The following is a 56,460-nucleotide window of genomic DNA, read 5'->3' on the forward strand; positions in this document are numbered from 1 at the left end:
ATGGGCTCGCATGGCGCTGATTCTCCATTGGAAACCAGGCCAGTAGAATCCGAAACATCATCGAGAATGAGTCAGACCCAATATTGGACGCCGATAAGAGGTCAACATTCCGAGCCGATTGACACTAAAAACCGGCAGCAGGCCATTGCGCCAAACCTTTTGTATCGCTGGCGTAGGCTCCTGAGCGAGGGAGGTGCGGTGGCCGTCGATTCTTAGGAGCCAGTGATTGGCAATTCCGAGGTGAAGAAGCTGGAAGATCGAGTGCGCGAGCTTGAGCGCAACCGCCGCATGCGCGACGAGCTGCTCAACGAGAGCCTGTTCTTTGGGCTCGATCATGCCCGCAGTGCCATCGCGGAATGGGCTGACGACTACAACAATTTCCGGCCGCACTCATCGCTCGGATACCAGACCCCGGCCGACTATGCCGGGATCATCGCCGCAACCGGCTCCAACGCTACGCAATGTGTGAGCTTTGCTTCTACGCCGGTTGCTCCTATCGCGCCATATGGCTTATCAAAAAACGCTAAGGCTCTAATCGCAGCCGGATGAAACTTCAGTTGGCAGGTCACATTCACAAAAATGCCCGACTGACGCCTTTGCGTCGAGAAAAAATGGCTGCCGCTGTTCTTGGTGGCCGTTTGTCGAGAACGCAGGCCGCAAGCGTGTTGTGCTCGACTGGCGATCGCCTCACGCCGCGATCTGGCGCAGGCCTGTCACGACGCTTTCCCGCGACCCATCGCCTACATGCTCTGGCTATTCGCCGAGATCGCCATCATCGCCACCGACATTGCGGAGGTGATCGGCAGAGCCATTGGTCTCAACCTGATATTCGGAATTCTGCTGGAACACGGCGTAATAATTAGAGCGCTGGGTGTTTTCCTGATCCTCTATCTGCAAAAGCTCGGTTTCCGTTGGCTCGAGGCTTTTGTGATCGGCCTCTTGGGTGTCATCGCAGCATGCTTTGCGATCCAGATCGGCATAGCGGATCCGGATTGGGGTCAGGTAATCCGCGGCTTTGCGTCGATCATCGAAATCGTCACCAACCCTGAGACGCTCTACCTCGCTCTCGGTATTCTTGGTGCGACGGTTATGCCGCATAATCTCTATCTCCACTCGGGTATCGTGCAGACACGCGCCTATGGCGAGACCTTGCCGGAAAAGCAAGAGGCGCTGAAGTTCGCGACGATCGACTCTATTGTCGCTATGATGTTTGCGCTGCTGATCAACGCCTCGATTCTGATCCTTGCAGCCTCAGCCTTCTATGCAGGCGGTCGCACCGAGGCGGCAGAATTGGGCGAAGCGCACAGCCTGCTGTCTCCGCTGATCGGATTTGCCATCGCGCCGACCCTGTTCGGCATCGCGCTTCTCTGCTGCGGTATCAATTCGACAGTGACCGCAACGCTTGCCGGGCAGATCGTTATGGAGGGGTTCCTCGATGTCAAGCTCGCACCATGGGTGCGGCGCCTGATCACCCGTGGCACCGCAAAACTTCTGATCCTGACGCAGGGCGTGCTCAGCCTTCAGCTCTCGTCCGCTGTGTTCCCGATGGTGATGTTCCCGCCGACAGGCGCAAGATGGGCGAGATGGTGGCACCGCTGACTGAGTGGGCTCGCATGGTTCGTCGCGTCCGTGATCGCCTGGTTGAACGTCAAGCTGCTGGTGGATTTCATCGGCTAGGCGCATCCGCCCGGATCGTTGCCACGTTTTGTTCTCTCCCAATGTGTGGGTTGAGGGTTCAGATCCCTTCAAGACCGCAAAACAAGAACACTCTCCACATCTCTTCCGCAATAGATCAGCGTCTTCTGAGCTCTGTCATCAAATCGTCTTGTGGCATTCACGAAACTGTCTCCTGCAATTGCTAGATCGCCGTCATTGCAATTGTTTTTGCACAGGAGGTACGGATGTCACAGAAATTGCAGACTGCCATCGCGGCTAGCATGATTGCCCTGCTTGCCAGCATGGGCGTGGCCGAAGCGGCGACGACGGTAAAATTTTGGCACAGCTTCAACAAGTCCAACGGCGAAGCGCTCGACAAGGTTATCGCCGGTTTTGAGGCCGCCAATCCGGATATCGATATCGAAGCCGAATATGTCGGCAACTATAATGACATCATCGCCAAGCTGCAGGCCGCCATTCCGGCGCGTCGCGCTCCCGATGCGGTGATCCTCGAAGTCACCCGTTACGGCCTGTTTGCCAACAACAAGCTGCTCACCGATCTGACACCCTATTTCGATGCCGATCCGCTGAAGGACGATCTTTACGATTACGCGCGCGAAGTCGGCGTCATCGACGGCAAGAATTACGTCGTGCCGTTCAATTCCTCGACGCCGGTGCTGTATTTCAACAAGGATATCTTTGCGCGCGCCGGTCTTTCCGCCGACACCCCGCTGAAGACGTTCGAAGAGATCACCGCCGCCGCCAAGACGATCAGCGAAAAGCTCGGTTCGGAAGGCGTTTCCGGCATTGCTGCACCCGGCCAGTTCGCGCGTTGGGGCCTGGTTATGGCCAATGACAGCGAGATGGTGGACCCGAAGACTGGCGAAATCCTTCTCGACAAGCCCAATACGATCGAGGCCTATCAGTGGATGACGTCGCTTGTGAAGGATGACAAGGTTTCCTCGCCCGATGGCGTGACCGATGAGGATAATGGCCGTGATGCCTTCCTCGCCAAGAAGGTCGGCATCATGATGAACTCGACCGGCAACTATGTCGGCGCCAAGAAGGCGCTGGGCGACAATCTCGTCGTTCGCCCGATGCCCTGCAACAAGGCCTGTTCGGTTCCGATCGGCGGCGCCGGCATCGGCATCATGTCGACGTCGGAAAAGGACGTGCAGGACGCAGCCTACAAGTTCATCAGCTATGCCGCATCGCCTGAGGCCAATGCGACCTGGTTTGCCGGCACCGGTTACCTGCCGATCAACAAGAAAAGCGCGGCCTTGCCGGTCGCCAAGGAAGCGCTTGCCACCCAGCCCGGCATTGATGTGGCGATCGAATCCCTGCCGGTTGCCCATGGCCGCGCCCGCACCACCGTCGTCACCTGGATGCGCACCACCGAATACAAGATGTGGGAAGCCATGGCGCTCGGTCAGCGCAATGTCGAGGAAACCATGAAGGACTTTGCTGCGCAGACGCGCGCCGAAGAAAAACGCGTCAGCAACTGATCCTCTCTGTAGAAGGGCACCGGCGGACGCCTTTAGCGTCTGTCGGTGCAGTCGTTCCATGCTCCGCAAGCTTACGCCTTATCTGTTCGTGGCGCCGCTGATGATCTTCATCGCGCTGTTCACCTACATTCCCATTCTCGCAAGCCTCAATCTCAGCTTTCGCGAATGGAATTTCCTCTCCCCGGACATGCCGTTTGTCGGCTTTCGCAATTACGAGCAGCTACTCGCTTCCCGTGACCTCTGGAACTCGCTTTGGGTGACGACGCTGTTCGCCGTCCTGTCCGTGCCGCTTCGGCTTGGCCTTGCGCTGGTAATCGCGAACTATCTCGTGCGCGAAAGCATGCATGTGCGGCTGCTGCGCGGTGCGTTGTTTCTGCCCTCGGTCACGTCGACCGTGTCCATCGCGGTCGTGTTTTCTTGGGTCTTTTCGACCGACTACGGCATGGTCAACGCCATCCTTGGCACATTCGGTCTGGGCAAGGTTCAGTGGCTGCAAAATCCGCATCTGGCCCTCTGGGTGCTGATCTTCGTCAACACCTGGAAGCAGATCGGTTATGACATCGTCATCTATATCGCCGGCCTGCAGGCAATCCCGCGCGAACTTTATGACGCGGCAGCCGTCGATGGCGGCAAGCGCCTGCATATGTTTCGCCGCATCACCATGCCGCTGGTCATGCCGACCACCTATTTTCTGCTGATCATATCGGTCATCGAAGCCTTTCAGGTTTTCACCATCGTCAACGTCATGACGAAAGGTGGGCCGGCGGGTGCTACCGACATGCTCGTCAACCTTCTCTACGAGATCGGCTTCGTGCTGTTCGATATCGGCCGTGGATCGGCGCTGGCGGTGCTGCTGTTCATCCTGCTGGTCGGCCTCGCCATCCTGAAATCGCGCATCATCGGCCGGAAGGTGCATTATGAAGCCTGAAAACCCAATCCTTGCCGGGCTGGCGCTGGTCGCCGGCCTGCTGTTCCTGTCGCCGGTGCTCTATTCGATCTGGATGTCGTTCCAGACGGTGGACGCCTATTATGCCGGCCAACTCGGTTTCACCCTCGACAATTATGCGCGCGCAGTCGGGCAATACAATTTCGCGCGCTACCTGCTGAATAGCCTGATCGTCTCGGGACTGGTGACGCTTATCGGCATCACCTTTGCCACCATGGCAGCCTACGCTTTTGCCCGGTATTCATTCCGGGGCGGCAATTTCCTGTTCGCGGCCACCGTCGCGACCCTGATGATCCCGAGCCATATCAGCCTCATTCCGAACTATCTGACACTGGCGAAGGTCGGGCTGCTGGACAGTTATGCCGGCCTCATCCTGCCGGCGATTTCCAACGGTTTTGCCGCTTTCTTCCTGCGTCAGTATATTCGCGGCATTCCGAAGGCGCTGGATGAAGCGGCTTACATGGATGGCGCAACGTCGCTGCAGGTTCTCTGGCGCATCATCGTGCCTTTGTCGCGCCCGGCGATTGCCTCCATGGCGCTCTATATCTTCATCACGGAATGGAACAATTACATCTGGCCGCTGGTCGCTGTCGGCAAGCAGGACCTCTACACGCTGCAGATCGGCCTTGCCCGCCTTTACCGCATCAACCCCGGTGAAGGCCTGATCGACTGGCCGCTGGTCATGGCCGCGTCGACGATCACCATTCTTCCCGTTCTCCTCGGTTTCCTTCTGGTGGAGCGCCATCTCGTGCGCGGCATCACCATGGGCGCCGTCAAGTAATCCAGGATATTTTCACATGACACGCATTGCATCCCATCGCGGTGGTACGCTGGAATTCGGCGACAGCACGCCACACGGTTTTGCCGCCACCGCCGCCATGGCGCTCGAAGAAGTCGAGTTCGATCTTCACCCGACGGCCGATGGCGCCATCGTCGTCCATCATGACGCCACGCTCGATGCCACCACGGATATGACAGGCGCCATCGCAGACATGACGCTGGCCGAGGTCAAGGCGGCGACGATCCGTTACGGTGCCGGCAGCCACCCGATGACGCTTGGGGAATTGTGCGCGCTTTATGCAGGCAGCCACGTGAATTTCCGCTGCGAGATAAAGCCGGGCACGGACGGGCTTCCGTATAAAGGTTTCGTCGCCTCCGTCGTTGAGGAATTGAAGCGTCATTCCATGCTCGAGCGGACCACGTTTTCATCCTTCCTTGTCGCCTCCATGGACGAGATCGGAAAAGCGAGCGGCCGTCCCAGACTATGGCTCGTCAGTCCGCCGGTCCTGCGGCAACTTGGGCCGGACGCCGTGATCGAGACGGCAATTGCCCACGGCATTCCCGAGATCGGTGTCCATATCGATACCGCCGATGCGGAGCTGATGGCAAAGGTGCAGGCCGCCGGCCTCGATTTCGGCTGCTGGGCCGCCCACACCCGAGAGCAAATCATCAAGGCGCTCGATCTCGGCGTGAAGGTTTTTACCACGGACCGGCCGACGCTTGCGATTGCGGTCCGTGCCGAACATCGCGGGGAGGCGTCGGTATGAGCGGGATTTCTCTGCGCGACATTCGCAAGGCCTATGTCAACGGTCCCCAGGTTCTCCACGGCGTCTCACTCGATATCCAGCCGGGCGAATTCGTGGTGATCGTCGGCCCGTCCGGCTGCGGCAAGTCCACGCTTTTGCGCCTGATCGCCGGGCTTGATCGCTGCGAAGACGGCACGATCGAAATTGGCGGGCGCCGTGCCAATGATCTGGCACCGCAGGATCGCGACATCGCGATGATTTTTCAAAACTACGCGCTTTATCCGCATATGACCGTGCGCGAAAACATTGCCTTCGGTCTGGAACTGCGCGGCATGAAAAAGGCGGAGCGTAATGAGCGCGCTCAAAATGTCGCGAAAACACTGCAACTGGAGGCTTATCTCGATCGCAAGCCTGCAGCTTTGTCCGGTGGCCAGCGTCAGCGCGTTGCGATGGGGCGGGCGATGGCCCGCAATGCCTCGATCTTCCTGATGGATGAGCCGCTCTCCAATCTCGACAATGCTCTTCGCATCACCATGCGCACCGAGATAAAGGAACTTCACCGGCAGCTCGGCGCGACCATGGTTTATGTCACCCACGATCAGACGGAGGCGCTCTCTCTGGCGGATCGCATCGCGGTCATGAAGGATGGCCATCTCCTGCAGTTCGATCGCCCGGATGTGATCTATGACCGGCCCGCCAATCGTTTCGTGGCAAGTTTCCTCGGCAGCCCGCCGATGAATTTCGTCGCCGCCGACAGGTTGCCTGACTGGAACGGCCCCCGAGGACTGACGGCCGGACTGCGTCCTGAAATTCTTTCTGTCCATGCTGAGAAGCCGGCCCAGCCTGCGCTCGAGGCGCATCTGCTTCTGTCCGAAATGACCGGCGCCGACATGCTTCTTCATTGTGAAAGCCCGGCTGGACGTCTGACCGTGTCCGCGCCGCGACAGGACCTGCCGAAGAATAGCGAACAATTCTGGATTGCTTTCGATCTTGACCGCGCGCTGTTTTTCGATAGCCAGAATGGCGACCGTGTTGATCTTCCGGTTGCAAAGCAGCCGTAACCATAGCCAAGCCTTGAGACGCCGATGGACAAGCAGGATACACCGCTCGCACTGAGCGATCTCATCAGCCGCCATTCGACGCGGTTGACCGACGCCGATACGCGCCTGCTTGATGTGCTGATACAGGATCCGATCCGTGCGGCGATGGAAAACGGCAAGGATGTTTCTTCGCGGGCAGGGGTGCATCCCGCCTCGGCGGTCAGGCTCGCGCGTCGGCTCGGCTTCAAGGGCTATCCGGAGTTTCGTGGATTTCTGCAGTCCAGCCTGACCGAAGGCGGCGGCGATTTCGAAAACCCTGCCGCACGCATGGCCGCGCGCCTTGTGAAGGCCGAAAGCGATGGTTTGCTGGCATCGGTGCTGGACAGCGAGATCGCCGCACTGCAGCAGGCGCGCAACAGCGTCTCCGATGCGGATATTCGCGCATTCTCGACCAGTCTTCGCGACAGTCGCCGGATTTTTGTCTTCGGGCGGGGGCATTTTGCGGCCCTGTCGTCTCTGATCGCTCTTCGCCTGAACCGGTCCGGTTACGAAGCGGTCGATCTTGGCAGCCAGATGCACCAGCTGACTGAAATGCTGTCCACCTTGTCTGCGCAGGATGTCGTCTGGCTGCTCGCGTTCCGAAGAGCGCCGCCCCTTCTGCAGGAAGTGCGCGAGATTGCGGCACAACGGGGAGCGAAAACACTGGCGGTAACGGATGTAGGAGGCACGCGGATCGATCCGGCACCTCACCATCAAATCCTGGTCTCGCGAGGCGATCCGGGTGAATCGCAATCGCTCGTAGTGCCTATGACCATCGCAAATGCCGTTATTCTGGATCTCGCCTCCATAGATGATGGTCGCTCGATAAAATCACTTAGTGAGTTCAAAACGTTCAGGGCGACGTCAGGTCTGGCGACTGGCTAAAGGGACATATACTCCTGATCACCTGCGCCCATGATGGTTTCAGATTTCAGCAGTTGGGGGACCGTCGAACATAATGGCCGATGGTTCGATGCCCATCAAGGTGCTACAGCAAGAAGATTGTCCAAAGCCCCTGACGTCAATTTTCCTTTAAAAAATGACCATTTGACGGATTTATGCTCAAAGTCGTGCCTGTGCCAGCAGCTAGACACTCTTCGTTCATGGCACTCTGCGCTTCGACATTGAACATAATGCCGTTTGCCTGCATCACGTATCGCACAACATTACCGGCAGCCACCGTTTCGACAACAGTCGCCGCAACCTCGAATAGATTTGAACCTTCCGACGCCTTGCCGATTTTGAACACGTGAGGATGGATGATTGCCGTTTGATCGAAATCCCGGCCGATGAGGCGGCTGAATTCTGCTGCGGTCAGGATATTGGCATTGCCGATGAATTTGGCAACGAACAAATCGGCTGGGCGATAGAAAATTTCCGGCCCTGATGCCGTCTGGGTGATCCGGCCGTTGTTCATCACCGAAATCCGATCGCCGAGCGACAGTGCCTCGTCCTGATCGTGGGTGACGAGAATACTGGTCAGGCCCGTCCGGCGCTGGATGCGCTTCAACTCGTCCCGCAGGCGTTTACGGATCTGTGCGTCGAGCGCCGACAAGGGTTCGTCCAGCAAAAGCAGCGAGGGTTCGAGCACAAGCGCGCGGGCGAGCGCCACCCGCTGTTTCTGTCCGCCGGAAAGCTGGCGTGGACGGGCATCCGCCTTGTTCTGCAGCGAAACGATCTCCAGAACCGCATCGATCTTCTCGTCGATCACCTTGCGGACAAGACGGCGCTGTTCGAGCCCGAAGGCAAGGTTCTGGCGAACGGTCATATTCGGAAACAGCGCGTAATGTTGAAACACCATGCCGATGCCGCGATCTTTCGGATGCAGCATTTCGATGGCACGGCCAGCGAGATGGATCGCGCCTCTGTCCGGCTGAACCAGTCCGGCGATGGAGCGCAGAAGCGTGGTCTTGCCACAGCCGGAAGGGCCGAGCAGGACATGCATTTCGCCCTGCTCCACGGAAAGATCGATGCCATCGAGTATGACATTGTCGCCGTAGCGCAGGCCGATAGCGGAGAGGTCGAGATAGGTCATGATTTTGTCTCCGTTCGCCAGACGAGCCGGAACGCGGCGAAGGTGATGAGAAGCGTGATGAGGAAGTAGACGGTGACGATGACGCTCGACAGGCGGCCGCTGAGGTCGCGCTGCGCGAACATGTACATCTGCAGCGTTTCGAACTGGCCGCCGACCAGCATGCGGGCGTAGACGAATTCGCTCATCAGGCCTGCAAAATTGAGAACGATCGCAAGGGCAATGCCCGGAAAGATCGACGGCAGGATGACACGGCGCAAAAGTCTCGCATCGCTGATGCCGAGCAGACGGCCGGCTTCGAAAAGCTCTGTCGTATCGAGTGCCTGCAGGCTGTTCTTGACGTTGATATAAAACATCGGAAAACAGAGCGGCACATATGTCAGGACGAGGACGATCGGCTGTCCGCCGAGCTGCAGGGGCGGTGCGGAAAAGACGCGGAGATAACCGACCATGAGGATGATGGTGGGGACCGCGTAGGGCAGGATGACCAGCCGCGCCATCCAGGTGTCGAGTGTCGGCCAATAGAAGTGGGCGGCGATGACGGCGGGCACAATCAGCAAGCAGGCCAGAAACAGGGCCAGTCCGGCGACAATGGTGGAACGCAGCAAGGCTGACTGAAACCGAGCGTCCAAAAGAATGGTCTGATAGGCGTCGAGCGACAGGCCGCTCGGCAGAATTCCGCCGGTCCAACCGGTGGCGATCGAGTTGAGAAACGTGGCAAGGACCGGCAGCAGCAGGAGGATTGCTGCAAACCAGAGGGTTGTGGTCAGCGCCGGATGTCGGGTCGTTGTCATCGCTTGTCGCCTTTCAGAAGGAGTTGGCTGACGACGATGGGCACGAGCAGAACCAGAAACAGCGCGATGGCGATGGCGTTGGCGAGGTTCGGATCGGAAAATACGTCACCCGAAACGAGTTCGCTGATGCGGATGGTGATGACATTGACGCTGGTACCGGTGAGCGCCAGCGTCGTCGCATAGGTGCCCATGGCATTGGCGAACAGGAGCGTGGTGATGGCGACCATCTGTCGGCCAACCACCGGCAAACCGACACGCAACCAGAAGCGGGTGGTGCCGACCCCGATGAGGCTCGCGGCTTCCTCAAGCTCCGTCTCGATGCCGTCGAGAACAGGGATGATCAGCAGGACCGCAAGAGCGATCTGAAAATAGCAGTAGGCGATGATCAGACCCGTCAACGAATAGACGTTGAATGAGCCGATCAGCCCAGATGCTTTCAGCACGATTGTCAGTGTGCCGTTCAGGCCGAGAAGGAAGATCAGCGCCATGGCCAGCGGCACGCCAGCAAGATTGGCGCCGATATTGGCCAGCGCCATGGCGATGCGGCGCGTGCCGCCGCTGCGATAACGAAGGCTGACGGCGATCAGGAAACCGAACAGCACGCCGATCGCCGTCGTCACGGCAGAGATCAGCAGTGAATTGACAAAACTCTGGCCGTAATAGGCGCTGGTGAGGATTTCGGCGTAGTTTCCGAGTGACCAGACGCCGCCTTTGCTGAAGCTGTCGATCAGGACGGTTGCCAGCGGCCAGACGACCAGTGCCGCCAGCATGAGAAGAAAGGGCGCGGCCAGAAGCTTCATGGCCGGAGAGGCGTGGTGGCTCATGGGCGAGCCACATCCCGGTTCAGCAGGGCAGGGACGGAAAGGCCGTGATTTTCGATGCCGAGCAGTTCGCAGATCAGACCGGCAAGCTCGGTCTGTTTCGGTTGGGCGGCCGTATCGAGCGTAAAGATGTCGGCGCCGATCGTATACAGCGGAACGGTCGCTTCATCCTCGTGCGGACCACCGTGATTGCCGTCATCGCTCATGCCGTGATCGCTGGTGACGATGATGGTATAACCGGCGGCGCGCCATTGCGGCACATAACGGGCGAGAAGATCGGCGGCGTTGCGGGTGGTGTCGCGATACTGGCGGGAGGCGCCGCCATGCTTGTGGCCGATATCGTCGATGTTCATCGGATGCAGCAGCAGGAAATCGGGATCATGCCGGCGTATGAGATCGTCTGCATCGGCGAACAGGTGATCGTCCGGATAATGGTCCTGCCAGTAAAAGGCGCCATGTTGTATGCCGCCGTCGGAATTGCTGATGTGACGGAATTCCGGGCTGAATGGGGCCTGATTGTAGAGTTCGAAATACCAGTGATACGCGGCGGCGGCGGTCACGAGCCCGGCCTTGCGCGCCAGCGAAAAGACGTTGTCGAAATTCGAGCGGCGCACCACGCCATTGCTGGTCACGCCATGCACGACAGGCGGAAGGCCGGTCATCAGCGTTTCGTAAAGCGGGCGGGAAATAGACGGCAGCTCACTGTCTACACGATAGACCTGCGCTTCAGCGCCCGCGACCAGAGCTTCCATATAGCCGAGGCATTCGCGTGCGGTGGAATACCGGAGGCCATCGAGAATGATGAAGATCGTGCGCTTCGTCATGAAGCTGGTCCTTTTCGTTGAATTCAATGCAAGAATGTCTCGCGGATCGGTCCGCGAGACGGGATGTTTGACGAAAGATTGTGTCGCCGGAATTACATCTTCGGAGCGACGAGATCGCGCCACAGCTGCGAGATTTCCTTGGCGGCCTCCGAGGTCCACAGCGTCGGGTCGATCGGGCGGGCAGCCTTGTACTGGTCGGACGGCAGCAGCTTTTCCTTGGCGTCTGCCGGCAGCTCAATATGGTCGAAGCGGATCGGGCGGGCGTACCCGCGGGCAAGGTTGATCTGGCCGGCGTCGCTGAGGATATATTCGCGGGTCAACTTGGCGGCATTCGGGTTTTTCGAATGCTTGTTGATGATCGTTGCATAACCGCTGGTGACCGAACCATCAGACGGGATGATGACCTTGAACTTGTCCTTGCCGACGACGTCGCGGTAGTTCAGCGCGTTGAAGTCCCAAAGCGGGGCGACCTGGATTTCGCCGCGTTCCATCAATGCCGGGGTGACGCCGCTGCCGACGACTCGGCCCTGTTCGGCCAGCTTCTGGAACAGTTCAACGCCCGGGCGCAGGTTCTTTTCGTTGCCGCCGAGCGAAACGGCTGCGGCGAGGATCGAGGCATTGTCCTGTGCGCCAGAACCGACCTTGCCCATGGTGACCTTGTAGTCGCCTTTCAGAAGATCGGCCCAGGAGGTCGGCGGGTTGGCGACATCTGCGGAAACGAGGAAGGCGATCGTGCCGGTGTAACCAATCACCCAGTTGCCGTCGGCATCCTTGGCCCAGTCGGGGATCTGGTCCCAGGTGGTAGTCTTATAGGGCATGGTGACGCCGCGGGCGAGCGCGATCGGGCCGAATTCAAGGCCGACGTCGCCGATATCGGCGGTGGCGTTGACGCCTTCATTGGCGAACTTGGCGATCTCTTCGCCGCTGCTCATGTCAGTGTCGGAATGTTTCAGGCCGTATTTCTCGGTCAGCTGCTGCCAGGTATCCTTCCAGTTGGCCCAGCCGTCCGGCATGCCGACACTGTACACGGCGCCTTCCTTGCGGGCACCTTCTTCGAGTGCGGCAATGTCATTGGCGGCAGCGATGCCGGAATAGGCCAGAACGCCGAGGGCGGGCAGGGCCAGGAAAGTGCGACGGAACATGTTTCACCTCATTGGTATAGACCAGATGTGTGGTCCTATGCCAAACTGTGATGACAGGCGCATGACGGGTGACGAATGGCTGACGGCAGCACGAACGATACGATCACACAGCCTTCCTCGAAACTTGAGCAGGCGATCAGAGTCGATTTGGCCGAAGGTCGTCTGGCGGTGGATCGACGGCTGCCGCCTGAGCGCGAACTGGCGGAACGTTATGTGACGACACGCATCACGTTGCGCGAAGCACTTTCTCATCTCGAAATGGATGGTCTCATCTATCGCGAAAATCGCAGAGGGTGGTTCGTTTCGGATCGTCGACTGGTCTATAATCCGCTGTGGCGGACGGACTTTCAGCGCATGACACGGGAACAGAACCGGCAGGCAAGCACCGAACTGATTGAAGCCGTCAGCGCTATTGCCCCAGAAGCTATCTGCGCATTGCTGGAACAGCCCGTAGGAACTGAGTTTTGGCGTATCCGGCGTCGACGGCGGGTGGATGGCCGGCTCGTCGTTTTCGTGGAGCATCACCTGAACAAAACAGTGTTCTCCGATATTCTGGAGCAGGATCTGACTGGTTCTCTGACCAATCTGTACCGCGAAAAATATGCGCTGGAATATGGTGACGTGTCTTTCGAGATCAACCCGATCTCCTTGACCGGCATGCCGGCGACTGAACTGCGCTGTTCCGACGGCACGTTCGGCTTGCAGATCGTGCGCGTCAATCGTGATCAGTCAGGCCTTATTCTGGATTGCGATGTCGAATACTGGCGACATGACGCCGTTTCTATCAGGATAGATACGAGAGACGGCCCTGGTTAGGCCAAGTCGTGTTCTCACGGTCTGTTTTCATCTCTAATTTTCGAATGTGCAACGGGACGCGGATTCCTACCCGCTCAACAGCGGTAGATATCACTCCCGGAATTTTCAGTTCGGTTCTTTGATCAAGGCGGGAAATGACCGTGTCGCTTTCTTTCGAATGCCTCATAGCTCCACTTGCTGCGAGCGAGCTTAGCTATCCCTAACTGGGGATGGCCTGCCGCGTGCCGCCGTCTTCTGTCTCATCGCCTGGGGTATGTTCGAAAACCCTTCTATCTGCGCGCTGAAGCCAAATACCTAAGTTTATTGTCGATGCACAGCTCACATGAAAGTGTGGGACGATACGCAGTATTCCGTACGTTTTTTTAAGGCTTTACGGAAAAAGCATAACTCACCGGCCTTCCCGACCGGCGAGTTTCAGGTTTTCGCTTTTATGTTCTTCACATCCCTCGGCCTGGACGGGCTTCATACTTGGGCTTCCCTTTGCGGATATGCGCGAAAAGATACTCTTCGCCCCCCGAGGTCAGGATCAGCTTCCAAGCTTTTCAGGCATGGCGGAGGAGTGATGCGACGAGATCAGCCACTTTCCATCCTTGAACTCATACGTGAACGTGTAGCGTGCCGGAACCTTGCTGCCGTCGGTCAGCGTGAAGGTATAATTGCCGGTGTCGATCGCACTGTTGCAGGACAGTTTGATCGTGCGGCTGTCGATTGCGCCCTTTGGTTCCTTCTTGAGGAAATCCACGAAATAGCCCTTGCGCTCGTCCTGCGTCAGCCGCGGCGTGTTCGAGAGCGTAGGCAGAAGCACGGCGTCCGCTGCATAGTTTTCGATGACATTCTCGGGGCTGAGGGTGGCCAGCGATGCATTCCAGCGGTCGAACAACTGCTCTACTTCGGCCTGGGTAATCGGCGCGCATTCCTGTGCAAGGGAAGGCGTCGCCATCAGAGCGATCACGGATGCGGCAAGCAGATGTCGTTTCATTTCGGTCTCCATCGAATTTGACTTCTCCGGCGTCAATCTTGCCGGCCTGCCAAACATGCCGGGATGCGCCTCATGCGGCGTCTGCCGCCTGGCCGTGATCGCATCTGCCGAGTGGCATATGCGATCACGACGGACGATCGCCTATCTTACGGACGCACAACATTGAAAAGACGGAAAATCGTGGACGATCCAGACGGCATAAATTCTCCCATACGCGAATTGCGACGCCTTTATCGCGATGCGGAAGCCAAGGCCGCGCGTCTGCGATTGATCGTCGATGTCCGCACTATGTTCGACGCCGGCCCTGTGGATGCGTCGATGCATGGAGCGCTGTCGGCCATTGCCGGTTTCTCAGGCGCATCCATGGCCAGCATCCGCGCAGAAACGGATATGCGCTGGCAGTTTCCCGCCAACGGCGTGGAACATGGCGCTTTAAACGAAAGCACGGCCCATGCTTTTGTCGGCAAGGGCTGGGCCGGCGGCGAGCAGGTGGAGTTGCGCATTGCCGGCCTTGCTGCCGCGCTCGAAGAAGCCGATCGTGACGCGATCCAGGTCGTGACCGATCAGATCGCCGGCTTTCTGGCCTCTGAAAGGCAGCGTGTTCTTCGGGGGCAGCTGACAGCCGATCTTAAAGCCCGTGAACGCGATCTCGAAAACCTGGTCAAGGCGATGATTGGCGCGCAGGAGCAGGAGCGGCGCAGGATCGCCTATGACCTTCACGATGGTGTGGCGCAATCTTTGGTGAGCCTTCTGTTCAGGCTGGAGGCGGCGGGCGTGACCGTCAGCGATGCCTCTCCAGCGAAAGAGGCGATCGAAAGCGGTATCGAGATCGTGCGCATGTCCATCGGCGACGTACGCGGTGCCATCGAAGCGCTTCGTCCCGCGGAACTCGACGATCTGGGTCTTGAGGCGGCACTGCGCGCCCGGCTGGACGATATCGATTGCGTGCAGATTTCCTTTCATGCGGATCTGGGTGGAAGCCGCCTGTCCGATGTGCTCGAGGTAACCCTTTACAGAGTGGCGCAGGAAGCGCTGGCCAATGCCGTAAAACACTCCGGCTGCAGCCGGATCGATTTGCGTCTGGCATCGGAGCACCCGCAGTCCGTCTCCCTCGCCATCACCGATAACGGCCAGGGCATTGCGGATCTGTCGATGTCGAGGGAGAGGGGGCAGGGTGTCGGCATGTCCGCCATGCGCGAGCGGATGGCGCTGATCGGCGGCTCGCTCTGCGTCCAATCAGAACCGGGCGGAGGAACGTCCGTCATTGCGCGTGCTCCGGTTTCCGTAACCCTGAAGGAGTTCATGTGAACCGTTACAGAATACTGATCGCTGATGATCATGAGCTCGCACGGTCGGGGCTTGTCGCCGTATTGGCAAGTGCGCCAGAACTCGAAATCGTCGGGGAAGCGGCAGACGGCATGACGGCGGTTGCGCTCAGCGAAACGCTTCGCCCCGATATCGCGCTTCTCGATATCCGGATGGGGGGGATGGATGGGCTTGAAGCGGCGGCGGAAATCCGTCAGCGCGCACCCGAAACCCTTATCATCATGCTGACCATGCATGACAGCGTCGATTATCTCGAAGCCGCCATCAAGGCCGGGGCCAGCGGTTATGCCCTGAAGGACATCCGGCGCGATGCGTTGTTGCAGGTCATCGCCAATGTTGCGGCGGGCCAATCCTTCTTCGATGTAGACCTGATGCGTCGCCTGCTTCGCCGGGTCTCGCCGGAACCAGCCGGAGACGCTGCCATCGAAAGGCTGACGGTGCGAGAGCGGGAAATTCTCGTTCGCCTGACGACCGGCGAGACGAACAAGGAAATCGCCCGCTCGCTCGGTATCGCGCCCGGCACCGTCAAGGTGCATGTCGAACGCATTCTCGACAAGCTGCAGGTGACCGATCGGACGCAGGCCGCAGTCATGGCAGTTCGGGCAGGGCTGGTGGATCAGGACAGCCTATGACCGCATCCCGGCTGTTTACACCCATCTCACGCCGGTTCCTGGATCAGCCGCTGGCACGCAAGGGGTTGATCGTCATTGCCGTGCCGCTGATCTGTTTCCTGATCGCGCTGGCCTCGGTTTTTCTGGCCGAACGCGAAAGCCGCCGGGCGGAAAACTATGTCCGGGTGACGTTTTCAATCCAGTCGGACATTCTGGAGCTGCATGCCTTGCTGGCAGAGGCGGCTTCGGGCGTACGCGGTTTTCTGCTGACGGGAGATGAAGCATTCCTGACGGCCTTCGACAAGGCGATGAAGGAATTGCCCGCGATCCTTACCGGCATGCGCCGTCTCATCCGGGATGACGAGCAACGGGCGCGGCTCGATGGCATGGAGCCGCTCGTGCGCCTGAAGCTGGATGGTCTCAGTTCCCTGCATGGGACCGCGGACGGATCGGGGCGGCCCCTTTCGGAAGAGATCCGCAAAACCCTGACGGACAACAAGGCCCTGCTCGACACGCTGCAGGCGGAGATCGGCAAGATGCGCGAACGGGAGGATTTTCTCCTCGCCGTGCGCACCGACGAAGCCGATGCCATCCGCGACCGGTCCAGGTGGATTACTCTGCTGGGGGCATTGTTCGGGCTGCTCGGAGGCATCAGCGCTATGATGCTGATGTCGAACGGGATCGTGCGCCGGGTTGGTATGCTGCGAAGTGCTGCGCACAAGCTGGCAAGCGGGCAGAAGCTCGAGGCGATCCCTGCGGGTCGTGATGAACTCGGTGAACTTGCCGCGGCGCTGCAGGAGGCGAGCCGCCTGCTGAAGGCGCGCGAAGATGCATTGCGCGAAAGCGAGGAACGGTTCCGCCTGCTTGTCGACGGTGTGCACGACTACGGTATTTTCGGCCTCGACGAGGCGGGTCGTGTCGTCAGCTGGAATGTCGGTGCCGAACGTATCACCGGATACAAGGCCGATGAGGTCGTCGGCGGCCATTTTTCGAAATTTTACCCTGAGGATACGCGCGGCACGCACCCCGCGCAGGAGCTCGCACAGGCACTTGAGTTTGGACGGATCGAGGATGAGGGCTGGCGTCTTCGCAAGGATGGCGAGCGTTTCTGGGCCAATGTCGTCGTGACGGCGCTGAAGGATGATCACGGCAATGCACGTGGCTTTTCCAAGATCACACGCGACATGACCGAACGGAAAAAGACGGAGGAAGCCCTGCTTGCCGCACGCCGGGAGGCTGAACGTGCCAGTCATGCAAAAAGCGAGTTTCTGTCGCGCATGAGCCATGAGTTGCGCACGCCGCTCAATTCGATCCTCGGTTTTGGCCAGATACTCGAAATGGATCTGGACGATCCCGAAAACCAGTTTTCCGTTCGGCAGATCCTGACGGCCGGCCGCCACCTGCTGAGCCTGATCGATGAGGTCCTCGACATGGCAAGGATCGAGGCAGGGCGGATGGAGCTGGCCATCGACAGGATCCATGCGGCAGAGGTTCTTCAGGAGGCCCTGGCGCTCGCCCGGCCATTGGCCGAGGAACGCGCCATCGGCCTGCATCTGGATGACGAGCAGCTTTCCCGCGCCTTTACCAGTGCCGATAGACGGCGGCTTTTGCAGGTTCTTCTCAACCTGCTTTCGAATGCCATAAAGTTCAACCGCGTTGGAGGAGAAATCAGGATTGTCGGGCGTGCGGACGGGCGGCTGCTGACGATCGATATCTGCGACAGCGGCTCCGGCATCGCGCCTGATGGTATCGAACGCTTGTTCAAACCGTTCGAGCGCCTGGGCAAGGACGGTGGCGCAACGGAGGGGACGGGGCTCGGGCTCGCCCTGTCCAGGCATCTCATGGAAGCGATGGGCGGACGGCTGGAACTGGTGCAGACCTCGGCGCGCGGCACCATTTTTTCTCTGGGCCTGCCGATCGCGGCCGATCAGGAGATCGCGGACGAGATGCGGTCTGCACCGAAAATGATACCGGTTTCGCCGGGTGCGAATATCGCGACCGTTCTGTGCATTGAAGACAATCCGCAAAGCCGCGATCTGATCGAAAACATCATGACACGTCGGTTCGGTTGCCAGGTGATGCCGGCGATACTTGGTGAATCCGGGCTGGTAATGGCCCGCCAGCACAAGCCGGACCTCATTCTTCTCGATCTCGATCTGCCGGACATGAGTGGGCTTGATGTGCTGAGGGCGCTGCGAAGCGATGCCCGCACTTGCGCAATTCCGGTCGTGGTTATCACCGCCGACGCCACGCAGGCGACCCGGCAAAACGCCATGGCAGCCAAGGCGACAACCTACATTACCAAGCCGATCGATCTTCGGCTGTTCACCAAATCCGTAGAGGAGATTGCATGCAGCCAAGACCTGTCGACATTCCCGCCGACGCAAAAATCCTGATCGTCGATGATGAGATGGCCAATGTGGCGCTGTTGACGCGCCTTCTGCAGCGCGAGGGGTTCGGGAACATCAGCTCGACGCTCGATCCGCGCAGAGCGTCGGACATGTTTCGCGAGATCAAGCCGGATATCGTGCTTCTCGACCTGATGATGCCGCATGTCGACGGCTTTCAGCTGCTGGAGACGTTTTCGCGCCTTGTCGGACCGCGCGGCTTTACGCCCATCATCGTCATGACGGCGGACATCTCCATCAGCACGCGCCGCCGGGCATTGTCGCTGGGAGCGAAGGATTTTCTCGTCAAGCCGCTGGATGCAGTCGAGACGGTGCTGCGCATCGTCAACCTGCTCGAGACCCGTTTTCTTTTTCTCGAACTGCAGCGTGTGGCAGAGCCTGAGCGGAAAGTCTGAGGACTTGACGTTTTATCCTGCACCGTCGGAGCCGGTTCGGACCTTAATTCAAGGCATGGCTGATGATTGTCGGCCCGGATCAGTGAATTGAGACCTGATATTCGGTGATGAGGCCGCAGTCGCGTACGGCTGGGGCTCCCAGATGGTTGGGCGAATTTCAGCCGAAGAACCGAGGCCGGCGGTAGGGTGGGGTAGGGGGCATCAAATGTCGGGCTGACATTTGGTATATCGTGTGAAAATTCAACATAGACAACCTATGATTGCGATATTAGGCTGCGCTGGAAATAGTGACGCTTTATTCAACAATTTCAGGAGTGTATTATGGATAAGGAACTTCCCGTCCCCACATGCTTCGATACACCCGGCACAGCCACGAAGCGGTTGGTGGAAATGTTCGTCGAGATGGGGCAGGCCAAGCGTACCCGCATCGGGCCTCCGCCGGCGGAGCGGGCGGTGTTTCGCAAGCTGCACGGTGTCGTGCACGGCCGGTTTGTCCGTCATCCCGACATTCCCGAGGAATTGTGCGTCGGTCTATTCGCGCATGAACGGCTCGATGCCTGGATGCGCTTTTCCAGCGATACGGCACCGAATGCGCCCGACCTGGGATCAACGCTCGGCATCGGCATCAAATTGTTCGGTGTGCCGGGTGAGAATGCGCTCGGTGAAGCCGGCAACACCGCCGATCTGATCATGCAGAACGCAGCGCGCTTTTTCGTCAACGATGCCCAGGAGATGGTGGAATTCACCTATGCCGGCGTCGTCCAGCGCGACTATGACGCTTACCTGGCTTCCCATCCCGAGACGAATGCCGTCCTCAATGCGATGACGGCTCCGCGCGGTTCGGTCCTCACCACAACCTATTGGGCGATCCTGCCGTTCCGCATGGGTGACGAAATCGTCAAATACCGGCTGGTTCCCGAAACCGCGCCGGAGGATGTGCCTGACGATGCACCCGATTATCTGGCAACGGACATGGTAAACCGTCTGTCCGAGCGCGGCTATCAATTCGTTCTCGAAATACAGCGTCGCACCAATCCGGAAACCATGCCGCTCGACAAGGCAATGGTCGAATGGCCGGAAGACGAAAGCCCGTTCATACCCGTCGCCACGCTGCAAATTCCGCGGCAGCGCGTGGAAGCACGCGGCCAGGCGGACTATGGCCAGGGGCTCTCGTTCAATATCTGGCGTGTGCCCCCGGCCAATGCTCCGAGCGAGGCCTCATCGATCGCCGTGGTCCGCCGTGACGTCTACGCGGCAGGCGCCAGATTGCGCCACACCGCAAACGGCCAGCCACTGCAGGACCCAGGCGAACCGCGCCCTGTCCTGCCGGAGCCTTTTGCGAAAGACGATTGCATCGTTCAGGCCGTGATCTATCCCGCGATAGGCATCGCCCGCGTTGGATCAAGCGACGAGTATTTCTACGGTCCTGAAGTGATTGATCCGCGGCCACTGCCGCCGGGCAGCTATCGCGACAAGGACATGAAGCTCAAGCGGCAGGCGGCGCGCTTCCGCATCTACGGCTGCAATGCGCGCGGTGACATCGTGCGCGAACTGACCGGCGGGGAGGGCGGTGCCGAAATCGAATGGAAGGTAGAACTGGCCAATACGAAGGCGGCGTGGTTTGGCTTTCAGCTGGCGCTCGACATTCCCGAAGCGAATTATGCGCCGCCCACGACACTGCGCAATCCCGGCGTCGCCGATCGTTCCCGCCTTGCCATCAGGCCCGAAGCCCAGACACTGCGTGGCGCCGGAGCGAGCGCGCGCTTCGAGGGCCGGTTCATGGATATCGAGGTCGCGCTGGGCGAAGCGATGACAGACGAAGCCGGGCGGCTCACCGTTCTGGGGGGCAAGGGCATCTCCCAAAGCTACGACGGCTCGGCTGCGATCACCTTCGCTAATAACGAAGGCTGGTACGACGACGTCTCGGACGGTCCGGTGACCGCCAGAGTGGTGCTCGATGATATGGAGATCCAGGTCGTTCCGTCCTGGGTGGTCGTGGCTCCACCCAATTACGGACCACAACGCAAATCGGTGCGCACCATGTGGGACCTGATGCGCGATGTCGCGATCAAGGCCAAGATGCTTGCCGCGCCGAAGCGTCCGTCGTTTACCCGGGAGATTCTGCCGATCTTCGAGCGGATGGAAGGCCTGCAATGGGTCAATGCGGGCTTTGCGGGCGGTTTCGGCTGGGAAGGCGCATTCGACCTTACCAGCCCCGAAGCTCTTTCACGCCTGAGCAGCACAAGCCCGGCATTCCGCGAGCAGCGGCGCGTGATCTACAACAATTTCCGCAACTTTCAGACTGACAGCTACTCCCCGGTGCCATGGCCCTGGCTCTATGGTGACGCCATGAACATACCGCCGGCAGATACGCCGCGCCAGAACGCCGTCCTGAGCGACTGTCAGATGGCGATGCTGGACTGTTGGGCGCAGGGTAATTTCGACAACGACTACGATGCCGGTCACAAGCCTCCAGGCAGTATCGATGAGGTGCCGCTTGCCCAACAAGGCGATATGCTGACCCAGGCCGCGCTCGAATTCTGTCTTGCCGATGCTTTTCATCCGGGATGCGAGATGACCTGGCCGGTGCGTTCGGCGAGCATGTACATGGCGCCGTTCCGCTTCCTCCATGCTCCCAAGGGCTGGGTCGAGCCATTGCAAAGCGAAGTGCTGACGACGGATTCTGTGACGATCCCCAACGGCCCGCTCTATGGGCAATTGCCCGGCGGCATCACCCGCTGGATGGCGGTTCCCTGGCAAACCGACACGAGTAGCTGTCGTTCGGGTTATACGCCGAGCTATGATCCCTATGTGCCTTCCTTCTGGCCCGCACGCGTGCCCAATGAAGTTCTGACAAAGGAAAATTACGACATCGTTATGGACAAGAGCCGGCCATTGTCCGAGCGCAAAAAGGCTTTCGCCAATCGCGAGGCCTGGATCGAACCGCTGGGTGCCGACGGCTACACGCATCAGATCAACAACATGATCCAGCATTTCGATTTTCTGGGCGTGGTCGAGGTGCGCGAGGGGCCGGGAGATCCCGAATTTCCAGCCTTCATCGAGGTCGAGGATTACGCCAAGCTGATCACACCCGAAGAGGAACATTATACCGTAAGGGGCGAGTTGGCCGGAATGGCGCCACGCGAAACGCGCCCGACAACAACGCAGCGTCGGGGCGTGCGTTCAGCAACCGAAGTCGATGTGTCCTCCATCGATCTCGTCAACCGGTTTCCGCGCGGGCTACCGCCGCAACGATGAGGTTTGACGTTGCTGTGATCGGCGGTGGCGCAGCTGGCTGCGCTGCCGCGGCAACGATTGCGCCATCCGCATCGGTGGTGTTGATCGATCGGATAGCCGCGCCCGGTTGGCGGATTGGCGAGACTCTACCCGGCGCTGCCCGCCGTGTGCTGGTCGCGATCGGCGGGTGGGAGCGTTTTACCACGGCGGGACATGCCGAAGCGCCTGTCAAGGTAAGCAGGTGGGGATCAGACGAGCCCGTTACGATCGATGCATTTCGGGATCCGGATGGTGTCGGCTGGCGGCTTGGCCGCGCTCGTTTCGAAGCCGATCTACGTGCAGATGCAGCGGCCCGCGGTGCTGTTCTGCTGACACCCGTCGCGGTCGACAGGCTGCAGCGCACAGACGTCGGCTGGACTGTGACGTTTGGCAATGGCGAGACACTGGAAGCGCGCCAAATCATCGATGCCAGTGGCAGACGCTCGCGCTTGCTGCACCCGTTCGGCCAGCGGCGCGTGAGGATGGATCGACTTGCCTGTGTATATCAGCGCGTGCGCCAGTGCGGTGATGGCAATCCTTCCACCTACACTCAAGCCATGCCGGACGGCTGGTGGTATACTGCTGCTTTGCATGACGGCTGGCGTATCGTCGCCTTTCACGGCGACAGCGACGAAGCTGCGCTACGCACCATACTGCGCGCCGGACCGGTCGCGGTGGCACAGCGTGTGCCAGGTCTGGTGGAGGCCATGGGCGACATAGAACCGGCATCTGCCCTCCCACCCCAATCCTGCGCAGCTCACAGTTCGGCGGCAAGCGCGGCTGGTGATGGCTGGCTGGCGGCTGGCGACTGCGCCATTTCGCTCGATCCGCTCTCGTCGCAAGGACTGCTCAACGCACTGGTGACTGGCATGGAAGCCGGCGAATGCACTCTTGCCCTTCTTGCCGGCAACACGATGGCGATACAACTACACGCCGAGCGCATTGGCCGTATCTGGCGCGCCTATCTTGCACATTACATGACCTATTACGGCATGGAACGTCGCTGGCCAGACACTCCTTTCTGGCACAGGCGTATCAGTGGAGCTAGCTTTCGGCCATGATCTTTGCCTTGTCCGTCAATCGGCTCGGAATGTTGCCCCCTTATCGATGTCCAATATTGGTTCTGACTCACATTTGCTGCTCTTGAATATGATGCTTCCGCTGGTTCACCGTGGTATCAACTATGCAACGACGATTTCAACAAGCGCGCCTCGCGCCGTCCGGCTTTGCAGTCGATGAAGTCACGGTTGCCGCAGAGTGCGTTCAAGTTCGGTTGCGATCACGCGCTGCCTCAGGAACTTGCCCGTCATGTGATCGGCGAGTTGAGCTGGCGATCATGGCGCGTCGGTTCTGGTGCGATGTCGTTCTGTGCGGTCAGCGTATCTTCTGCGAACAGTTCGATAGTGGCGTGCTGGCAGGTTGCGGTGTTCCTGACCGCAGAATAGCTGGCGGCAAGGATTTTGATCAGCGGGATCATACCCGTCCTATAATTATCGAAACTGAATAGTGAAAAATGACAATTCTCCTATGGGACAAGCCGGTGATTGCCGGCACGCATCTGGTCTTCAGTGCATTCGAAGCTAGCCAGTTCATCGCCGAGCACGGGGCACACCGCACGGACCTGCATCGCGCCGTGGCCGACAACTGCATCCAGATGGCACTGGATGGCCGAGCATCGCCTGACGAGGCACGCGAATTGTTCGAAGCAGCGCTTTAAAGCCATCGCTGAGCGTCAAATGAGAGGCAAGCGGGGGGCATGATATGCCGAAAGATGTGGAGCTCGAACGCGCGGGCTGGATGCTGATGTGCATTGCCATCGGTTCGTTCGTGTTTGTGAAGAGCGATCGACGAAACTGGAACTCGTCGTCACCAACGAGGCTCTCCTCCTCCTTGTCGTCTACAGGCACATCATCAGAAACGTCGAAACCTGATCTATAGATGATGCGGTTGCGACGCCCTGAAATGTTTTTGTAAGCTCAGCCAGAAAATGTGCGGGTCGATGGCACAGATCCCTTCAACTCTTCTACGTTTTTTGTTCGTTGTTGCGAAATGACCTCCGAGAGTTTCTTATCCTCGTTCAAGCGTCTTGAATAAGTTGTCGAAGGATCGAGGTTCCAGGAACGGCAATTACCAGAGATGGGTAAAGATTATCCCGCCTTCCTCGCGCTCCGCAGCGCGAGGATATACGCTTGGTGCCACACCGCGTCGCACGTACAAATATGCCGAGGCAAAGCGGACGATCAGCGCACGGAGGACCAGCTTCGGAATGTTGCGAGTTGTCACGCGGTAACCTCAAGCGATGATTGGCTAAGGCGTTTCAGGCACTAGGTCCGCAGTCGTTGTGTCGCGATTTCGCTGGCTGTCCAGATGCAGTCCGACACAAGTGCCGCCGTCAGGGCGACCGGCGTCGAGTGGATGACATTGGTCGGCATCATCGCAAGCTCGCCGACCTTCGCAAGGTCTTGCGCCGAGACGTTTTCGAGCCCGAGTTCTGCCAGGGTCACAGGCAGGCCGATGTCGATGCAGAAGTCGATTGCCTCGTAAAGTTCCTCCGGCGGGCGGTTCTCCAGCACAAGTAGGCAGATGATGCCGAAAGCGACTTTCTCGCCGTGAAAGAACTTGTGTGTCGGCTCGAGTACAGTCAGCGCATCATGGATGCCGTGGGCTGCCGATACGCCGCAATTTTCAAATCCCAGGCCTGAAAGAAGCGTATTCGCCTCGATGATGTTTTCCACCGCTGCCGTCAGCTTCCCGCCCTTGGCTGCATGAAAAGCCGCGCGACCGTCGCGCATCAGCGTGTCATGGCAGGCGCGCGCAATTTGCGCGCCACCGATCGTGGCGGCATAACCGTTGCCGATATAGTTGTTGGATCGGGATTCCAGATTGGAGCGCGCCTCGTACCAGGTCGACAATGCGTCGCCCATGCCCGAGACGAGGAAGCGCACCGGTGCCTGTATGATCAAGGCACTGTCGACCAGCACGACATCCGGATTGCGACCGCATCGAACGACGCGATCATAAACACCCTCGGCGGAATAGATGACTCCGATCGAACTGGTGGGAGAATCCGTGGATGCGATGGTCGGCACCGTCACGATCCGGGCGTCGATGTTGAAGGCTGTGATTTTTGCCGTGTCCAGCGCCTTTCCGCCCCCCACTCCAATCACCACACCGGCGCCAGCGGCCTTGCCGTCTTGGACGCATCGCGCGACTTCGGCATCCGTTGATTCGCCGCCGAAGCGGACAAAATGGCTGGCGACACCCTTCTGTGACAGGGATTTTTCGATGGCCGGCCTGAGGCTTTCCCAGAAGAAGCTGTCGATAACGATGAGAGCGGATTTTGCCAGCGGTTCGACATAGAGGCCAAGATCGGCAATCACGCCCGGGCCCTGGACGTAGCGGAGCGGCCCGCCATAACCACGTTGTGTCATGAAAATAGTCCTTCGGTTATGATGTCAACGCAGCGTCAGGCCGCCGTCGATGGTGATGACTTCGCCGGTGGTGAAGCTTGATGCATCGCTTGCGAGATAAATCGTCGCGCCGGCGAGTTCCTCCACCGTTCCGATGCGGTTCTGCACAGCGCCCTTGGCCCAGTGATTGTTGACGACGTCCGGATGTTCCCTGAGCACGTCGTCGGTGAGTTCGGTCATGATATAGCCCGGTGCCAGCGCGTTGACGCGGATACCGTGCTCTGCCCATTCCGTGGCCAGAGCCTTGGTGAGCATGTGTACGCCGGCCTTGGACACGTTGTAGGCTGCGTGGCGGAACGGCCAGTTGACGATACGGCCGGACATCGATCCGATATTGATGATCGATCCGCTTTTCTGCGTGATCATCTGGCGTCCAACGGCGCGTGAGACAAGAAACACGCCATCGAGGTTTACCGACATGGTCTTGCGCCAATCCTCCAGCGCGCAATCTTCGGCGGCCGCCGGCAACACGATGCCGGCATTGTTGACAAGGATGTCGATACGGCCCCAGCGTTCGATGACGGCATCCGTCATGCGCTGGACATCGTCCTCCAGTGCGACATCCGCCTGGATCGCAAAGCTGTCCGTGCCGCTTGCCTTGAGGTCTGCGGCCAGCTTTTCGGCCCGCTCGAGCGAGGATTTCACCACGATCGCAACATCCGCGCCGTGTGCGGCCAGGGCTTCCGCCAGCGCCTTGCCGATGCCGCGCGAGCCCCCGGTGACGATCGCCTTGCGGCCCTTCAGATTGAACATGTTGATGTAGTTATGCGCGCCGCTCATTGGCGACTCCTCCCTTTTTGACAGGTACCGGACGCCTCCGCGCCCGGTGAACGAGATTGCTGAAGCCTTTGCTGCCGAAATCAGGCGGCGGAACTGGCGGTGATCGGCGGGGTTTCGGTCGCGCCCCACTGGCTGAGGATGTGCTCCGCCGTCCGCGTGGCCTGGGCCACGATCGTGAGCGACGGGTTGAGCGCCGTCGAAGAGGGCAGGAAGGATGCATCGACGACGTAAAGATTATCGACATCCCAGACCTTGCAGTTGGGATCGAGCACCGAAGTCTGCGGATCGCTGCCGAAACGCGCCGTGCCGCACTGGTGCATGGACACCTTGATGTCCATCTTGTTGGTGATGATCAAAGGGTAACCGAGCGAGCGCATGTGGGCGCTCCACACTTTCACCAGTTCACTGTGGGATTTGAGGTTGTTGGCCGTGTAGCTCAGCCTGATCTTGCCGTCCGGGTCGAGGCTGACACGGTTGTTCGGGTCCGGCAGATCTTCCGACATCAGCCACCAATCGACGCTGCGTTCGGCAAACATGGACATCAGCCATTCCGGCGCCCAGCGGGCATTCGCCGTCAGCATGCCGCCCTGAAGTTTGCCCAGGCCCTGCACATTGCCGAGCGGATAGGGCTTTTCACGGTTGGCCAGGTAATAATCGTTGATCGCCATCGATTTTTGAAACACCACCCGGTTTTTCCGGAAGGGCGATATCGCCATCATGGCGGTGTTGTTATGGGCCATGTAGTTTCGGCCCAGCTGGTCGGACATGTTGTTGCCGATGCCGCGTTTGTGCGTGTTATTGGCGGAGCGCAGCAGCAGCGCAGATGAATTGATCGCACCTGCGCTGGAGATGAAGAGGTCGGCGCCGATCGTGCGCGTTTCGCCATTGACCGTGAGTTCCACGCCGGTCACGCGTTTTCCGGTCGGATCGGTGATGACACGGTGGACAAAGGCTTCCGTCACCAGGTCGATACCACCCTTCGCAAGAGCAGGATTGACCAGCCTGACCTCGGCATCGCCCTTGGCGCCAAGCTGGCAGGCGAAGCCATCGCAGGTGCGACAGCGGACACAGCTGCCTCCCTCGTGATAGTCGATGGCGATCGGCAGCGGAAAAGGGTTCAAACCCTTGTCCCGCAGCTTGCGCTCGAAAAAGGCGATCTCCGGCTCATGCCCGATGGCTGGATAGGGCATGGGACCGGAGCGCGGAGGCTCGGTCGGGTCCATGCCTGCCGTGCCATGGGTGCCCATCAGTTTTTCGGCGATATCGTAATAGGGGGCGAATTCGGAATAACGGACAGGCCAGGCCGGCGCGAGGCCATCCTCGTGCTGCAGGTCCTCGAAATCCTCGGCACGGAAGCGCAATGTCGCGGCTCCGAAGAACTTGCTGTTACCGCCGACATAATAATAGGTGCTCGGATTGAAATCCTTGCCGTCCCGATCGCGCCAGGTTTCTTTGGTGGCGTATTTGCGGGTATGAAATACCGCGTCGACGCTCCAGTTGTCCGGTTCGCGCGGCAGGCGCGGCCCGCGCTCGATCATCAGGATGCTGCGGCCGTGACCGGCGAGCCTATTGGCCATCGCACCGCCGCCAACACCGGCGCCGATGATGACGACATCGTAGAAATCCTTGATAGCATTCATGATATTCTCCTCCCGGCGGTGCGCCCATCCCGCGCAATCTCGCCTCGTTTTCTGCGTTACATGACGGCCCCGACCTGCCAGGGCACGAATTCGTTGTCGCCGTAATCGTAGGTTTCGCTCGCGGTCCTGGCGCCGGAGGCGGTGTCGATGATCATCTGGAATATGCGCTCACCGGCCTGTTCGACGCTCTCGTCACCGGTGGCCACGGTGCCGCAATTGATGTCCATGTCCTCGCTCATGCGCTCGAACATCGGCGTGTTGGTCGCAAGCTTCAGCGAAGGGGCCGGTTTGAAACCGGAAACCGAACCACGGCCGGTGGTAAAGCAGATGATGTTGCAGCCTCCGGCCACCTGGCCGGTGACGGCCACCGGGTCGTAACCGGGCGTGTCCATGAACACGAAACCGTTTGCGGTAATGGCCTCGGCATATTCATAGACCGCATTGAGGCGCGAAGTGCCGCCCTTGGCGACCGCGCCGAGCGATTTTTCCAGAATGGTGGTGAGGCCGCCGGCCTTGTTGCCATGCGAAGGGTTGTTGTTCAGTTCGGCATTGCCGCGTTCGGCATAATCGCGCCACCACGCGATGCGCCGCAGCAGCTTTTCAGCCACTTCGGGCGATGCTGCCCGGCGGGTCAGAAGATGTTCGGCGCCATATATCTCGGGCGTTTCTGCAAGACAGGTCGTGCCGCCATGGCGAATGAGAAGGTCCGACGCATGGCCCAGTGCAGGATTGGCGGAAATGCCGGAATATCCGTCCGAACCGCCACATTCGAGGGCAAGTTTCAGCATGGAAGCCGGTTGCGGTGTGCGCACCACGTTGTTGACGCCTGGCAGCATGGCCTCGATTGCCGCAATGCCTTCCTCGATCGTGCGCCGGGTCCCGCCGGTTGCCTGAATGGTCATGGCGCGGAAACGGTCGCTTTCTGCAAGTCCGTGCGCGGAAAGAATGGCCGGGATCTGGTTGGTTTCGCAACCGAGACCGATCATCACCACACCGCCGACATTGGGGTGGGTCGCATAACCGGCAAGCGTGCGGGTCAGAAATGCGTAACCTTCCGCCTTGGTGTTGATGGCGCAGCCTCCCGCATGGGTCAGCGCAATGATGCCATCGACATTCGGGTAATCGTCGAGGCGGCCCGGTACTGCGAAATGGGCGGCAACGGCCTTCGAGACCGTGGCGGAACAGTTTACCGACGAGATGATGGCGATGTAATTGCGCGTGCCGGCGCTGCCATTCGGCCGTGCATAGCCCATGAAGGTGGCACGACGTTCGGCAGGAACATAATCCGGCTCATGCGCATCGACACAGAATTCATGGGAAAGTTCGACGTCGCCCATGGCCATGTTGTGGATATGGACATGTTCGCCCACCGCGATGTCCCTGTTCGCAAAACCGATGATCTGGCCGTATTTGATGACCGGATCACCGGATTTCAGCGAGGCGATGGCGACCTTGTGGCCCTGCGTGATGCGCTCGGCGAGAAAAGCGCCTCCGATCTCGGCGAAAGGTGCCGGGTCAAGCGTGACGCGTGCAATCGCGACGTTGTCGCGACCGTTCAGCCGCAGCAGCGGCGAGTTTGTTTCATAGGCCGTCATGTCAGCCGCCCTTCTTTTCGAACAGGGAAATCTTGTCCTCGTACATGTTCGCCATGACGGCGAAGGATGAATCGAGGTGGATGCGCATGGCCAGTTCCGCCTGGTCGGCGCTGCGATTTTTCAGTGCGTAGATGATTGCTTCGTGCTGGTCCGTCACCTTGGCCAGATGGCCCGGCACCGGCGCACTCAACTGGCGCATGCGGTCGAGATGCACCTTGGCCAGCGTGATGAATTTCCAGATGTTGGGATAGCCGCTGATCGCCGCGATCTTGCCGTGAAGCGCGTCGTCGGCATCGAGATAAAGCTCGAGCGTGTTGCGATCCAGCAATTGCTGCATGCCGGTGATCATTCCCTCCAGTTCGATCACGTCCTCGTCGGTTATCCGCGCCGTCGCCTTGCGGATGCTTTCGATTTCGAGCGCCCTGCGGATGACGAAACCTTCCTCGGCCACCGTAAACGAGATGCGGCTGACATAGGTGCCGGAATGCGGAAAGATATCGACGAGACCTTCGTCGGCGAGCCTCTGCAAGGCTTCCCGAACAGGCGTGCGCGACACGCCAAAATCGACGCAAAGGTCTTTTTCCGAGATCACGGCACCTGGCTCCATCTCCAGATGAACGATCGCCTGCCGCAGGATCCCATATATCTTATCGGATTTTTGAACTGGCTTCATTTTTGACGAAACTCTCTCTATTTGCCCCTATTTTGCTGAAATGCCTGCATTATTCAAGATAAATAATTTTCGTTGACAGCTTGATTTCCTTCTGACCTTATATAACCAATATATTAGTTGGTGGCGCAAGAGGAAAGTTAGGCGCTGCTGGCGGAGGAGAAAAACATCGGTCAGGAGCCCGGTGGATTTCAGCAAATGAGACATGCGCCGACGAGATCGTCACCCTGTCCGGGAGGTTTGTGCCTGCCGTGATGCGGAGCGATTGCGGCGGACGCCGACAGAGGCATGGTGGCTACAAAACGATGGCAACGATCAATTATCTTACCCGTATCGAATTCGACGAAGGCGCGATCGCACGATTGCCGGCGCTGCTGGCGGAGCTCGGCGTCAAGCGCCCTCTAGTTGCCACCGACCGCGGCTTGGTCTCGAGCGGACTTGTCGAAAAGGTGCTTGCCTTGTTCGACGAGCGCCCCGTCGTATTCGACGGCACGCCGGCCAATCCGACCGAGGAAGCGGTCGAGGCCGCGCACGCGCTTTATAAATCGGAAGGCTGCGACGGTATCGTCGGCTTGGGTGGCGGCTCGTCGCTCGATCTTGCCAAGGCTGTCCGCCTGTTGAGCGGCCATGAAGGCCCGCTTGCCCAATATACCGCCGTGGAAGGGGGCGCGTCGCGCATTCATGGCCGCATCTGTCCGATGATTGCCGTGCCGACGACCTCGGGCACCGGTTCGGAAGTCGGGCGCGCTGCGGTCATCATCACGGCCGAGGGACGCAAGCTTGGCATTCTGAGCGGTCACATGCTGCCGACGATCGCGCTGTGCGACCCTGAACTGACCTATGGGCTACCGGCCTTCCTGACGGCTGCGACCGGTATGGACGCGCTGTCGCACTGTCTCGAAACCTATATGGCGCCATCGGTAAACCCTCCGGCCGAAGCGATTGCGCTCGACGGTCTCAGGCGCGGGTTTCCGGCCATCCGCGATGCCGTACGCAACGGACAGGACCGCCAGGCCCGCTGGAACATGATGATGGCGGCCCTGGAAGGCGCGATGGCCTTTCAGAAGGGGCTCGGCGCGGTTCATGCACTCACCCATCCACTCGGCGCCATCCGCGAACTCAATCTGCATCACGGCACCTTGAATGCTGTCCTGATGCCGGCGGTGCTGCGTTTCAACCGGCCCGTCATCGGCGCGAAATGGGATGTAATGGCGGACATTCTCGGCGGTGAACCGGATGTCGTGATCGCCGATCTCAACCGCGAAATCGGCATGCCCTCGGGGCTCGATGCGATGGGCGTCACCGACGCGATGATGGAAAAGGTTTCGGGCGAGGCGCTGAAGGACCATTGCCACGGAACCAATCCGCGCATCGCAACGCGGGATGAATATCTGGAAATTCTTCGCCAGTCGCGCTGAGCACGGCGAAAAAAGCAAAGGCCGGGCTTGTCCGGTCACTTCACGGGAGGTGTGAATGTCTGATAACCAACTCGAGACGAAGGGTGGGGAGAAATTCCTGTCCGATCTGAAGCTGACGCGTCGCGGCGTGCTGAGCGCCGGCGCTGCCATGACCGTTGCCGCGGCGCTGGGCCGGCCGAATTTCGCCTATGCCCAGGATCTGAAATTCTGTGCGTCGCTCGGATGGACCGTCTGGGAATCCGGTCGCCATATCGTCAATGGCTATAAGGACGCGATTGACCGCCTTGGCGGCACGCTGACAATTGCCGACGCCAATTACGACATCAAGAAGCAGGCCGACCAGATTGCCGCATTCGTGGCCTCGAAGCCTGCGGCGATCTTCATCACGCCGGCCGATGCGGCCGCCATCGCGCCTGCCGTTCAGGCCGCCGTCGCCTCCGGTATTCCGATCTTCTGTGGTGACAGCTACGTGCCGAACACGACCGTCACCTCGACCGCAATGTCGAACAATTTCGGTCTTGGTGCAGCCGGCGCGGAATACATTGCCAAGCGGCTGAACGGCAAGGGCAAGGTGGCGCTGGTGAACTTGCCCTCGAACGAATCCTGGGACCAGCGCACCCTGGGTGCCCACTCGGTCTTCGTTCGCTTCCCGGAGATCACCATTGCATCGGAAATCGCCTTCGCACTGGGTGGCACGACAACACCGCGCCAGGTGGTGGACAATATCCTGACCGCCAATCCGGAACTCGATGCCATCTGGTGTGCATGGGACGGGGCAGCCTCGGAAGGTACTCTGGCGATCCGTGCAGCCGGTCGCAAGGTGTTCATCACCGGCATCGATGGCGGAAAACAGTCGTTCGAATATATCAAAGCCGGCTCGCCCTTCGCATTGACCATGGCGCAGAGCTTCTACGAAATGGCCTATATGAACGCCTTTTACGCGCATGAAGTGGTCGCTGGCCGCAAGGCGCCGCGTTTCGTCATCACGCCGTCCTATGCCGTTACGCAGGACAGCCTGAAAGATCTGCCGGAAATCCCCGACAACTACGACCAACCGGGCGAAGCGATCAAGCTCGGCTGGGCGCGAGCTCTCTGATCCAAAATCTCCCGGAGAAACCTACGGCGGGCCGGATCTCGGCCCGCCTCACGTCAAGAGAATGGGATAGTGCAATGGCGACCGTATTGAGCATGCGGCAGATCGAAAAGCGCTTCGGTGTCGTGAAGGCGCTGGATGGCGTCAATTTTGAACTCGAAGCGGGCGAGATCCACGCACTGCTGGGTGTTAACGGCGCGGGTAAATCGACGCTGATCAAGATCCTGTCCGGGGTCTATGCGAAGGATTCCGGCACGATTGAAATCGGCGGTGCGCCGGTGGAACTGGGAAGCCCTGCTGCCGCCATCGCCCACGGCATTGCATCGGTCCAGCAGCATCCGGAACTGGTCAATGACTTCACCGGTGTCGAAAATATCTTCCTGGGGGAAGAGGCCGGCAAGCCCGGACTTGGTGGCCGTATCGACCGCAAGGCGATGAGGCTGGCGGCGCAAAAGCTTCTCAAACGGTTTCCCATCGAGATCGATCTCGATCGCCGCGTCGGTGAAATGCCGGCCGTGGACCGCGAGATTGTCGCCGTCCTGCACGCGCTGCGCCGCGAAGATATCCGCATCCTCATTCTCGATGAGCCGACTTCGACCCTGACCGAGCGCGAGAAGGCTTCTCTTTTCCAGCTGATGCGCAGCCTGAAAGCCGCAGGCATCGCCATCATCTATATCACCCACCGCCTCGAAGAGGTTTTCGAGATCGCCGACCGCTTCACCGTTTTCCGCGGCGGGCGCAATGTCGCGACCTTCACCTCCCGGGCGGCGCTGGAGAGCGGCGTTTCCATTCCCGAACTGATGCTGGACGAGAAGACCGGCGACATCTTTCCTCCCCGGACCGGCGAAGCGGGGGGTGAAGTGATGATGGAGGTGAGAGGCCTTGAAAAAAAGGGGCTTTTCAGCGACGTCAGCTTCACCCTCCGGCGCGGGGAAATTCTCGGTATTTTCGGTCTCGTCGGATCGGGTGTCGACGAATTGTCCAAAGCGCTGTTCGGTGTCATTCGCCCGGATGGCGGAGAGATCGAGATCCAGGGAAAACCCGCTATCCTCAAGGACCCGCATGACGCCCTGAAGCGCGGGATTTTTCTCGTTCCCGGCGATCGGCGCACCGAAGGCCTGACGCTTTCCAAGGATGTCGTTTTCAACACTACGCTTGCGCATCTCGGCAAGGCGTCTTGGATCGGCGGTTTCCTGCGCTTTGGCCGTAACCGCAAGGCCGCCGAGGAGCTTGCGAGGCGAGTTGCCCTGCAACCGCCTAAACTCGACCGGCCGGTCAGCGCCTTTTCAGGCGGCAACCAGCAGAAGATCGTCATCGCCAAAGGTCTGTATCGCGACTCGCAGATCTACATTTTCGTCGAGCCCACGGTCGGCGTCGATATCGGTGCGCGGGCAACCTTGTACGCCCTGATGCGCGAACTGTCGAAGAAGGCAGGGGTCCTGGTCATTTCGTCGGATTGCGATGAAGTCCACGGCGTCGCCGACCGCACCATCGCTCTCTACAAGGGGCGACCTATCGCTCACGCAGATGCGGCTCCCAGCCGCGATCAGCTTCTTGCCGCCGGTATCATGGGAGTTCGGTCATGACGGATACATTCAAACTGCCGCCGGTCGTGCTCAGACTGGCAGCTTTCGTGGGGCTTCTGGCGGTTATCGCCGCCGTCTTCCAGTTTTTTGCGCCGGCCTATCTCAGCAACGGCAACCTGCATGCCCTGCTGCGTCACATGTCGGTCAACGGGCTGGCTGCGATCGGGCTGACCTTCGTCATCGTCGTGCGTCAATTCGACCTGTCATTCCCGGGCGTTGCTTCGCTGGGCGCCATGACGCTGGGTTTTCTGCTGGCCACCGGCTATAGCCTTTCGGCGTCGATCGCGGGTGGTGTCGCGATTGGGCTTCTGGCCGGCATTATCAACGGAACCGCCATCGCCTATTTGCGTCTGCCCGACATCGTCACCACGATTGCGACCGGCGGCGTGGCGATCGGGCTGTCCTATTTCTACAGCAACGGTACATCGATCTCGGAAAACTTCTTCATGTCGGGCATTCTCGACCTGAACGACGCCAAGATCCTGACCTTCGACATGCCGGTGGTGATCCTGGCCTGTGCCGCCGTCGCCGCCGGCCTGATCCTGCATGCCTCACGGTTTGGCCGTTCCTTCTATGCGACGGGCGAAAACCGGGTGTCCGCGCATTTCTCCGGCATTCGCGTCAAGGCTTATGTTCTGGCCGCCTTCGGTCTGTGCGGTGCCATGGCCTGTCTTGCCATCACGTTGCTCGTCGCCTCTTCGGGGGCAGCCAATGTCTCGGCCGGAAGCCAGTTGCTGATGCCGGCCTTCGCTGCGGTCTATCTGGGCGCGGCTCTTTTCGGGGCGCCGTCCATTCCTGCGACACTTGCGGGAACGCTGCTGATGTCGGCCATGCTGAACGGGTTCACGCTGCTGGCGATCCCTTATTATTACAGCGATGCGATCGTCAGCACTGTTCTGATCGGCGCTATCGCGATTTTCGATCCCAAACTGACGGCGACGCTTGGCAATCTGCTGCGCGGCCGCACCGCCCGCTGAAGGGAGAAACGAGGATGACTGTTTTGAGCGAAAACGTGACCACCGGCAGGAGCCGCCCCGATTTCGAGACGTTCTTCGTCCGCTACGGCCTGTTCCTGCTTGTGCTGGCAGCCTTCCTGCTGTTCGCCTGGCTGCGGCCGACATTCATCAGCGCCGGCAATATCAACGATATGCTGCGCTCGGCAAGCATTGCCGCCATTATGTTCCTCGGCCTCACCTGGATCATCGCGGCCGGCGAGATCGACGTGAGTTTCATGTCGGTCGCCGCCCTTGCCAACATGATCGTCGCCGGCCTCGTCGCCGCCGGTTATGGCTGGCCCCTGGCCTGTCTTGGCGGCCTTCTGGCCGGTGTCGTGTTCGGGCTCATCAACGGTGGTCTGGTCGCCGGGTTCAAGCTGCCGGCTCTGGTCATTACCATTGCCACGGGCGGGTTGGCAGGGTCCATCGCTGCCGCAATTGGTCTCGGCACATCGATCTCGCTGTCCTCGACCGGGTTTGTCGGCAGCGTGCTGCATGCCAATATCGGCATCGTGCCACTGATCACCGTCGTGGTGGCCGTCGTTTACGGGCTTTCCTACGTGATCCAGGAACACCTGACATTCGGGCATTACCTTTATGCCATGGAGCAGAACCGTGCCGCCGTCGTCGAAGCGGGTGTGCCGGTCAACCGGATACTTTTCCTCCTTTACATCCTGTCGGGCACGGTCTCCGCGATTGCCGGAATTCTGCTGACGGCGGATCTCTCCTCCGGTCAGCCCTACATCGGCAGCTCCTATTTCATCGACGGTCTGACGGCGGTTCTGCTCGGAGGCATGGCGTTGAAATACGGCAAGCCGAATGTGATCGGCACGCTCGCGGCCGTGCTGCTGCTCGCCGCCTTGCTCAGCGGCGCCGCCCTTCTCGGATGGACGGATTCCCAGCGGCAGATCGTTCGCGGCCTGTTGCTTCTGTTCGGCGTGGCGGTTGTCGTCTGGGCGCGCCGCAAGAACCGTGCACATATCTGAAGGCAGACATTGATGAACAATACAATCAAGGCATCCACGCCGCGTCCGGTCGGCAAAACCGGCTTGACAGTAACCGCGCTCGGTATCGGAAGCGCGCCGCTCGGAGGTCTCTACGCACCGGTCCCCACCAGCGACGCCGTGGCCATGCTCGAAGCGGCCTGGGCAGCCGGCATCCGCTATTTCGACAGCGCGCCGATGTATGGCAATGGTCGATCGGAACATCTGGTTGGCCAGGTGCTGCGCGAGACGGGGGAGAGGGCGTTCACCCTTTCCACCAAGGTCGGCAGGCTGATGACGAATGAGCGTGCAGGGCGCCAACTGCCGCCGGAACCGCCCAAAAACCCGCTCGATCCGGGCTGGTGGAACGGTTTGCCGTTTCGTGAAGTGTTCGACTACAGCTATGACGGCGTGATGCGCAGCTTCGACGACAGCCAGCAGCGCCTTGGCTTCACCAATCCCGATATCCTTTACGTGCACGATATCGGCCGTGTCACCCATGCGGACCTTCATGACGTCCATTGGAACGCGTTGACCAGGGGCGGCGGGTTCAAGGCGCTGACCGAGCTTCGCGACGCCGGCGACATCAAGGGTTTTGGCCTCGGGGTCAACGAATGGCAGGCCATTCGTGATGCGCTGGATGAGGCGGATCTGGACTGCAGCATGCTCGCTGGCCGCTACACGCTGCTGGATCAGGATGCCGAACGGGATTTCCTGCCTCTGGTGGAAAAGCGCGGCATGGCCCTGGTCGTTGCCGGTGTCTACAATTCCGGGATCCTCGCATCCTCTTCGCCCAAGCCGAAATACAATTATGCCGATGCGCCGGCCGAAATGGTCGAACGTGCCGAACGCCTGCGCGCGGTCTGTACACGCTACGACGTGCCGCTTCAGGCCGCCGCCGTCCAGTTTCCGATGCGCCACAAGGCGACGACCTGCGTGGTGATCGGTGCAAAAACGGCGGCCCAGCTCAATGCCAATGTCGAATGGTTCGACCGTGACATTCCGGAAGGCCTGTGGACCGAGTTGAAGGCCGAAGGCCTGATCGGCGCCTGATATCCATTTTCTGACAGACGAAAGAGACTGCCATGCTGAAAAACGTTCACCCGCTCCTCACCAGCCCCCTGCTCTCCGTGCTTGCAGAAATGGGGCATGGCAACGAGATCGCCATCGTCGATGCCAACTTTCCGGCCTCCGCCTGCGCCGAACGACTGATCGACATGCCGGGCCTCAGCGCCACCGACATTCTTGATGCGGTGCTGAGCGTATTTCCGCTCGACGATTTTGTCGAACAGCCCGTCAGCTACATGCAGGCCCCCGGTGAACCGCTGCCGATCTACGAGGAGTTTGCGGGGTCGGTGGAACGGGGCGAGGGCCGCAGCATCAAGCTCGCGGGTATCGAACCATCGGCTTTCTACGAGCGCGCCCAGAATGCCTACGCGGTGATCGCCTCCGGGGAACGACGTCTTTATGGCAATATCCTCCTGCGCAAGGGTGTCGTGCGCCCCTGAACAGGCAAAGCGCACAAGCAAACGAGGGGGAGGAAATCATGCTCGACAGCCATCAGCATTTCTGGAAAACGGATCGCGGCGATTACGGCTGGCTGACGCCGTCGCTTGGAACGATTTACAGGGATTTCCTGCCCGACGATTTGCGTCGCGAAATGCAGAAGGCAGGCATGACGCGGACCATTGTCGTGCAGGCGGCCGAAACGGAGGCCGAGACGGATTTTCTCCTCGACCTCGCCCGCGAAACCGATTTCATCGCGGGCGTTGTCGGCTGGCTGGATCTCGATAGCGATGACTTCGAGACAAGACTTGCGCGTTATCGCGACAATCCCTTCTTCGTCGGCATTCGTCCGATGTTGCAAGGGCTTGACGATGACGCGTTCATCCTTCGGCCGCGCGTCCTGCAAAGCCTGAAGGCAATTGCGGCGGCAGATCTGCCTTTCGATATCCTGACCTTTTCCCGTCATTTGCCACATGTCATCCGCGCCCTCGAACAGACGCCGGGATTGAGGGCCGTGATCGATCACATATCGAAGCCTGAAATCGCAGCCGGCAAGTTCGAACCCTGGGCGAGCCACATGCGCGACATCGCGGCCTTCCCCAACGTTTCCTGCAAAATCTCCGGCATGGTGACGGAAGCGGGTGCAAAGTGGGAACTGGAGGATTTCCGCCGCTATACCGATCACGTCGCATCCGTCTTCGGCGCCGATCGTCTGATGTTTGGAAGTGACTGGCCAGTCTGTCTTCTCGCGGCAAGTTACGGCGAGGTTGCCAATCTCGCGCGCACCCTGCTTTCCGCGCATTTCGCGCCCGCCGAGCTGGAACGGATTTTCGAACAAAATGCGGCTGACTTTTATGGCGTCTGAAGTCTCATCACGGATCGACGGATAGATTGAGGTGACCATCCATCAAAACCTCATTGCCGGGGAATGGGGCGGTGCCGAACCCTTGCAAAATATCAGCCCCTCGGACACAGGCGAGGTGGTCGGGCTTTATGCAAGTGCAAGCGCCGAAGATACCAGGCAGGCAATCAGTGCCGCCAAGCATGCGTTTCCAGCCTGGTCTCGTTTCGGGATGCTGGAGCGAAACACGATCCTGAAAAAAGGCGGCAGAAGAGATCCTTGCCCGCAAGGACGAACTTGGTGCCCTTTTGGCATGTGAAGAATGCGCCGGCTTTGGCCTATGGCAACACCATCGCCTTCAAGTCAGCCGATCTTGTGCCCGGTTCCACCGCGGCAGGCGGGCACGTTGCCGTATCATCAGTCGTGAATAACCGAAAATATCAGCTCGAAATGGGCGGCAAAAATCCGATGGACTTGCTTAATGACGCGGATTTGGCCGTGGACGTGGAGCCCGCCGCCAATTCTGGTTTCTTCGTCAAGGGTGGGATTGCTTCTGCGCCAAAGGCGACCGCGCACGACAAAATATCTGTCGTCCGAAGTTTCAGGATATCTGTCGGCCGTTTTCGCCATTACAACAACGAGCGTTGCGCGGGTTCGGCGGTTTGGTTCTCGCGAGCGTATCCACGTCTCGTCAACTCGGTTTGGGCGCTGAAACAAACATCGGCATCCCGGTCGCCAAGAAATTCCTGAAGGCCGGCCAGACTGAGCCGATCCCAGCTCTTGCCACGGTCCGGCCCCGAGGGTACGCGCGGGAGCAGTCCCGGTTCGTTGCTCCACTTCAATAATTGCTCGACGGATGCGGCATTCAGCAGGTCTCGCAGGTGATGGGCGGTAACATAGGCGTCCGGCATGGCTCTGTGGGCGGGCAAGCCAATATCGTGAATCAGGCCCTCCGGCATTTGTTGATAACGCAGCATCTGATTGGAAAAACGCGGTAGATCAGGCCAGATCCGCAGCGCGCATTTCCAGGTGCATATCCAGAACGCGCCGTCCGTGAGGCTCGGACGGCAATATCTTTGCTCGAAAGCGGCGCGGTGTGCCGCCAAGGCCCGAACACCACCTTCCGGCTGCAGGATGCCGGGTGCCGCCTGTTTCCAGAAGGGTGCGTTGACGAGGTCCTCATCGCGAATGTGGTGGATTGCCATCGTCTCGGCGGAGATCGCGCGGCCGGGGTTAACGAAACGAGCTCCGCGCTCCTCGCTGAGGCTCCATTCGCCATCACCGACACGAATGACGTCCTGCCAGCCGATCTCGCAAACGTCGTTCGGTCCGTTTCCGGCTGTCTCCGGATCGATGACGCGAATGCGGGTTATCGACACGATCGCTGCTCTTTCACTGTTTGCCCGATTGTAATCGAGATTAGCGGGACTGGTTCCCTTAAAATCGATTGCGCGCCGATCGGATCGGATCAGGAACTTCTGAGAGGCTGTCGCATTGGCGCTTGAGATATAGGAGAAACCAATGACCCTGACGCATCCCGTCCCCAGATACACTCTCGAAAAGCTGCAGGAGTCATATGACCTGAGTATCCCGCAGGCCGTCAACATCATGGAAAAGTTCGGATCGGAAAAAGATCGGATCGATCGCTTCATGCGCCGTTGTGATAGACATCGCGGCCGCAAAGCAGGAGGAACAAAATCCCGAACCTGATGTTCTCTCATCATCAGAACAACAAAAGGAGGAAGCATCATGGACTGGAATCGCGTTGAAGGGAATTGGAAGCAGGTGAAGGGCAAGGTCAAGGAACAGTGGGGAAAACTCACTGACGACGATCTTGATGTCATCAATGGTAAGCGTGACCAGCTCGAAGGAAAAATCCAGGAGCGCTACGGTTACCAGAAGGACCAGACCAAGAAGGATATCGACGACTGGTATGGTCGTCAGACTTGGTAAACCATGTCCGTCAAACCCCGCTTCGGCGGGGTTTTTCTTTGGAACGGATTTTCCGTCCGTTTGTTTTTCATGCCCATCATGCCAAAGGAAACGTAATCCGAATGTCTGTAATTTTATGGGATAAGCCCGTTAATGCTCACGGGCTCCTGTTTTTTGGTCCTCTCGAAGCCTTGGCATTTCTCGAAACGACCTTGTCCGGACGCGCCGATCTTCACTACCGGCTGGCATGCTCCATGATGAACGATGCGGTGAACGGTCGCGTCTCGCCTGACGAGGCACGAGAATTTTTTGAAGCTGTCGTGGCTGAAACTTCCGACGAACACAAAAGCGAACTGCTTTTGGCCAGTTGAAGGCATGTCGTTGCCAAAAGACGAAGCGATGATCTTTCTTTGCGTTTCAGCACGGAACCAAACTCGCATGCTGTCGTTTTAAGGCGCCACGAAAATTCGAGATTACAATGGCATACGAGGAAATACACATGAAAACGATTATCGCTGCCGCAATGACTTTCTCCTTGATGGGCACCGCCGCCTACGCTCAGCAGCCTGCAGCTCCTGCAGCTCCTGCAGCATCCGGCGCTGACGCCGCGATTGTCGGCCCGGGCATCGCTATGGGCAAGGCAGCCACCATGCCGCTCAAATATGTCGAGATCCAAGACACCGATCTCGTGACCTCGAAGCTCGTCGGTATCAATATCTACAACAAGGCCAACGAAGAGATCGGCGAGATCTCTGACGTCGTGATCGGTAACGGCAAGTCGGTTATCGGTGTCGTCGCAAGCGTCGGAGGTTTCCTTGGCCTTGGCAGCAGCTATGTGGTGATCGATCCCGCTTCTCTGGCGATTGCAGACGATAACGGCACCTGGAAGGCCTATGTCGATACGAACAAGGAAGACCTCTCGGCCGCACCGAAATTCGATTACGACAAGATGAAGAAGTAAGATTTATCGAGACTGTTTTTGCCGGCTACCACGGATGTACTGGGGCTGGCTGAAATATGCGCGAGGGCCGGGCGAGAGATCGTCGCGGCCCTTCAACGTACCGGGATATATGTCAGTCTGCGATGAGCACTGCCTTCGAGGGTATGTCGCAGCGGACAGGTAAAGGTGCTCGCCTGGCATTTCGTTGCCCGCAGCGAGAAATCGGAAAAACCGCTGCGTTCACCATCTCCGTCATGTCCGATTGGCACGCTGCGGACCCTCTCGACAACCTACCGCCGCCAGCATCGTTCCGTAAAAAATTTCTGACGGTCATCGAAAACGGACGCAACTCGAGAAGGCCGCGTTGATTTTCGGGCTCGCGATCCGGCTGGCTGGCACCTCCCAGCCATGGAGCCCGCGTTTTGGCAGCCCCTTCAAATTGCGCCTTATCGAGCCGCCCGTTCAACCAGCAGCCGACGCCATCTTTCGATATATCCAACAACATATCGCTGGTTAATCCCAGATGCCGACATCTGAGCTTCGAGCACTCGCAGGTCAAAGCTGTCCAGTGGCGTGTCTGCGGGGAAGACCTTTAATGCGTATTTGAAAGTGTCTTCCCAACTGCGTTGCATCGAGACGGTTTCGTCGAGAAGGTGAGGGCGATAGCTTTCAATGAGTTCACCTAGGGTCATGCCTGCCGCCTACCATTCGATCTCGCTTCCATCATAGGCAATGTAACGTCCGGTCTCGGTCAATCCGTCAACTGCTTTCAGGATCGATGCGGCTGCTTCGTCTGCGCTGACGGTAGCATGCCTGCCTGAATATGGGTTTGATAACGATGTGCGGACGGTGCCGGGATGCACTGCAGCGATGACTGCGCGAGGATGCGTGCGTGAAATCTCAATGGACGCCGTCTTCACGACCTGATTGAGCGCGGCCTTGGATGACCGATATGAAATCCAGCCGCCCAAGCGGTTATCACCGATCGATCCAACGCGCGCTGAAAGAAAGAATGCGACTGACCGCGCTTGCTTGTCCAGCAGGGGCAGGAAGTGTTTCGCGACAAGTGCAGGACCGATTGCATTCACCCGAAATTGCTTGAGCATGATTTCGGGATCTATCTCCCGAAGGGCCTTTTCTGGCCCACGATCACCCACAGTCAGGACACCGGTTGCGCAAACCAGGAGATGTATGGGTTTGCCTGACAGGCGTTCAGCGGCCGCCGAGATTTTTGTCTCATCCAGAAGATCGAAACTGTCTTGGCTGCGAGACAGGCCATTGAGGTCGCCGATGTTGGGATGAGTTTTGAGACGATCGAAGATTGACGATCCGATCCCGCCGCTTGCACCGATCACGACGGCGTTGAAGCCGTGCTGTAATGACTGCGGAATGGGTGTTGTAAAATCAATGCTCATAAGGTCCCCAGATTACAGGCACATCTGCCGTTGTGATAGGCCGGCCGGTCGACGTCTTGGGGGCGGTAGCTTGATGCCGAGAAGAGTGGTGGTCCCTTAGCATAGGGTTGGTCTGTTGCGACGAACGGCCTCAGCCGTCGTCAGCGACATCCGTTTCCGGTCGATCACCGCCTTCGACATGCCGTGTCTGCCAACGACCGTCAGCCAGTTGAAACTGGATTTCGACATTGTCGCCACCGATCTGCTGGCGCTGTGCTGCGTCGTTCGCGGCTGCAAGCGCAGCTTCATGGGACGGGAACGGTTCGGACCAGACGTCATCAACCCTGTACGCAAAGCCTCCATCGTGTTCTGCCACGTGATATGTCACATTCGCCATCGTAATCTCCTTGGTGGTGATGACGAACGTTGCCGCGCGTCGCCGGTTCCGTTGACGTTGCAACAAGCGGTTTTCAAAAAGATCGCTGCCCGGCCGATAGGTCGGTGGGAACACCTTTTGCCGCGGTCGGTTCTGCCACATGGCAAACGTCATTGAGAGGAGATTACGATGTCTAATGCGACGCAAAGCGGCGGCGTTTCCCACGCCAACACTGGTACGACCGCGACAAATTTCGGCGGTTCGGTCGAAAGTCGAGCACAGCGGGGAGATGCCGCACGTCTGGAAGCTCAAGGCAAGGCCAGCGAGGTTCTCAACGTCTATCGCCTTGAACCGACAGCGGCTCCTTCCGATCCGCGCTGGGACAATTCGCCTTCAATGGGCGTCGTCACGGTCGCGGCGCGTACCGCAGGCGATGCCAGGATCGTCGCAACTGGGCTGGAACTGGATTTTCAAGAAATCGATTCTGCTCCCGCTGACGATGTCACGGCGAGAAATGCCAGCGCCTTCCGGGATGAAAAACTTTACACCGTGATCGAGCTGGAGAATGGACGGGTTGATCTGACACGCGGCGTCCTCGACGGGGAGACTGTCGTTGACCTGATCAAGCCGACACAGCTTTGAGCGGCAAGTGCCCCGAAAATCCGGTAAGATGGCCTGAATGACAAGATACTTTTTCAATATTCAAAGACATGACGTTCTGGAGGAAGATCCCGACGGTGCGGAATTCGAAACTTTACAACAAGCTATTCACGAAGCGGTCCTGGCAGCGAGAGAACTTCTTGCGGAGAAAGTCAGGCACGGCGATATCGTCGACGGTGACGCTTTCAAGATCACCACGGCAGACGGCGAGGTTGTTCACAGCCTGCCGTTGAAATCAGTGCTACGACTTGAATGATCGAGTAGCTAGAACAGGTCTGCCATGAGGCGGCGGTATTCCGCCTCAGGACGGCCGTAAGAGTCGTGACCAAACTCTTCAAGGCCCGCCCGATTGCGCATCGTGATAAGACCGCGCTCGGATTTTATGAAACCATTGCCCTCCAGAATATGGAGAGCGGTCGTGACGCTAGGCCGCCTCACGGCCAACATACGCGCAAGAAAGTCATGTGTTATGGCGATCTCGTCGCCAATCACGCGATCGTCGCACATGAGAAGCCAGCGGGCCAATCGCTCGTTGACGTCATGAACTGCATTCGACACGGCGGTATAAGCGACCTGGACGGCAAATGTCTCGATCGCACGTACCATGACGAGGGCGAAATGCCGATTGTTCTGCATCGTTGAGCGGAAGCTTTCATAGCTTACACGATGCCCCTCAGCGTCGACCTGAACCACGATGTCATACGAACTGAGTTCCGAGCCCACAGCGGCGGAGCTCGGGATATAGCCCTCATAGCCGAAAATGCCCACCTCGGCAGAATGCCCTCCCGGCGTGCGGGCAAATACGGACCCGATTCCGTCGGACAGAAAATATATGTGTTCAACAGGATTGCCCGTGGAGGCCAGTACTTCTCCACGAGGGAGGGTGACATGCTCAAGCTGCGAAGCAATCGAATTGAGGTCACCGCCCGGTAGAGCATTCAGCAGCTTGTTTCGAGTGCGAATAGACATTGTGTAGGTCTCCGTTGCCGGGTCAACCCACGGTCGGCATCACAGTTCCACTGAAGGTGATGAGGCGGAGTCGATTGCCTACGAGATTTTGAGTAGAAGGCGCGTGGCGCAGGTACCGAAAAGGTTGGAAACATGAAACTTCTCGCAGTCTGCATTGGCCGCCCGGAAAAGCTTGCAGGCAAATCCTACAAGACCGGCATCAACAAGATCAGTGTCAAAACGTCCGTGATGATCGATCGGGAGGGACTGGTGGGGGATGCCGTTTGCAACGGCAAGTATCATGGCGGCCCGGAACAGGCCGTTCTCCTTGAAGGATCCCTGACCATCGACTGGTGGTCGGAACGGCTCGGGCGGGTTCTGACACCCGGCACATTTGGCGAAAACCTGGTGATAGAGGGACTCGACAATCGCGATGTCGCTGCCGGTGACCGTTTTGTCATCGGTCATGGCCTAGAACTGCAGGCAACCTCCGCCCGCACGCCCTGTGGCACGCTGGCCGCCCGCATGGGTGATCCCTCGATCGTGAAGACCTATCGGCAGGCAATGCGTCCAAGCATCTATTGCCGCGTACTCATACCCGGAATGGCTTGTGCGGGAGAGGTGGTCCAGCACATCCGGCACGACGGCGCCGGCGTGCCTATCCCGGAAATGCTGGAAAAATTCGGAAAGCGGCTCACCGAGGCCGACACTCTTCGTTTTCTGGAAGCTCCGATCCACGCCGATATGCGCGCAGCCATCCTTGACGGCAAACCGGCAAGGTTCTGAACGGCAAGACCTCGTTCATCGCCACGACTGGACCAATCGGAGCATCCGTATCGGGGGCACGATGTCCGTTCTGATGCAGATGAAGCGCTCATCTTGTTGATCCTGGCGGCCAAGACGTCGATCGCGAACTGCTTGCTGATCATCGCCATCTTCGTGCCAAGGAAAGGCGCCTTCATCATCGCGTTTTCCGCATATCTCGTCACAAGCAGGATCGGCAGGCCAACACCGTACGCTGCGCTGCAGGATGATGGTTCCGTTATCTTGGTAGCGCCTCCCTTGGCCCCAAGGTTTGCGCTGCTCAATGGGAATGTGAAGCGTTCATAGATCGTTCGGAGTTCAAGAAACCCGATCCGCCTGGAACTTTCACCTCAACACCTGCTTATCCCTTCAGCCGCAACCATCGCGGCATGCGGAGCCGTTACCAGTCCCGTGACGGCATAATCGGTGGGGAACAAAATGAACTACAAAACCGAGGTCTCATTCACGGTAAACGGCGAAGAGCAATTGCTGAATGTCGACAACCGAACGACGCTTCTCGACGCGTTGCGGGAGCATCTTCATTTGACCGGCACCAAGAAGGGCTGCGACCACGGACAGTGTGGCGCCTGCACGGTTCTTGTCGATGGCCGACGCATCAATGCCTGTCTGACGCTGGCCGTCATGCATGAAGGCGACAATATCACCACGATCGAAGGACTGGGCGCGCCGGGCGATCTGCACCCGATGCAGGCGGCATTCGTCAAACATGACGGCTTCCAGTGCGGTTACTGCACGCCCGGGCAGATCTGTTCCTCCGTGGCGGTGCTGGAGGAGATCAAGGCCAACATTCCCAGCCACGCCACATCGGATCTGACCCAACAGACAAAAGTTTCGGACGCGGAAATTCGCGAACGCATGAGCGGCAATCTCTGTCGATGCGGGGCGTATTCCAACATTCTAGACGCCATTGTCGAGGTCGCGGAGGCACGCCCATGAAAGCCTTCACCTATGAACGCGCCTCGACAGCAGAGGCAGCAGCGCAGGCCGCCGCCAAAAATCCCGGCGCCAAATTTATCGCCGGCGGTACCAACCTTCTCGATTTGATGAAGCTCGAGATCGAGACACCGCAGCATCTCATCGATGTCAACGGCACCGGCCTCGACAAGATTGAGGCGATACCTGAGGGCGGACTGCGGATCGGAGCGATGGTGCGCAATACCGATCTGGCCGCAAACGAAACCGTCCGGCGCGATTACGGGCTTCTGTCGCGCGCGCTCGTGGCCGGCGCTTCTGGCCAGCTTCGCAACAAGGCGACCACCGCCGGCAATCTGTTGCAACGGACGCGATGTCCCTACTTCTACGACCCGAACCAGCCCTGCAACAAGAGGCAGGCGGGATCCGGCTGCTCTGCCATCGGCGGCGTAACCCGTCAGCTTGGCGTGATCGGCACGAGCGAAGCCTGCATTGCCACGCATCCGAGCGACATGGCTGTTGCCATGCGGGCGCTCGATGCCGAGGTCGAAACGGTGAAAAGCGATGGTTCGACGCGATCGATACCGATGGCCGATTTCCACCGTCTGCCGGGTGATACGCCGCATATCGAGACGGTACTTGAAGATGGCGAATTTATCACGGCCGTCGTTTTGCCGAAGCCAGTCGGTGGAAAACAGATCTACCGAAAGGTGCGAGATCGGGCATCCTATGCCTTTGCGCTTGTTTCCGTTGCGGCGGTTATCCAGCCCGACGGGCGGGGGCGTGTCGCCGTGGGTGGCGTGGCGCCAAAACCATGGCGCATGGAGGCGGCAGAAGCCGAACTGGCGAAAGGTGCGAGAGCAACGTCCGGCATTTTGCTCGAGGGCGCTCGTCCCACCGACGATAACCGGTTCAAGATCGATCTGGTCGAGCGCACGCTCGGTGCCGTGATCGCAGAAGCAAGGGGGTAAGGCCATGCAGTTCGACACACCGGCAACCACCAATCCGATCGATCGGATGAAGGTCGTGGGCAAACCGATCCACCGCATCGATGGGCAATCAAAAACCACCGGCCGCGCCAAATATGCCTATGAGTGGCATGACGCGGATATCGCCTATGCCTATGGCTATCCCGTCGGCTCCGCCATTGCCAAGGGCCGCATCACGTCGATGGATACGTCGGCCGCCAAGGCGGCACCCGGCGTTTTGGCGGTCGTGACAACGCTTGACGTTGGGGACCTGAAGAAAGGACAGTTCAACACAGCAAGCCTTTTTGGCGGATCACAGATCCAGCATTACCATCAGGCGATCGCTGTGGTTGTCGCCGAAACGTTCGAACAGGCCCGATCCGCAGCGTCTCTGATCAAGGTCGATTATGCCGAGGAACAGGGCGTTTTCGATCTCGAAGTCGCTGCCGAAAAGGCCGTCAAACCGGATGAATCGCAACAACCGGACAGCGCTGCCGGTGATTTCGATGCTGCTTTCCGCGCAGCACCGGTGACTCTCGACGCGCGATACGCCACGCCGGATCAATCGCATGCAATGATGGAACCGCACGCATCGATCGCCGCCTGGAATGGTGACGAGGTGACATTGTGGACATCGAGCCAGATGATCGACTGGTGGCGCGGTGATTTTGCGCAGACGCTCGGCATCGACAAGGAGAAGGTGCATCTGATGTCGCCATTCATCGGTGGCGGGTTCGGCGGAAAACTGTTCCTGCGTGTCGATGCTGTTCTGGCGGCCTTTGGAGCGAAGGCCTGCGGGTGTCCCGTCAAGGTAGCTCTGCCGCGTCCATTCATTGCAAACAACACGACCCATCGCCCGGCGACGCTGCAGCGTATCCGCATCGGCGCTGAGCGGGATGGAAAAATCACCGCCATCGGCCACGAAAGTTGGTCGGGCAACTTGCCGGACGGCTCGCTGGAAACCGCGGTCATGCAGACCCGGCTTCTCTATGCCGGAGAAAACCGCATGACCGCGATGCGGCTTGCAGCTCTCGATCTGCCCGAGGGCAACGCCATGCGTGCGCCGGGTGAAGCGCCCGGATTGATGGCACTGGAAATCGCCATCGACGAAATGGCGGAAAAGCTTGGGATCGACCCGATTGAGTTCCGCATCATCAACGACACGCAGGTCGATCCGGAAAATCCTGAACGACCATTTTCGCACCGTGATCTGATCGGCTGTCTCAAGCTCGGTGCCGAACGTTTCGGGTGGGATGCACGCAAGGCGCCAGCCGCGCGTCGCGAAGGAAACTGGATGATCGGCGTCGGTGTGGCCGCCGCATTCCGCAACAACCTTGTTCTGCCATCCGGTGCGCGTGTGCGGCTGGGCAGCGACGGGATCGTGACCGTCGAAACCGACATGACCGATATCGGAACCGGCAGTTACACGATCATTGCCCAGACGGCTGCTGAAATGATGGGCGTTAATATCGACAAGGTTGCGGTGCAGTTGGGCGATTCCCGCTTCCCCGTCTCCGCCGGTTCAGGCGGCCAGTTCGGCGCCAATTCCTCGACATCTGGTGTTTATGCGGCCTGCATCAAGCTGCGGGAAGCCGTCGCTCGAAAACTCGGTTTCAATTCTGCTGACGTGGTTTTCGAGGACGGCAATGTCCGTTCCGGCAACAGGACTGTGCCACTGGCGGAAGCCGCAGGCGCGGACGGTCTCGTCGGCGAGGATACGATGACCTGGGGCGATCTGACCGAGACCCATCAGCAATCGACTTTTGGTGGGCATTTTGTCGAAGTCGGCGTGGATGTTGCAACGGGCGAGACCCGCATCCGCCGCATGCTCGCCGTTTGTGCTGCCGGTCGTATCCTCAACCCGATCACGGCGCGCAGCCAGATGATCGGCGCGATGACGATGGGCGCTGGCGGTGCTCTATCGGAGGAACTCGCGGTCGATACCCGTCGCGGCTTTTTCGTCAATCACGATCTCGCCGGCTACGAAATCGCCGTCCATGCCGATATCCCGCATCAGGAGGTGATCTTCATGGATGAGACCGATCCCTATTCCTCGCCGATGAAGGCGAAGGGCGTGGGGGAACTTGGCCTGTGTGGCGTGGCAGCCGCGATCGCGAACGCGATCTACAATGCCACGGGCGTACGGGTGCGAGATTATCCGATCACGCTCGACAAGCTGATCGGAGGGCTGCCGGATGTTGCTTGAGGAAGCCGTGACGGCACAACCTTCGTCGCAATCCGGCGATGACAGCAGCAACGTGTCCACCCCGGTTCGGGTTGATGTCGGCGACCAGCCTGCCGACATCCTGCGGTTCGCTCTCGACGCGTTCGATAGGGGAGGTGTCGCGCTCGCGACGCTCGTGGAGATTCGAGGCGGTGCGGCGAGGGCGCTGGGCTCACATGTCGCCATCGCCGCCGATGGTCGTTTCTGCGGGTATGTTTCGGGCGGTTGCGTGGAGGCGGCGGTTGCGTCGGAAGCTTTGGTCGCGATTGCCGAAGGCGCGGATCGCAATGTCACCTATGGTGACGGATCGCCGTTCTTTGATATCGTGCTGCCCTGCGGTGGTGGAATAACGGTTGCGATCCATGTGCTGCGGGATGCCGAACCGCTGCGGCGCATTCTTGACCAAGTGGCCGGCCGGGTGCCGGCGGCGCTGCGATATTCTCCCGAAACCCAGTCGCTTGAACTTTCTGACTGTCCTCAACGAACCTGTTGGCAAGGTGCCGAATTCGTGACGGTTTACCGGCCGGTGACGCGTGTAATTATTTGCGGCATGAGCATTGAAGCCGAGGCGGTTGCCCGCCTCGCCAAGACGTCTCGCTGGGATGTGGTTTTGCCAAATGGCTTTGAAGGTGACCTTGCGAGCATGATTGATGGGTTTACGGCTGTCGTTCTGCTGCACCATGATCTCGATGCCGAGGAGCGTGTTCTGGACGCCGCGACGGCATCTTCAGCCTTTTATGTCGGCGCTCTGGGCAGCGCTCGTACGCATCTCCAACGCTCGGATCGTATGCAAAAGCGGGGTTTTTCCCGACAGGATATTGATCGGATCAAGGCGCCGATTGGCATTTTCGGGCCGACACGGGATGCTACGGCATTGGCGCTTTCCGTCATGGCGGATATCGCGGCAAGTCGGTTGGCTGCCTATGGATAAAAGCCTGCCGACGGCCGGGAAGATCGATCGCAGCACATCTCCATCCGTCAGCATCGTTATGCTGGCGGCTGGCCGGTCGAGCCGCATGAAAAACCAGGGGCATAAGCTTCTGGCACGCTTTGACGGTGTACCACTACTCCGAAAATCGGTCCTGTCCGCCATCGGAAGCGATTGCCAAACCGTCGTGGTCGTGATCGGCGAGCAACACAGCGTGTTGAAGGAAAACATCGCAGATCTGGATGCGCGCGTAGTCGAAAATCTTGGATACGCCTCCGGCATGGCATCTTCCATTCGGGTTGGGGTGATGGCAGCGCAGGCAAATAAACCTGACGGGATATTGATCGCTCTTGCCGACATGCCGGCGATCGAAACCGCGCAATTGGATCGGCTTATAACTGCTTTTCGCGAGCATCAGGGCGCATGCGTCATACGTGCCACTGCGAATGACAGACCGGGCAACCCGGTGATTTTCCCCTCCTTTTGGTTTGAACGCCTGAAAGGTCTTGTCGGCGATGTGGGAGCGCGCGCACTTCTGAAGGATAACGCAGCTGCTATTGTCGATGTCGACATCGGTGAAGCGGCCCGGCTGGATGTGGATACGCCGGAAGAGCTGATTGCGGCGGGCGGGGTGCCGTTTACCGGCAATACGCACGGAACCGTTTGATCACCTGAGAGTTGAGCACTGAATGGACATGCGCGAGAAAGACATTCGCGCACGGGCAGGGGTGCTGACATAGATGACGGATGAGAGATTGACCGACCGCTGTCGGCCAACCAGATCGAGGCGATTTCTACCAACGCTCTGTCCGCTCTCACTCATTATGGCTACTTCTCTTGTTAGTTCCTGCTCCGGCAGCCATTCCACACTCGATCCTGCAGGGCCGGAGGCGGCCAAGGTCGCCCAGTTGTTTTACGTTATGCTGGCTGGCGGCGCGGTAATCTGGATCGGGCTCGTTTCTGTATTCATCTATGCGGCGCGCAAAAAGCATCAGCACACTGAAGAAAATGCAGGTCGCGTCATCCTGTGGGGTGGGGCGATCATTCCATCCGTCATCCTGTGCGCGCTGCTTTCATATGGCATGTGGCTGATGCCGGCGATCCGGCCCTGGGTGCCGGATGACCAGTCGGTCCGTCGTATCGAAGTGACCGGCGAACAGTTCTGGTGGCGGGTGCGCTATCTGGATGAAGCAGATGGGATCATGTTCGAGACGGCCAACGAGGTGCGGATCCCTATCGGTGAACCGGCGCATTTCTCGCTCAAGGCTGCCGACGTCATCCATTCCTTCTGGGTGCCATCGCTCGGCGGCAAGATGGACATGATCCCCGGCCGCACCAATCCCTTGACGCTGACGGCCGACAGGGAAGGGACCTATCGCGGTGTCTGTGCCGAATTCTGCGGCGAATCCCATGCACTGATGGCCTTCACCGTACGGGCGGTCTCGCCCGCCGATCACGAGGCCTGGCTTGCCGAGCGCTCGGCTTCCGATCCGCAGGATGCCGAAGGGCTGGCCGTGTTTCTCAACAATGGCTGCGGTGCCTGCCACGCCATCTCCGGCACCGCCGCCAATGGTCGTATCGGGCCGGACCTGACAGCTTTTGGCGAGCGCGGCACTTTGGCTGCCGGAACACTTCCGCATACCGCAGAAGATATCGCGCGCTTCGTTGCCCATCCGGGCGAGATCAAGCCGGGCGTGAAGATGCCGCATTTTGGTATGCTTCCCGAAGACGACATTAAGAAAATTGCAGCATTTCTGAAGGAGCTCAGGTGATGGTGGAGCTCGGCAATTTTTCGCCAGAAGAACGGGCAGCGCAGGAAGAGCGGTTGCGCAAGGTGTGGAAGACGCCGGGCGGCTGGCGATACTGGACCTCGGTCAACAATAGCGAGATCGGCCTCTGGTATGGCGTCACCGCCTTTGCCTTCATGCTGTTTGCCGGTGCGCTCGGGCTTTTGATGCGCGCGCAGCTTGCAACTCCCAATAACAATCTCATCTCCGCCGAACTCTACAATCAGGCCTTTACCCTGCACGGCACGGTGATGATGTTTCTGTTCGCCGTGCCGATCTTCGAGGCGGTGGCGATATTTTTGCTGCCGTCCATGCTTGGTGCACGCGAACTGCCGTTTCCGCGGCTCTCGGCATTCGGCTTCTGGAGCTTTCTGCTCGGCGGCATCTTTGTCTGCGGTTCGATCTTCTTCAATGCCGCGCCCAATGCCGGCTGGTTCATGTATCCGCCTTTGGCAACCGACAAGGAATATGCCGGCATCGGTGCCGATATCTGGTTGCTTGGCCTCTCCTTCATCGAAGTGGCGTCGATCGCGGCTGCCGTCGAGATCATCGTCGGTATCATGAAATGCCGCGCGCCGGGCATGCGCATCAACATGATGCCGATGTTCGCCTGGTATCTGCTGATCGTCGCCGGCATGATCCTGTTCGCCTTTCCGCCGCTGATTGCCGGCGACATCCTGTTCGAAATGGAGCGGATGTTCGACTGGCCGTTTTTCGACGTTTCGCGCGGCGGCGATCCGTTGCTCTGGCAGCACCTGTTCTGGATCTTTGGCCACCCGGAAGTCTATATCATCTTCCTGCCGGCCATCGCACTGATGGCAATGATCGTGCCAACTTTTTCGCAGCGGCCGATCGTCGGTTATTCATGGATCGTGCTGGCGGCCGTTGGCACCGGGTTTTTAAGCTTCGGCCTGTGGGTGCATCACATGTTCACCACCGGCTTGCCGCAGATTTCGCTCGCCTTCTTTTCCGCCGCATCGGAAGCGGTGGCGATCCCGACCGGCGTGCAGATCTTTGTCTTCATCGCCACCATGCTGGCGGGTCGGGTGATCTTTTCCGTGCCAATGCTGTTCGGGGCAGGGGGACTGGCGATCTTCACCATCGGTGGCCTGACCGGTGTCATGGTGGCGCTCGCTCCCTTCGACTGGCAGGCGCATGACACCTATTTCATCGTCGCCCACCTGCACTACGTGCTGATCGGCGGCATGTTCTTTCCGATCGTGGCCGGCATCTATTATTACTTTCCTTTTGTGACCGGAAAGAAACTGTCGGATGCTTGGGGCAAGGTGGCCTTCTGGCTGATGTTCGTCGGCTTTAATGTCGGGTTTTTCCCGATGCATTTTTCTGGCCTTCGCGGCATGCCGCGCCGCATCTTCACCTATCCCGAAGAATTCGGCTGGGATCTGTTCAATCTCGTCTCGACAATCGGCGCCTTCATCTTCGCTGCCGGTGTGCTGACCTTCGTCATCGATATTTTCCGGCCGAAACCAAAGCCTGAAACACGCAATCTCAACCCGTGGAACGCCGGCACGCTGGAATGGACCAACGATCCGGACGAAAGTTGGGGCATGCGCTCGGTGCCGATCATCACCAGCCGTTATCCGCTCTGGGAACAGGAGAACCTGCAGGCCGATATCGAAGCAGGGCGCTTTTATTTGCCAGACGCCAAATCCGGCAAACGCGAAACGCTGGTCACCTCTGTTCTCGACGCCGAACCGATCCAGTGCCTGCGTGTCGGCGGCGTCTCCTACGTGCCGATGATTTCGGCGCTGGCGCTTGGTGGTGTGTTCATCGCGCTCACCTTCCATTGGTGGATCCCGACCATCATCTGCGCCGTCATCACCTTCATTGCCATCATCTGGTGGCTGTGGACCGGCACCGCGCAGATCCCCGAAGCGGAAGAGGTCGATGTCGGCCTCGGACAAAAGCTCCCCGTCTACGTCTCGGGACCGGCCTCCGTCGGCTGGTGGGCAATGTTCATCACCATGGTCGGTGACGGAACCGCCTTTGCCAGCCTGATTTTCGGGTATTTCTTTTACTGGACGGTGCATGACGATTTCACGGCTGGAGCGGTGGGGCCGGGCGCATTCTGGCCGATGGTGGCGCTCGTTCTGTTCGTCATCGCATGGCTTCTGACCATCGCGGCCCGGCAGTTGAACGAGAAGGGGCCATCCGGCTGCCGTGCTGCGCTCGTTGCCGGCATTCTGGTCAGCATCGCCGCCTGTCTGGCCGGGCTGGCGGGACCGTATTTCCATGGCATGGACCCGACCTCCAACGTTTATCCTGCGACGGTCTGGGTTATCGTCATCTGGACCGTCGTTCACGGTGCCGTGGGCATCATCATGCAGGTCTATTGCCTGGCCCGCAGTCTTGCCGACCGCATGACACCGGAACACGATCAGGATATCTGCAACGTCACGCTTTACTGGCACTTCATGGCCTTTACTGCGGTCGTCACCTTTGCGGTCCTTGGCCTGTTCCCGATGGTGAGCCGATGAAGAGCTTTATCCCGCGCGAGGTGGAAAGCCTCTGGACCCTGTTTACCGCGCCCACCGTCTGGGCGATCCATTTCGTCGGTTGTTATGCCGCCGTCGCCGTCTATTGCGCCAAAGCCGCCACGCTCGATTTCAGCTTCGGCACGGTGCGGCTTGCACTGGGCGGGTTCACGGTAGTCGCGCTCGCGGTTATCGTTCTGTCGGCCTGGCTTGCATGGCGGCAATGGGGTTTCGGGGCCGGCGATCCGCCGCATGATGAACCCACGCGCAAAGCCCGCACGCTGTTTCAGGGCTTTGCGACGCTTCTTCTGTCCGGCCTCAGTTTCGTTGCCGTCCTTTACATGGCGATCCCGCTGATCCTCATCGCGGAGTGTCAGCGATGAAAACAGTCTCGCTCACGTCCGGCCTGATGTTGATCATGGTTTTGTGGGGCGGGGTTTTGCCCTTCGCCGACCGATCGTCCTTCACCATTCACATGATCGTCCATATGGGCGTCGTTGCGTGCGCGGCGCCTTTGATCGCTGTCGGCCTGTCCGGGTCGCGTTTCGACTTTCCATCACGCTGGCCCTGGTTCTCGCCGATTTTGGCCTCCATCATCGAGCTCGTTGCGGTCTGGGTGTGGCACATTCCGGCTTTGCGGGCGCTGTCGGAAAGCTCCGGTGTCGTCGCGAGCCTGGAGCAGGTGACCTTTCTGTTCGCCGGCCTGATGCTCTGGCTTTCCTGTCTCGGTGGTCTCGAAACCGGCAGGGAAGGCCGGCGTCTGGCCGGTGCTGTCGGCCTGCTGTTCACCTCCATGCATATGACCTTGCTGGGCGCGCTTCTCGCTTTGTCCCCGCGCGCGCTTTACGGCTCCGCTGACGTGACCTGTTTCGGCATTCCGCTTAGCCCGGTTGTCGATCAGCAGGCGGGTGGCGTCATCATGCTGCTTGTGGGGGCGGCGGTCTATCTTGCAGGTGGCGTTTCGCTGCTGGCCACCACGCTCAATACCCGCCCTCCCGAGACTTCAGAAAGGACAGGTGGATGACAATTCGCTGGAAGCATCTGATCGTGCTCGCCATCATCGCGCCTGTTCTGGGGTTGGGCATTGGTTGGTCGGGTTTGATGAGCGTACGCGCGTCATCCGGCCACTGGGCGGTCACAGACTGGTTTTTGCATTGGGTGATGCGCAATTCCGTCTCGGCACGCGCGGTTTCGCCCGACAAGGTGCCGCCGCTGGACGACCCCGGCCTGATACCCGGTGCCGCTGGCCATTTCGAGACGGCATGTGCCACCTGTCACGGCTCACCGGCGCAACCACGTCCGGATTCCGTCATGGCCATGTTGCCGCCGCCACCGGATTTGCAGACGGTCGTGCCCGA

56 protein-coding genes and 3 pseudogenes (1 of these 59 only partly in view) are annotated in these 56,460 nt (G+C 59.3%); 42 read left to right on the top strand and 17 right to left on the bottom strand.

Translation table 11 applies throughout. From position 1 onward, the window contains the following. Positions 1–279: 279 nt before the first annotated feature. The 8 genes and pseudogenes from J2T09_RS08490 to J2T09_RS08525 form a co-directional block, all read left to right on the top strand. Positions 280–549: pseudogene (locus J2T09_RS08490) on the top strand (integrase core domain-containing protein); the annotation flags it as partial. A gap of 108 nt (positions 550–657) precedes the next feature. Next, a pseudogene (locus tag J2T09_RS08495) lies at positions 658–1,677 on the top strand (Nramp family divalent metal transporter); the annotation flags it as partial. Positions 1,678–1,901: 224 nt separating this feature from the next. Continuing rightward, entirely contained in the window at positions 1,902–3,161 is a 1,260-nt protein-coding gene (locus J2T09_RS08500; protein WP_306833243.1) for an ABC transporter substrate-binding protein, read from the top strand. Positions 3,162–3,219: 58 nt separating this feature from the next. Then, positions 3,220–4,089, top strand: coding sequence for a carbohydrate ABC transporter permease (locus tag J2T09_RS08505; protein ID WP_306833245.1), 870 nt, complete (start codon positions 3,220–3,222; stop codon positions 4,087–4,089). After that, entirely contained in the window at positions 4,079–4,888 is an 810-nt protein-coding gene (locus J2T09_RS08510) for a carbohydrate ABC transporter permease (RefSeq protein ID WP_306833247.1), read from the top strand. Before J2T09_RS08505 ends, J2T09_RS08510 begins: the two co-directional genes overlap by 11 nt. Positions 4,889–4,904: 16 nt before the next feature. Next, complete coding sequence (locus J2T09_RS08515; protein WP_306833248.1) at positions 4,905–5,654, top strand: glycerophosphodiester phosphodiesterase family protein; 750 nt, start codon at positions 4,905–4,907, stop codon at positions 5,652–5,654. Further along, on the top strand, positions 5,651–6,694 hold the full coding sequence (locus J2T09_RS08520) for an ABC transporter ATP-binding protein (RefSeq protein ID WP_306833251.1): 1,044 nt from the start codon (positions 5,651–5,653) through the stop codon (positions 6,692–6,694). The genes J2T09_RS08515 and J2T09_RS08520 overlap by 4 nt, the downstream gene beginning before the upstream one ends. Positions 6,695–6,718: 24 nt before the next feature. Then, on the top strand, positions 6,719–7,597 hold the full coding sequence (locus J2T09_RS08525; protein ID WP_306833253.1) for a MurR/RpiR family transcriptional regulator: 879 nt from the start codon (positions 6,719–6,721) through the stop codon (positions 7,595–7,597). Positions 7,598–7,733: 136 nt separating this feature from the next. On the opposite strand, the gene J2T09_RS08530 is transcribed toward J2T09_RS08525, so the two are convergent. The 5 genes from J2T09_RS08530 to J2T09_RS08550 form a co-directional block, all read right to left on the bottom strand. Then, on the bottom strand, positions 7,734–8,747 hold the full coding sequence (locus J2T09_RS08530; protein WP_306833255.1) for an ABC transporter ATP-binding protein: 1,014 nt from the start codon (positions 8,745–8,747) through the stop codon (positions 7,734–7,736). Then, on the bottom strand, positions 8,744–9,538 hold the full coding sequence (locus J2T09_RS08535; protein WP_306833257.1) for an ABC transporter permease: 795 nt from the start codon (positions 9,536–9,538) through the stop codon (positions 8,744–8,746). Before J2T09_RS08535 ends, J2T09_RS08530 begins: the two co-directional genes overlap by 4 nt. After that, positions 9,535–10,362 carry an ABC transporter permease gene (locus J2T09_RS08540; RefSeq protein ID WP_306833259.1) on the bottom strand — a complete coding sequence of 276 codons (828 nt, stop codon included), beginning with the start codon at positions 10,360–10,362 and terminating at the stop codon, positions 9,535–9,537. Before J2T09_RS08540 ends, J2T09_RS08535 begins: the two co-directional genes overlap by 4 nt. After that, positions 10,359–11,183 carry an alkaline phosphatase family protein gene (locus tag J2T09_RS08545; protein ID WP_306833261.1) on the bottom strand — a complete coding sequence of 275 codons (825 nt, stop codon included), beginning with the start codon at positions 11,181–11,183 and terminating at the stop codon, positions 10,359–10,361. The genes J2T09_RS08540 and J2T09_RS08545 overlap by 4 nt, the downstream gene beginning before the upstream one ends. A 92-nt stretch (positions 11,184–11,275) precedes the next feature. Then, the gene (locus J2T09_RS08550; protein ID WP_306833264.1) at positions 11,276–12,325 is read right to left on the bottom strand and encodes an ABC transporter substrate-binding protein; all 1,050 of its coding nucleotides are present in this window, start codon (positions 12,323–12,325) and stop codon (positions 11,276–11,278) included. Between the two features lie 75 nt (positions 12,326–12,400). Between J2T09_RS08550 and J2T09_RS08555 the strand changes: the two genes are divergently transcribed. Continuing rightward, on the top strand, positions 12,401–13,141 hold the full coding sequence (locus J2T09_RS08555) for a UTRA domain-containing protein (RefSeq protein WP_306833266.1): 741 nt from the start codon (positions 12,401–12,403) through the stop codon (positions 13,139–13,141). Between the two features lie 526 nt (positions 13,142–13,667). Here J2T09_RS08555 and J2T09_RS08560 read toward each other — a convergent pair. Then, positions 13,668–14,081: an SgcJ/EcaC family oxidoreductase gene (locus tag J2T09_RS08560; protein WP_373458414.1), complete on the bottom strand. Its 414-nt coding sequence runs from the start codon at positions 14,079–14,081 to the stop codon at positions 13,668–13,670. A gap of 219 nt (positions 14,082–14,300) precedes the next feature. Here J2T09_RS08560 and J2T09_RS08565 point away from each other — a divergent pair, with 219 nt between their 5' ends. The 6 genes from J2T09_RS08565 to J2T09_RS08590 all read left to right on the top strand — a co-directional run bounded on the left by J2T09_RS08565 (position 14,301) and on the right by J2T09_RS08590 (position 23,197). Next, positions 14,301–15,428, top strand: a complete 1,128-nt coding sequence (locus J2T09_RS08565; RefSeq protein WP_306833270.1) for a sensor histidine kinase — start codon at positions 14,301–14,303, stop codon at positions 15,426–15,428. Further along, the gene (locus tag J2T09_RS08570) at positions 15,425–16,078 is read left to right on the top strand and encodes a response regulator (RefSeq protein ID WP_306833272.1); all 654 of its coding nucleotides are present in this window, start codon (positions 15,425–15,427) and stop codon (positions 16,076–16,078) included. The genes J2T09_RS08565 and J2T09_RS08570 overlap by 4 nt, the downstream gene beginning before the upstream one ends. Further along, positions 16,075–18,453 (top strand): PAS domain S-box protein, encoded by a 2,379-nt coding sequence (locus tag J2T09_RS08575; RefSeq protein WP_306833274.1) that lies wholly within the window; start codon positions 16,075–16,077, stop codon positions 18,451–18,453. Before J2T09_RS08570 ends, J2T09_RS08575 begins: the two co-directional genes overlap by 4 nt. Further along, complete coding sequence (locus tag J2T09_RS08580) at positions 18,408–18,860, top strand: response regulator (RefSeq protein ID WP_306833276.1); 453 nt, start codon at positions 18,408–18,410, stop codon at positions 18,858–18,860. Before J2T09_RS08575 ends, J2T09_RS08580 begins: the two co-directional genes overlap by 46 nt. Positions 18,861–19,181: 321 nt before the next feature. After that, complete coding sequence (locus J2T09_RS08585) at positions 19,182–22,118, top strand: LodA/GoxA family CTQ-dependent oxidase (protein ID WP_306833278.1); 2,937 nt, start codon at positions 19,182–19,184, stop codon at positions 22,116–22,118. Then, positions 22,115–23,197, top strand: coding sequence for a tryptophan 7-halogenase (locus tag J2T09_RS08590; protein ID WP_306833280.1), 1,083 nt, complete (start codon positions 22,115–22,117; stop codon positions 23,195–23,197). Before J2T09_RS08585 ends, J2T09_RS08590 begins: the two co-directional genes overlap by 4 nt. 245 nt (positions 23,198–23,442) lie before the next feature. Here J2T09_RS08590 and J2T09_RS08595 read toward each other — a convergent pair whose 3' ends face one another. Continuing rightward, on the bottom strand, positions 23,443–23,613 hold the full coding sequence (locus J2T09_RS08595; RefSeq protein WP_306833281.1) for a hypothetical protein: 171 nt from the start codon (positions 23,611–23,613) through the stop codon (positions 23,443–23,445). Between the two features lie 36 nt (positions 23,614–23,649). Between J2T09_RS08595 and J2T09_RS08600 the strand changes: the two genes are divergently transcribed. Further along, positions 23,650–23,853 carry a DUF982 domain-containing protein gene (locus tag J2T09_RS08600; RefSeq protein WP_306833283.1) on the top strand — a complete coding sequence of 68 codons (204 nt, stop codon included), beginning with the start codon at positions 23,650–23,652 and terminating at the stop codon, positions 23,851–23,853. 607 nt (positions 23,854–24,460) lie between these two features. On the opposite strand, the gene J2T09_RS08605 is transcribed toward J2T09_RS08600, so the two are convergent. From J2T09_RS08605 to J2T09_RS08625, 5 genes are all read right to left on the bottom strand, one after another. Beyond that, positions 24,461–25,567, bottom strand: a complete 1,107-nt coding sequence (locus tag J2T09_RS08605; protein WP_306833286.1) for a glycerol dehydrogenase — start codon at positions 25,565–25,567, stop codon at positions 24,461–24,463. Between the two features lie 24 nt (positions 25,568–25,591). After that, complete coding sequence (locus J2T09_RS08610; protein ID WP_306833288.1) at positions 25,592–26,386, bottom strand: SDR family NAD(P)-dependent oxidoreductase; 795 nt, start codon at positions 26,384–26,386, stop codon at positions 25,592–25,594. An 80-nt stretch (positions 26,387–26,466) separates the two neighbouring features. Then, positions 26,467–28,026: a GMC family oxidoreductase gene (locus J2T09_RS08615; RefSeq protein WP_306833290.1), complete on the bottom strand. Its 1,560-nt coding sequence runs from the start codon at positions 28,024–28,026 to the stop codon at positions 26,467–26,469. Between the two features lie 56 nt (positions 28,027–28,082). Then, positions 28,083–29,621: a UxaA family hydrolase gene (locus tag J2T09_RS08620; protein WP_306833291.1), complete on the bottom strand. Its 1,539-nt coding sequence runs from the start codon at positions 29,619–29,621 to the stop codon at positions 28,083–28,085. A 1-nt stretch (position 29,622) separates the two neighbouring features. Further along, positions 29,623–30,294 (bottom strand): GntR family transcriptional regulator, encoded by a 672-nt coding sequence (locus J2T09_RS08625; RefSeq protein WP_306833293.1) that lies wholly within the window; start codon positions 30,292–30,294, stop codon positions 29,623–29,625. A gap of 302 nt (positions 30,295–30,596) precedes the next feature. Between J2T09_RS08625 and J2T09_RS08630 the strand changes: the two genes are divergently transcribed. The 9 genes and pseudogenes from J2T09_RS08630 to J2T09_RS08670 all read left to right on the top strand — a co-directional run. Then, complete coding sequence (locus J2T09_RS08630) at positions 30,597–31,709, top strand: iron-containing alcohol dehydrogenase (RefSeq protein ID WP_306833295.1); 1,113 nt, start codon at positions 30,597–30,599, stop codon at positions 31,707–31,709. 55 nt (positions 31,710–31,764) lie between these two features. Further along, entirely contained in the window at positions 31,765–32,805 is a 1,041-nt protein-coding gene (locus J2T09_RS08635; protein ID WP_306833297.1) for a sugar ABC transporter substrate-binding protein, read from the top strand. A 74-nt stretch (positions 32,806–32,879) separates the two neighbouring features. Further along, positions 32,880–34,388: a sugar ABC transporter ATP-binding protein gene (locus J2T09_RS08640; RefSeq protein WP_306833300.1), complete on the top strand. Its 1,509-nt coding sequence runs from the start codon at positions 32,880–32,882 to the stop codon at positions 34,386–34,388. Further along, positions 34,385–35,365, top strand: coding sequence for an ABC transporter permease (locus J2T09_RS08645; RefSeq protein ID WP_306833302.1), 981 nt, complete (start codon positions 34,385–34,387; stop codon positions 35,363–35,365). Before J2T09_RS08640 ends, J2T09_RS08645 begins: the two co-directional genes overlap by 4 nt. A gap of 14 nt (positions 35,366–35,379) precedes the next feature. Then, the gene (locus tag J2T09_RS08650; RefSeq protein WP_306833304.1) at positions 35,380–36,369 is read left to right on the top strand and encodes an ABC transporter permease; all 990 of its coding nucleotides are present in this window, start codon (positions 35,380–35,382) and stop codon (positions 36,367–36,369) included. A gap of 12 nt (positions 36,370–36,381) precedes the next feature. Then, positions 36,382–37,419 carry an aldo/keto reductase gene (locus J2T09_RS08655; RefSeq protein WP_306833306.1) on the top strand — a complete coding sequence of 346 codons (1,038 nt, stop codon included), beginning with the start codon at positions 36,382–36,384 and terminating at the stop codon, positions 37,417–37,419. 32 nt (positions 37,420–37,451) lie between these two features. After that, positions 37,452–37,874: an RbsD/FucU family protein gene (locus tag J2T09_RS08660; RefSeq protein WP_306833308.1), complete on the top strand. Its 423-nt coding sequence runs from the start codon at positions 37,452–37,454 to the stop codon at positions 37,872–37,874. Positions 37,875–37,912: 38 nt separating this feature from the next. Beyond that, positions 37,913–38,737: an amidohydrolase family protein gene (locus tag J2T09_RS08665; RefSeq protein WP_306833310.1), complete on the top strand. Its 825-nt coding sequence runs from the start codon at positions 37,913–37,915 to the stop codon at positions 38,735–38,737. 31 nt (positions 38,738–38,768) lie between these two features. After that, positions 38,769–39,256 (top strand): annotated as a pseudogene (locus J2T09_RS08670) (aldehyde dehydrogenase family protein); the annotation flags it as partial. A gap of 86 nt (positions 39,257–39,342) precedes the next feature. Here the strand turns inward: J2T09_RS08670 and J2T09_RS08675 are convergent. After that, positions 39,343–40,092 carry a DNA polymerase III subunit epsilon gene (locus J2T09_RS08675; protein ID WP_306833882.1) on the bottom strand — a complete coding sequence of 250 codons (750 nt, stop codon included), beginning with the start codon at positions 40,090–40,092 and terminating at the stop codon, positions 39,343–39,345. 142 nt (positions 40,093–40,234) lie between these two features. On the opposite strand from J2T09_RS08675, the gene J2T09_RS08680 reads away from it, so the two are divergent. From J2T09_RS08680 to J2T09_RS08695, 4 genes are all read left to right on the top strand, one after another. Further along, entirely contained in the window at positions 40,235–40,423 is a 189-nt protein-coding gene (locus J2T09_RS08680; RefSeq protein WP_306833917.1) for a hypothetical protein, read from the top strand. A 39-nt stretch (positions 40,424–40,462) separates the two neighbouring features. Further along, positions 40,463–40,666 carry a CsbD family protein gene (locus J2T09_RS08685; protein ID WP_306833312.1) on the top strand — a complete coding sequence of 68 codons (204 nt, stop codon included), beginning with the start codon at positions 40,463–40,465 and terminating at the stop codon, positions 40,664–40,666. 101 nt (positions 40,667–40,767) lie between these two features. Further along, on the top strand, positions 40,768–41,016 hold the full coding sequence (locus tag J2T09_RS08690) for a DUF982 domain-containing protein (RefSeq protein ID WP_306833314.1): 249 nt from the start codon (positions 40,768–40,770) through the stop codon (positions 41,014–41,016). 128 nt (positions 41,017–41,144) lie between these two features. After that, positions 41,145–41,606 (top strand): PRC-barrel domain-containing protein, encoded by a 462-nt coding sequence (locus tag J2T09_RS08695; RefSeq protein ID WP_306833316.1) that lies wholly within the window; start codon positions 41,145–41,147, stop codon positions 41,604–41,606. A gap of 425 nt (positions 41,607–42,031) precedes the next feature. Here J2T09_RS08695 and J2T09_RS08700 read toward each other — a convergent pair whose 3' ends face one another. From J2T09_RS08700 to J2T09_RS08710, 3 genes are all read right to left on the bottom strand, one after another. Further along, the gene (locus J2T09_RS08700) at positions 42,032–42,277 is read right to left on the bottom strand and encodes a hypothetical protein (protein ID WP_306833318.1); all 246 of its coding nucleotides are present in this window, start codon (positions 42,275–42,277) and stop codon (positions 42,032–42,034) included. A gap of 9 nt (positions 42,278–42,286) precedes the next feature. After that, complete coding sequence (locus tag J2T09_RS08705) at positions 42,287–43,000, bottom strand: SDR family NAD(P)-dependent oxidoreductase (RefSeq protein WP_306833320.1); 714 nt, start codon at positions 42,998–43,000, stop codon at positions 42,287–42,289. Between the two features lie 130 nt (positions 43,001–43,130). Further along, positions 43,131–43,376, bottom strand: a complete 246-nt coding sequence (locus tag J2T09_RS08710) for a DUF2188 domain-containing protein (protein ID WP_306833323.1) — start codon at positions 43,374–43,376, stop codon at positions 43,131–43,133. Between the two features lie 168 nt (positions 43,377–43,544). Here J2T09_RS08710 and J2T09_RS08715 point away from each other — a divergent pair, with 168 nt between their 5' ends. Both J2T09_RS08715 and J2T09_RS08720 read left to right on the top strand, forming a co-directional pair. Next, complete coding sequence (locus J2T09_RS08715; protein WP_306833325.1) at positions 43,545–43,997, top strand: hypothetical protein; 453 nt, start codon at positions 43,545–43,547, stop codon at positions 43,995–43,997. Positions 43,998–44,034: 37 nt separating this feature from the next. Next, complete coding sequence (locus tag J2T09_RS08720) at positions 44,035–44,271, top strand: DUF6894 family protein (protein ID WP_306833326.1); 237 nt, start codon at positions 44,035–44,037, stop codon at positions 44,269–44,271. An 8-nt stretch (positions 44,272–44,279) separates the two neighbouring features. Here J2T09_RS08720 and J2T09_RS08725 read toward each other — a convergent pair whose 3' ends face one another. Further along, positions 44,280–44,984 carry a Crp/Fnr family transcriptional regulator gene (locus J2T09_RS08725; protein WP_306833328.1) on the bottom strand — a complete coding sequence of 235 codons (705 nt, stop codon included), beginning with the start codon at positions 44,982–44,984 and terminating at the stop codon, positions 44,280–44,282. A gap of 132 nt (positions 44,985–45,116) precedes the next feature. On the opposite strand from J2T09_RS08725, the gene J2T09_RS08730 reads away from it, so the two are divergent. From J2T09_RS08730 to J2T09_RS08780, 11 genes are all read left to right on the top strand, one after another. Next, complete coding sequence (locus J2T09_RS08730) at positions 45,117–45,749, top strand: MOSC domain-containing protein (protein WP_306833330.1); 633 nt, start codon at positions 45,117–45,119, stop codon at positions 45,747–45,749. Positions 45,750–46,205: 456 nt separating this feature from the next. Next, complete coding sequence (paoA, locus tag J2T09_RS08735; protein WP_373458402.1) at positions 46,206–46,724, top strand: aldehyde dehydrogenase iron-sulfur subunit PaoA; 519 nt, start codon at positions 46,206–46,208, stop codon at positions 46,722–46,724. After that, positions 46,721–47,671 carry an FAD binding domain-containing protein gene (locus J2T09_RS08740; protein WP_306833332.1) on the top strand — a complete coding sequence of 317 codons (951 nt, stop codon included), beginning with the start codon at positions 46,721–46,723 and terminating at the stop codon, positions 47,669–47,671. The genes paoA and J2T09_RS08740 overlap by 4 nt, the downstream gene beginning before the upstream one ends. 4 nt (positions 47,672–47,675) lie before the next feature. Next, positions 47,676–49,874 (top strand): aldehyde oxidoreductase molybdenum-binding subunit PaoC, encoded by a 2,199-nt coding sequence (paoC, locus tag J2T09_RS08745; protein ID WP_306833334.1) that lies wholly within the window; start codon positions 47,676–47,678, stop codon positions 49,872–49,874. After that, positions 49,864–50,823 (top strand): XdhC family protein, encoded by a 960-nt coding sequence (locus J2T09_RS08750; RefSeq protein WP_306833336.1) that lies wholly within the window; start codon positions 49,864–49,866, stop codon positions 50,821–50,823. Before paoC ends, J2T09_RS08750 begins: the two co-directional genes overlap by 11 nt. Continuing rightward, entirely contained in the window at positions 50,816–51,487 is a 672-nt protein-coding gene (locus J2T09_RS08755; RefSeq protein WP_306833338.1) for a nucleotidyltransferase family protein, read from the top strand. Before J2T09_RS08750 ends, J2T09_RS08755 begins: the two co-directional genes overlap by 8 nt. Positions 51,488–51,644: 157 nt before the next feature. Then, the gene (coxB, locus tag J2T09_RS08760) at positions 51,645–52,592 is read left to right on the top strand and encodes a cytochrome c oxidase subunit II (protein WP_306833340.1); all 948 of its coding nucleotides are present in this window, start codon (positions 51,645–51,647) and stop codon (positions 52,590–52,592) included. Beyond that, entirely contained in the window at positions 52,592–55,105 is a 2,514-nt protein-coding gene (gene ctaD, locus J2T09_RS08765) for a cytochrome c oxidase subunit I (protein ID WP_306833342.1), read from the top strand. The genes coxB and ctaD overlap by 1 nt, the downstream gene beginning before the upstream one ends. Further along, on the top strand, positions 55,102–55,485 hold the full coding sequence (locus tag J2T09_RS08770) for a hypothetical protein (RefSeq protein ID WP_306833344.1): 384 nt from the start codon (positions 55,102–55,104) through the stop codon (positions 55,483–55,485). The genes ctaD and J2T09_RS08770 overlap by 4 nt, the downstream gene beginning before the upstream one ends. Further along, entirely contained in the window at positions 55,482–56,126 is a 645-nt protein-coding gene (locus J2T09_RS08775) for a cytochrome c oxidase assembly protein (RefSeq protein ID WP_306833346.1), read from the top strand. The genes J2T09_RS08770 and J2T09_RS08775 overlap by 4 nt, the downstream gene beginning before the upstream one ends. Further along, on the top strand, positions 56,123–56,460 hold the 5' portion of the coding sequence (locus J2T09_RS08780) for a c-type cytochrome (protein ID WP_306833348.1). It continues 715 nt past the right edge of the window; only the first 338 of its 1,053 coding nucleotides appear in the window; it begins with the start codon at positions 56,123–56,125; its stop codon lies beyond the right edge, outside the window. Before J2T09_RS08775 ends, J2T09_RS08780 begins: the two co-directional genes overlap by 4 nt.

The sequence above is a fragment of the Neorhizobium huautlense genome, from assembly GCF_030811685.1.
Lineage (GTDB): Bacteria > Pseudomonadota > Alphaproteobacteria > Rhizobiales > Rhizobiaceae > Neorhizobium > Neorhizobium huautlense_A.

Bases quoted from the DNA above. Each gene is read 5' to 3' on its own strand.
- J2T09_RS08500 (WP_306833243.1), top strand. From the start codon at position 1,902: ATGTCACAGAAATTGCAGACTGCCATCGCGGCTAGCATGATTGCCCTG.
- J2T09_RS08505 (WP_306833245.1), top strand. From the start codon at position 3,220: ATGCTCCGCAAGCTTACGCCTTATCTGTTCGTGGCGCCGCTGATGATC.
- J2T09_RS08510 (WP_306833247.1), top strand. From the start codon at position 4,079: ATGAAGCCTGAAAACCCAATCCTTGCCGGGCTGGCGCTGGTCGCCGGC.
- J2T09_RS08515 (WP_306833248.1), top strand. From the start codon at position 4,905: ATGACACGCATTGCATCCCATCGCGGTGGTACGCTGGAATTCGGCGAC.
- J2T09_RS08520 (WP_306833251.1), top strand. From the start codon at position 5,651: ATGAGCGGGATTTCTCTGCGCGACATTCGCAAGGCCTATGTCAACGGT.
- J2T09_RS08525 (WP_306833253.1), top strand. From the start codon at position 6,719: ATGGACAAGCAGGATACACCGCTCGCACTGAGCGATCTCATCAGCCGC.
- J2T09_RS08530 (WP_306833255.1), bottom strand. From the start codon at position 8,747: ATGACCTATCTCGACCTCTCCGCTATCGGCCTGCGCTACGGCGACAAT.
- J2T09_RS08535 (WP_306833257.1), bottom strand. From the start codon at position 9,538: ATGACAACGACCCGACATCCGGCGCTGACCACAACCCTCTGGTTTGCA.
- J2T09_RS08540 (WP_306833259.1), bottom strand. From the start codon at position 10,362: ATGAGCCACCACGCCTCTCCGGCCATGAAGCTTCTGGCCGCGCCCTTT.
- J2T09_RS08545 (WP_306833261.1), bottom strand. From the start codon at position 11,183: ATGACGAAGCGCACGATCTTCATCATTCTCGATGGCCTCCGGTATTCC.
- J2T09_RS08550 (WP_306833264.1), bottom strand. From the start codon at position 12,325: ATGTTCCGTCGCACTTTCCTGGCCCTGCCCGCCCTCGGCGTTCTGGCC.
- J2T09_RS08555 (WP_306833266.1), top strand. From the start codon at position 12,401: ATGGCTGACGGCAGCACGAACGATACGATCACACAGCCTTCCTCGAAA.
- J2T09_RS08560 (WP_373458414.1), bottom strand. From the start codon at position 14,081: ATGGCGACGCCTTCCCTTGCACAGGAATGCGCGCCGATTACCCAGGCC.
- J2T09_RS08575 (WP_306833274.1), top strand. From the start codon at position 16,075: ATGACCGCATCCCGGCTGTTTACACCCATCTCACGCCGGTTCCTGGAT.
- J2T09_RS08580 (WP_306833276.1), top strand. From the start codon at position 18,408: ATGCAGCCAAGACCTGTCGACATTCCCGCCGACGCAAAAATCCTGATC.
- J2T09_RS08585 (WP_306833278.1), top strand. From the start codon at position 19,182: ATGGATAAGGAACTTCCCGTCCCCACATGCTTCGATACACCCGGCACA.
- J2T09_RS08590 (WP_306833280.1), top strand. From the start codon at position 22,115: ATGAGGTTTGACGTTGCTGTGATCGGCGGTGGCGCAGCTGGCTGCGCT.
- J2T09_RS08595 (WP_306833281.1), bottom strand. From the start codon at position 23,613: ATGATCCCGCTGATCAAAATCCTTGCCGCCAGCTATTCTGCGGTCAGG.
- J2T09_RS08600 (WP_306833283.1), top strand. From the start codon at position 23,650: ATGACAATTCTCCTATGGGACAAGCCGGTGATTGCCGGCACGCATCTG.
- J2T09_RS08605 (WP_306833286.1), bottom strand. From the start codon at position 25,567: ATGACACAACGTGGTTATGGCGGGCCGCTCCGCTACGTCCAGGGCCCG.
- J2T09_RS08610 (WP_306833288.1), bottom strand. From the start codon at position 26,386: ATGAGCGGCGCGCATAACTACATCAACATGTTCAATCTGAAGGGCCGC.
- J2T09_RS08615 (WP_306833290.1), bottom strand. From the start codon at position 28,026: ATGAATGCTATCAAGGATTTCTACGATGTCGTCATCATCGGCGCCGGT.
- J2T09_RS08620 (WP_306833291.1), bottom strand. From the start codon at position 29,621: ATGACGGCCTATGAAACAAACTCGCCGCTGCTGCGGCTGAACGGTCGC.
- J2T09_RS08625 (WP_306833293.1), bottom strand. From the start codon at position 30,294: ATGAAGCCAGTTCAAAAATCCGATAAGATATATGGGATCCTGCGGCAG.
- J2T09_RS08630 (WP_306833295.1), top strand. From the start codon at position 30,597: ATGGCAACGATCAATTATCTTACCCGTATCGAATTCGACGAAGGCGCG.
- J2T09_RS08635 (WP_306833297.1), top strand. From the start codon at position 31,765: ATGTCTGATAACCAACTCGAGACGAAGGGTGGGGAGAAATTCCTGTCC.
- J2T09_RS08640 (WP_306833300.1), top strand. From the start codon at position 32,880: ATGGCGACCGTATTGAGCATGCGGCAGATCGAAAAGCGCTTCGGTGTC.
- J2T09_RS08645 (WP_306833302.1), top strand. From the start codon at position 34,385: ATGACGGATACATTCAAACTGCCGCCGGTCGTGCTCAGACTGGCAGCT.
- J2T09_RS08650 (WP_306833304.1), top strand. From the start codon at position 35,380: ATGACTGTTTTGAGCGAAAACGTGACCACCGGCAGGAGCCGCCCCGAT.
- J2T09_RS08655 (WP_306833306.1), top strand. From the start codon at position 36,382: ATGAACAATACAATCAAGGCATCCACGCCGCGTCCGGTCGGCAAAACC.
- J2T09_RS08660 (WP_306833308.1), top strand. From the start codon at position 37,452: ATGCTGAAAAACGTTCACCCGCTCCTCACCAGCCCCCTGCTCTCCGTG.
- J2T09_RS08665 (WP_306833310.1), top strand. From the start codon at position 37,913: ATGCTCGACAGCCATCAGCATTTCTGGAAAACGGATCGCGGCGATTAC.
- J2T09_RS08680 (WP_306833917.1), top strand. From the start codon at position 40,235: ATGACCCTGACGCATCCCGTCCCCAGATACACTCTCGAAAAGCTGCAG.
- J2T09_RS08685 (WP_306833312.1), top strand. From the start codon at position 40,463: ATGGACTGGAATCGCGTTGAAGGGAATTGGAAGCAGGTGAAGGGCAAG.
- J2T09_RS08690 (WP_306833314.1), top strand. From the start codon at position 40,768: ATGTCTGTAATTTTATGGGATAAGCCCGTTAATGCTCACGGGCTCCTG.
- J2T09_RS08695 (WP_306833316.1), top strand. From the start codon at position 41,145: ATGAAAACGATTATCGCTGCCGCAATGACTTTCTCCTTGATGGGCACC.
- J2T09_RS08700 (WP_306833318.1), bottom strand. From the start codon at position 42,277: ATGACCCTAGGTGAACTCATTGAAAGCTATCGCCCTCACCTTCTCGAC.
- J2T09_RS08705 (WP_306833320.1), bottom strand. From the start codon at position 43,000: ATGAGCATTGATTTTACAACACCCATTCCGCAGTCATTACAGCACGGC.
- J2T09_RS08710 (WP_306833323.1), bottom strand. From the start codon at position 43,376: ATGGCGAATGTGACATATCACGTGGCAGAACACGATGGAGGCTTTGCG.
- J2T09_RS08715 (WP_306833325.1), top strand. From the start codon at position 43,545: ATGTCTAATGCGACGCAAAGCGGCGGCGTTTCCCACGCCAACACTGGT.
- J2T09_RS08720 (WP_306833326.1), top strand. From the start codon at position 44,035: ATGACAAGATACTTTTTCAATATTCAAAGACATGACGTTCTGGAGGAA.
- J2T09_RS08725 (WP_306833328.1), bottom strand. From the start codon at position 44,984: ATGTCTATTCGCACTCGAAACAAGCTGCTGAATGCTCTACCGGGCGGT.
- J2T09_RS08730 (WP_306833330.1), top strand. From the start codon at position 45,117: ATGAAACTTCTCGCAGTCTGCATTGGCCGCCCGGAAAAGCTTGCAGGC.
- paoA (WP_373458402.1), top strand. From the start codon at position 46,206: ATGAACTACAAAACCGAGGTCTCATTCACGGTAAACGGCGAAGAGCAA.
- J2T09_RS08740 (WP_306833332.1), top strand. From the start codon at position 46,721: ATGAAAGCCTTCACCTATGAACGCGCCTCGACAGCAGAGGCAGCAGCG.
- paoC (WP_306833334.1), top strand. From the start codon at position 47,676: ATGCAGTTCGACACACCGGCAACCACCAATCCGATCGATCGGATGAAG.
- J2T09_RS08750 (WP_306833336.1), top strand. From the start codon at position 49,864: ATGTTGCTTGAGGAAGCCGTGACGGCACAACCTTCGTCGCAATCCGGC.
- J2T09_RS08755 (WP_306833338.1), top strand. From the start codon at position 50,816: ATGGATAAAAGCCTGCCGACGGCCGGGAAGATCGATCGCAGCACATCT.
- coxB (WP_306833340.1), top strand. From the start codon at position 51,645: ATGGCTACTTCTCTTGTTAGTTCCTGCTCCGGCAGCCATTCCACACTC.
- ctaD (WP_306833342.1), top strand. From the start codon at position 52,592: ATGGTGGAGCTCGGCAATTTTTCGCCAGAAGAACGGGCAGCGCAGGAA.
- J2T09_RS08770 (WP_306833344.1), top strand. From the start codon at position 55,102: ATGAAGAGCTTTATCCCGCGCGAGGTGGAAAGCCTCTGGACCCTGTTT.
- J2T09_RS08775 (WP_306833346.1), top strand. From the start codon at position 55,482: ATGAAAACAGTCTCGCTCACGTCCGGCCTGATGTTGATCATGGTTTTG.